The organism is Bradyrhizobium sp. USDA 4472 (assembly GCF_054058595.1).
Map to the genome: position 1 here is coordinate 6,223,006 of NZ_JBSSAM010000001.1, position 55,933 is coordinate 6,278,938.

General features: G+C 64.5%; 51 protein-coding genes (2 of these 51 running past the window's edge). 27 read left to right on the forward strand and 24 right to left on the reverse strand.

From position 1 onward, the window contains the following. The 3 genes from glmS to ACVWZ4_RS29305 all read left to right on the forward strand — a co-directional run. Positions 1-209, forward strand: partial view of a glutamine--fructose-6-phosphate transaminase (isomerizing) gene (glmS, locus tag ACVWZ4_RS29295; RefSeq protein WP_456703635.1) — the end only. The gene continues 1,618 nt to the left of window position 1, outside the view; only the last 209 of its 1,827 coding nucleotides appear in the window; its start codon lies beyond the left edge, outside the window; it ends in the stop codon at positions 207-209. Positions 210-288: 79 nt separating this feature from the next. After that, on the forward strand, positions 289-1,059 hold the full coding sequence (locus ACVWZ4_RS29300) for a DUF502 domain-containing protein (RefSeq protein ID WP_456703634.1): 771 nt from the start codon (positions 289-291) through the stop codon (positions 1,057-1,059). A 107-nt stretch (positions 1,060-1,166) separates the two neighbouring features. Further along, positions 1,167-2,033: a DUF1932 domain-containing protein gene (locus ACVWZ4_RS29305; RefSeq protein WP_456735173.1), complete on the forward strand. Its 867-nt coding sequence runs from the start codon at positions 1,167-1,169 to the stop codon at positions 2,031-2,033. A gap of 33 nt (positions 2,034-2,066) precedes the next feature. Here the strand turns inward: ACVWZ4_RS29305 and ACVWZ4_RS29310 are convergent, their stop codons facing one another. Beyond that, positions 2,067-3,740 carry a sensor histidine kinase gene (locus tag ACVWZ4_RS29310; protein WP_456741689.1) on the reverse strand — a complete coding sequence of 558 codons (1,674 nt, stop codon included), beginning with the start codon at positions 3,738-3,740 and terminating at the stop codon, positions 2,067-2,069. Between the two features lie 154 nt (positions 3,741-3,894). Next, positions 3,895-6,003 (reverse strand): ATP-dependent DNA helicase RecG, encoded by a 2,109-nt coding sequence (gene recG, locus ACVWZ4_RS29315; RefSeq protein WP_456703631.1) that lies wholly within the window; start codon positions 6,001-6,003, stop codon positions 3,895-3,897. 185 nt (positions 6,004-6,188) lie between these two features. Between recG and ACVWZ4_RS29320 the strand changes: the two genes are divergently transcribed. The 3 genes from ACVWZ4_RS29320 (at position 6,189) to ACVWZ4_RS29330 (ending at position 10,807) form a co-directional block, all read left to right on the forward strand. Further along, positions 6,189-6,479 (forward strand): FAD assembly factor SdhE, encoded by a 291-nt coding sequence (locus ACVWZ4_RS29320; protein ID WP_456703630.1) that lies wholly within the window; start codon positions 6,189-6,191, stop codon positions 6,477-6,479. Then, the gene (gene mfd / locus ACVWZ4_RS29325; RefSeq protein ID WP_456741690.1) at positions 6,476-9,994 is read left to right on the forward strand and encodes a transcription-repair coupling factor; all 3,519 of its coding nucleotides are present in this window, start codon (positions 6,476-6,478) and stop codon (positions 9,992-9,994) included. The genes ACVWZ4_RS29320 and mfd overlap by 4 nt, the downstream gene beginning before the upstream one ends. 384 nt (positions 9,995-10,378) lie before the next feature. After that, positions 10,379-10,807, forward strand: coding sequence for a helix-turn-helix domain-containing protein (locus ACVWZ4_RS29330; protein ID WP_456703628.1), 429 nt, complete (start codon positions 10,379-10,381; stop codon positions 10,805-10,807). 35 nt (positions 10,808-10,842) lie between these two features. Here ACVWZ4_RS29330 and ACVWZ4_RS29335 read toward each other — a convergent pair whose 3' ends face one another. The 3 genes from ACVWZ4_RS29335 to ACVWZ4_RS29345 all read right to left on the reverse strand — a co-directional run bounded on the left by ACVWZ4_RS29335 (position 10,843) and on the right by ACVWZ4_RS29345 (position 15,519). Further along, complete coding sequence (locus tag ACVWZ4_RS29335) at positions 10,843-12,066, reverse strand: GGDEF domain-containing protein (protein WP_456735171.1); 1,224 nt, start codon at positions 12,064-12,066, stop codon at positions 10,843-10,845. Positions 12,067-12,152: 86 nt separating this feature from the next. After that, on the reverse strand, positions 12,153-13,655 hold the full coding sequence (locus ACVWZ4_RS29340) for an AMP-binding protein (protein WP_456703626.1): 1,503 nt from the start codon (positions 13,653-13,655) through the stop codon (positions 12,153-12,155). Positions 13,656-13,659: 4 nt separating this feature from the next. After that, entirely contained in the window at positions 13,660-15,519 is a 1,860-nt protein-coding gene (locus ACVWZ4_RS29345) for an extracellular solute-binding protein (RefSeq protein ID WP_456741691.1), read from the reverse strand. 259 nt (positions 15,520-15,778) lie between these two features. Here ACVWZ4_RS29345 and ACVWZ4_RS29350 point away from each other — a divergent pair, with 259 nt between their 5' ends. Next, entirely contained in the window at positions 15,779-16,594 is an 816-nt protein-coding gene (locus ACVWZ4_RS29350) for an invasion associated locus B family protein (RefSeq protein ID WP_456735169.1), read from the forward strand. A gap of 82 nt (positions 16,595-16,676) precedes the next feature. Here the strand turns inward: ACVWZ4_RS29350 and hspQ are convergent, their stop codons facing one another. Beyond that, on the reverse strand, positions 16,677-17,009 hold the full coding sequence (hspQ, locus tag ACVWZ4_RS29355; RefSeq protein WP_018317973.1) for a heat shock protein HspQ: 333 nt from the start codon (positions 17,007-17,009) through the stop codon (positions 16,677-16,679). Between the two features lie 106 nt (positions 17,010-17,115). On the opposite strand from hspQ, the gene ACVWZ4_RS29360 reads away from it, so the two are divergent. After that, complete coding sequence (locus ACVWZ4_RS29360) at positions 17,116-18,069, forward strand: AEC family transporter (RefSeq protein WP_456703623.1); 954 nt, start codon at positions 17,116-17,118, stop codon at positions 18,067-18,069. Between the two features lie 3 nt (positions 18,070-18,072). Here the strand turns inward: ACVWZ4_RS29360 and ACVWZ4_RS29365 are convergent, their stop codons facing one another. Beyond that, a complete protein-coding gene (locus tag ACVWZ4_RS29365) occupies positions 18,073-19,257 on the reverse strand; it encodes a UbiH/UbiF family hydroxylase (RefSeq protein ID WP_456741692.1) in 1,185 nt (394 codons plus the stop codon). A gap of 139 nt (positions 19,258-19,396) precedes the next feature. Between ACVWZ4_RS29365 and pcsA the strand changes: the two genes are divergently transcribed. From pcsA to ACVWZ4_RS29380, 3 genes are all read left to right on the forward strand, one after another. Beyond that, positions 19,397-20,122 carry a phosphatidylcholine synthase gene (pcsA, locus tag ACVWZ4_RS29370; RefSeq protein WP_456741693.1) on the forward strand — a complete coding sequence of 242 codons (726 nt, stop codon included), beginning with the start codon at positions 19,397-19,399 and terminating at the stop codon, positions 20,120-20,122. Next, positions 20,119-20,844: a TerC family protein gene (locus ACVWZ4_RS29375; protein ID WP_456741694.1), complete on the forward strand. Its 726-nt coding sequence runs from the start codon at positions 20,119-20,121 to the stop codon at positions 20,842-20,844. Before pcsA ends, ACVWZ4_RS29375 begins: the two co-directional genes overlap by 4 nt. A gap of 76 nt (positions 20,845-20,920) precedes the next feature. Continuing rightward, positions 20,921-21,895, forward strand: coding sequence for a quinone oxidoreductase family protein (locus tag ACVWZ4_RS29380; RefSeq protein ID WP_456703620.1), 975 nt, complete (start codon positions 20,921-20,923; stop codon positions 21,893-21,895). A 144-nt stretch (positions 21,896-22,039) separates the two neighbouring features. Here ACVWZ4_RS29380 and ACVWZ4_RS29385 read toward each other — a convergent pair whose 3' ends face one another. Continuing rightward, on the reverse strand, positions 22,040-23,236 hold the full coding sequence (locus tag ACVWZ4_RS29385) for an acetylornithine transaminase (RefSeq protein WP_456741695.1): 1,197 nt from the start codon (positions 23,234-23,236) through the stop codon (positions 22,040-22,042). Between the two features lie 383 nt (positions 23,237-23,619). On the opposite strand from ACVWZ4_RS29385, the gene ACVWZ4_RS29390 reads away from it, so the two are divergent. Next, positions 23,620-24,555: a hypothetical protein gene (locus ACVWZ4_RS29390; RefSeq protein ID WP_456741696.1), complete on the forward strand. Its 936-nt coding sequence runs from the start codon at positions 23,620-23,622 to the stop codon at positions 24,553-24,555. 64 nt (positions 24,556-24,619) lie between these two features. Here the strand turns inward: ACVWZ4_RS29390 and rimO are convergent, their stop codons facing one another. After that, positions 24,620-25,945 (reverse strand): 30S ribosomal protein S12 methylthiotransferase RimO, encoded by a 1,326-nt coding sequence (gene rimO, locus ACVWZ4_RS29395; protein WP_456741697.1) that lies wholly within the window; start codon positions 25,943-25,945, stop codon positions 24,620-24,622. A 111-nt stretch (positions 25,946-26,056) separates the two neighbouring features. On the opposite strand from rimO, the gene ACVWZ4_RS29400 reads away from it, so the two are divergent. From ACVWZ4_RS29400 to ACVWZ4_RS29425, 6 genes are all read left to right on the forward strand, one after another. Beyond that, the gene (locus ACVWZ4_RS29400) at positions 26,057-26,647 is read left to right on the forward strand and encodes an ANTAR domain-containing response regulator (RefSeq protein WP_456703616.1); all 591 of its coding nucleotides are present in this window, start codon (positions 26,057-26,059) and stop codon (positions 26,645-26,647) included. Next, on the forward strand, positions 26,644-27,807 hold the full coding sequence (locus tag ACVWZ4_RS29405) for a CmpA/NrtA family ABC transporter substrate-binding protein (RefSeq protein WP_456741698.1): 1,164 nt from the start codon (positions 26,644-26,646) through the stop codon (positions 27,805-27,807). The genes ACVWZ4_RS29400 and ACVWZ4_RS29405 overlap by 4 nt, the downstream gene beginning before the upstream one ends. A gap of 349 nt (positions 27,808-28,156) precedes the next feature. Further along, positions 28,157-28,987: a formate/nitrite transporter family protein gene (locus ACVWZ4_RS29410; RefSeq protein ID WP_456790413.1), complete on the forward strand. Its 831-nt coding sequence runs from the start codon at positions 28,157-28,159 to the stop codon at positions 28,985-28,987. Between the two features lie 13 nt (positions 28,988-29,000). After that, positions 29,001-30,797 (forward strand): NirA family protein, encoded by a 1,797-nt coding sequence (locus ACVWZ4_RS29415; protein WP_456741700.1) that lies wholly within the window; start codon positions 29,001-29,003, stop codon positions 30,795-30,797. Further along, positions 30,794-32,404 (forward strand): sulfite reductase subunit alpha, encoded by a 1,611-nt coding sequence (locus ACVWZ4_RS29420; RefSeq protein ID WP_456703612.1) that lies wholly within the window; start codon positions 30,794-30,796, stop codon positions 32,402-32,404. The genes ACVWZ4_RS29415 and ACVWZ4_RS29420 overlap by 4 nt, the downstream gene beginning before the upstream one ends. Before the next feature lie 22 nt (positions 32,405-32,426). Then, complete coding sequence (locus ACVWZ4_RS29425) at positions 32,427-32,765, forward strand: hypothetical protein (protein ID WP_456741701.1); 339 nt, start codon at positions 32,427-32,429, stop codon at positions 32,763-32,765. Here the strand turns inward: ACVWZ4_RS29425 and ACVWZ4_RS29430 are convergent, their stop codons facing one another. The 3 genes from ACVWZ4_RS29430 to pxpB are packed head-to-tail and all read right to left on the reverse strand — an operon-like array spanning position 32,766 to position 35,330. Then, entirely contained in the window at positions 32,766-33,536 is a 771-nt protein-coding gene (locus ACVWZ4_RS29430; protein WP_456703610.1) for a LamB/YcsF family protein, read from the reverse strand. It lies immediately after the preceding gene. 28 nt (positions 33,537-33,564) lie between these two features. Then, positions 33,565-34,602 (reverse strand): 5-oxoprolinase subunit C family protein, encoded by a 1,038-nt coding sequence (locus ACVWZ4_RS29435; protein ID WP_456741702.1) that lies wholly within the window; start codon positions 34,600-34,602, stop codon positions 33,565-33,567. Beyond that, positions 34,599-35,330: a 5-oxoprolinase subunit PxpB gene (pxpB, locus tag ACVWZ4_RS29440; protein ID WP_456735158.1), complete on the reverse strand. Its 732-nt coding sequence runs from the start codon at positions 35,328-35,330 to the stop codon at positions 34,599-34,601. The genes ACVWZ4_RS29435 and pxpB overlap by 4 nt, the downstream gene beginning before the upstream one ends. A gap of 232 nt (positions 35,331-35,562) precedes the next feature. On the opposite strand from pxpB, the gene ACVWZ4_RS29445 reads away from it, so the two are divergent. Beyond that, positions 35,563-36,261 carry a ribonuclease activity regulator RraA gene (locus tag ACVWZ4_RS29445; protein ID WP_456703607.1) on the forward strand — a complete coding sequence of 233 codons (699 nt, stop codon included), beginning with the start codon at positions 35,563-35,565 and terminating at the stop codon, positions 36,259-36,261. A gap of 18 nt (positions 36,262-36,279) precedes the next feature. Next, positions 36,280-36,684, forward strand: coding sequence for a (R)-mandelonitrile lyase (locus ACVWZ4_RS29450; protein ID WP_092237153.1), 405 nt, complete (start codon positions 36,280-36,282; stop codon positions 36,682-36,684). A 13-nt stretch (positions 36,685-36,697) separates the two neighbouring features. On the opposite strand, the gene ACVWZ4_RS29455 is transcribed toward ACVWZ4_RS29450, so the two are convergent. From ACVWZ4_RS29455 to ACVWZ4_RS29465, 3 genes are all read right to left on the reverse strand, one after another. Continuing rightward, positions 36,698-37,054 carry a hypothetical protein gene (locus ACVWZ4_RS29455; RefSeq protein ID WP_456741703.1) on the reverse strand — a complete coding sequence of 119 codons (357 nt, stop codon included), beginning with the start codon at positions 37,052-37,054 and terminating at the stop codon, positions 36,698-36,700. 177 nt (positions 37,055-37,231) lie between these two features. Next, positions 37,232-38,131, reverse strand: coding sequence for a DUF2147 domain-containing protein (locus ACVWZ4_RS29460; protein ID WP_456741704.1), 900 nt, complete (start codon positions 38,129-38,131; stop codon positions 37,232-37,234). A 156-nt stretch (positions 38,132-38,287) separates the two neighbouring features. After that, a complete protein-coding gene (locus tag ACVWZ4_RS29465; protein ID WP_456741705.1) occupies positions 38,288-39,070 on the reverse strand; it encodes a transporter substrate-binding domain-containing protein in 783 nt (260 codons plus the stop codon). A 114-nt stretch (positions 39,071-39,184) separates the two neighbouring features. On the opposite strand from ACVWZ4_RS29465, the gene ACVWZ4_RS29470 reads away from it, so the two are divergent. Then, positions 39,185-39,682 carry a DUF1993 domain-containing protein gene (locus ACVWZ4_RS29470; protein WP_456705284.1) on the forward strand — a complete coding sequence of 166 codons (498 nt, stop codon included), beginning with the start codon at positions 39,185-39,187 and terminating at the stop codon, positions 39,680-39,682. Here the strand turns inward: ACVWZ4_RS29470 and ACVWZ4_RS29475 are convergent, their stop codons facing one another. From ACVWZ4_RS29475 to ACVWZ4_RS29500, 6 genes are all read right to left on the reverse strand, one after another. Further along, on the reverse strand, positions 39,683-40,180 hold the full coding sequence (locus ACVWZ4_RS29475) for a hypothetical protein (protein ID WP_456790414.1): 498 nt from the start codon (positions 40,178-40,180) through the stop codon (positions 39,683-39,685). A gap of 160 nt (positions 40,181-40,340) precedes the next feature. Next, positions 40,341-41,330, reverse strand: a complete 990-nt coding sequence (locus ACVWZ4_RS29480) for a hydroxyacid dehydrogenase (protein WP_456735154.1) — start codon at positions 41,328-41,330, stop codon at positions 40,341-40,343. A gap of 34 nt (positions 41,331-41,364) precedes the next feature. Next, entirely contained in the window at positions 41,365-42,465 is a 1,101-nt protein-coding gene (locus ACVWZ4_RS29485; protein WP_456703601.1) for an ABC transporter ATP-binding protein, read from the reverse strand. 20 nt (positions 42,466-42,485) lie between these two features. Beyond that, on the reverse strand, positions 42,486-43,391 hold the full coding sequence (locus ACVWZ4_RS29490) for a carbohydrate ABC transporter permease (protein ID WP_456735153.1): 906 nt from the start codon (positions 43,389-43,391) through the stop codon (positions 42,486-42,488). Beyond that, positions 43,391-44,329 (reverse strand): carbohydrate ABC transporter permease, encoded by a 939-nt coding sequence (locus tag ACVWZ4_RS29495; protein ID WP_456741707.1) that lies wholly within the window; start codon positions 44,327-44,329, stop codon positions 43,391-43,393. Before ACVWZ4_RS29495 ends, ACVWZ4_RS29490 begins: the two co-directional genes overlap by 1 nt. A gap of 140 nt (positions 44,330-44,469) precedes the next feature. After that, a complete protein-coding gene (locus tag ACVWZ4_RS29500; RefSeq protein WP_092237175.1) occupies positions 44,470-45,810 on the reverse strand; it encodes an ABC transporter substrate-binding protein in 1,341 nt (446 codons plus the stop codon). A 474-nt stretch (positions 45,811-46,284) separates the two neighbouring features. On the opposite strand from ACVWZ4_RS29500, the gene ACVWZ4_RS29505 reads away from it, so the two are divergent. Further along, positions 46,285-47,106 (forward strand): Spy/CpxP family protein refolding chaperone, encoded by an 822-nt coding sequence (locus tag ACVWZ4_RS29505; RefSeq protein WP_456735152.1) that lies wholly within the window; start codon positions 46,285-46,287, stop codon positions 47,104-47,106. 111 nt (positions 47,107-47,217) lie between these two features. Next, positions 47,218-47,595 (forward strand): response regulator, encoded by a 378-nt coding sequence (locus ACVWZ4_RS29510; RefSeq protein WP_456703598.1) that lies wholly within the window; start codon positions 47,218-47,220, stop codon positions 47,593-47,595. 101 nt (positions 47,596-47,696) lie between these two features. On the opposite strand, the gene ACVWZ4_RS29515 is transcribed toward ACVWZ4_RS29510, so the two are convergent. The 3 genes from ACVWZ4_RS29515 to glk form a co-directional block, all read right to left on the reverse strand. After that, positions 47,697-47,852 (reverse strand): hypothetical protein, encoded by a 156-nt coding sequence (locus tag ACVWZ4_RS29515; protein WP_456738580.1) that lies wholly within the window; start codon positions 47,850-47,852, stop codon positions 47,697-47,699. A 145-nt stretch (positions 47,853-47,997) separates the two neighbouring features. Continuing rightward, on the reverse strand, positions 47,998-48,201 hold the full coding sequence (locus ACVWZ4_RS29520; RefSeq protein ID WP_456703596.1) for a hypothetical protein: 204 nt from the start codon (positions 48,199-48,201) through the stop codon (positions 47,998-48,000). A 146-nt stretch (positions 48,202-48,347) separates the two neighbouring features. After that, a complete protein-coding gene (gene glk, locus ACVWZ4_RS29525) occupies positions 48,348-49,316 on the reverse strand; it encodes a glucokinase (protein WP_456705283.1) in 969 nt (322 codons plus the stop codon). A 258-nt stretch (positions 49,317-49,574) separates the two neighbouring features. On the opposite strand from glk, the gene pncA reads away from it, so the two are divergent. The 4 genes from pncA to ilvD form a co-directional block, all read left to right on the forward strand. After that, positions 49,575-50,213 carry a bifunctional nicotinamidase/pyrazinamidase gene (gene pncA, locus ACVWZ4_RS29530; protein ID WP_456703595.1) on the forward strand — a complete coding sequence of 213 codons (639 nt, stop codon included), beginning with the start codon at positions 49,575-49,577 and terminating at the stop codon, positions 50,211-50,213. A gap of 13 nt (positions 50,214-50,226) precedes the next feature. Next, positions 50,227-51,345, forward strand: a complete 1,119-nt coding sequence (locus tag ACVWZ4_RS29535; RefSeq protein WP_456741709.1) for an alpha/beta fold hydrolase — start codon at positions 50,227-50,229, stop codon at positions 51,343-51,345. Positions 51,346-51,472: 127 nt separating this feature from the next. After that, positions 51,473-53,506: an NAD(+) synthase gene (locus tag ACVWZ4_RS29540; RefSeq protein ID WP_456703593.1), complete on the forward strand. Its 2,034-nt coding sequence runs from the start codon at positions 51,473-51,475 to the stop codon at positions 53,504-53,506. A gap of 597 nt (positions 53,507-54,103) precedes the next feature. Continuing rightward, a protein-coding gene (gene ilvD / locus ACVWZ4_RS29545; protein WP_456703592.1) for a dihydroxy-acid dehydratase crosses the window boundary here: on the forward strand, positions 54,104-55,933 show its 5' portion. Its footprint extends 21 nt past the window's final position; only the first 1,830 of its 1,851 coding nucleotides appear in the window; the start codon lies at positions 54,104-54,106; its stop codon lies off the right edge, out of view.

A 55,933-nucleotide genomic window follows, 5' to 3' on the forward strand; every position in this document is an offset into this window, starting at 1 on the left:
GCAACATCATCCTGATGACTGACGCCAAGGGCGCGGCGGAGGCGACGGTGGATTCGCTCGTCACCATCGTCATGCCTGATATGGCTGCGGCTTTCACGCCGATGGTCTATGCCGTGCCCGTGCAGCTGCTTGCCTACCATACGGCTGTCGTGATGGGCACCGACGTCGATCAGCCACGCAACCTCGCGAAGTCAGTGACGGTGGAATAGGCAGAAGGGATCAGGTCGCGCTCTTCCAAAACCTGCTAGAAGTCCCTAGCTTGAATGTAGCGACCGACCTGGAACCCGAATGACCCCCCGCGACGACGCGCCTGCGCCGCTTGATCCCGCCCCGGAGCCGCATACCGGCCTGATGGGCCGCTTCCGGAATTATTTCCTGACCGGACTGATCGTCACCGGTCCGATCGCGATCACCCTGTACTTGGTCTGGTGGTTCGTCACCTGGGTCGATGGCGTGGTGCGGCCATTCGTGCCGCTGGCCTATCGTCCCGAAACCTATCTTCCTTACGGCGTTCCCGGCTGGGGACTGATTGTCGCATTCTTCACGCTGACCTTGGTCGGCTTCCTCGCCGCGAACCTGATCGGCCGTACCCTGGTGGATGTCGGCGAGACCTTCCTTGGCCGGATCCCGGCCGTGCGCGCGATCTATCGCGGTCTGAAGCAGGTGTTCGAGACGCTGTTCTCGGGCAAGGGCTCGAGCTTTCGCAAAGTCGGCCTCGTCGAGTTTCCCTCGCCCGGCATGTGGTCGATCGTGCTGATCTCGCAATCGCCGAGCGAGGACATTGCGCGCAGCCTGCCCGGGCAGGAGCAACATGTCTCGGTATTTCTGCCGTGCTCGCCGAACCCGACCACCGGATTCTTCTTCTACGTGCCCAGGAGCAAGATCATCGAGGTCGACCTCAGCGCCGAGGACGCGGCAACGCTGATCATGTCGGCCGGTGTCGTGCAGCCTGGCTCGGCGCCCGACCCGAAAAAGGCCGCCGCGCTTGCGGGCATGGCCAACGCCGCGCGCATTGCCAACGCCTCCACACTTCGGCCGGAGCCTGCGAAGGCGGAGTAGGGCTATTCCCATGCGGGATGGCCGGGGGTCACGCAGGCGTTCGTGTCCTCTGCTATTGTTCCGGTCGAACTGAGCGCAGCGCGCGGAATTCGAACCGGAGTGCCTCGATGTCCAAGTCGTCAAAGACCATTGCGATCCTCGCGCCCGGTGCCATGGGCAGCGCGGTCGCCCGCCGCCTGAGCGAGAGCGGCGCGCGCGTGCTGACGTCGTTGGAGGGGCGAAGCGAGGCGACGTTGAAGCGGGCTGCGGATGCCGGCATGGTCGACGCCGGGGACGATGCGATCGCGGACGCCGACATCATCCTCTCAATCGTGCCGCCGGGGGAGGCGGTGGCGCTCGCCGAGCGGCTTGCCGCGCTGATCGTCAAGCGCGCGAAGAAGCCTGTCGTGGTCGACTGCAACGCCGTCAACGTCGAAACGGTGAAGCGCATCGAGCAGATCATCGGCTCGGCGCAGGCGCCGTTCGTCGACGGCGGGATCATCGGCTTCCCGCCGCAGCCGGGCGGCAAGAGCCCGGCGTTCTATTTGTCCGGTGAGCATGCCAGGGACGTTGTCGTGCTGAAGGATCTCGGGCTCGACATCCGCGTCGTCGAAGGCCCGGTCGGTGCGGCCTCCGCGCTCAAGATGTCCTATGCCGGGATCGTCAAGGGTCTTGCCGGGATTGGCTCGGCCATGGTCGTGGCAGCAACCAAAGCAGGCGCCGCGGACGCGCTCCGCGACGAGCTCGCGCTGAGCCAGCCCGCCATCCTGGCGCGGCTCGAGGTCGCGCTGCCCGACATGATCCCGAAGGCCTATCGCTGGGTCGCGGAGATGCGCGAGATCTCCGGCTTTCTCGGACCGGATCATCCCGCGAGCCGGATCTACGAGGGCTTCGCCAAATGGTTCGAGCATCTGGCCGGGGACGCGAAGGGCGAGGCGGTCGATGCCGCGCTGCTGAAGGCGTTTGCGGCATCTGTTGCGCAGAAGAAAACCTAGCCGTCGTGCTCTCCGCCGTGAGCGGAAGGCCAATCAGCTCGCTTCCATCAGCGTCAGATCCTGGTCGGCTCGGTCGGTCGACCAGAACTGCATCACGCAACGAAGTCCGCCGGGATTGAAATCCAGGCTCACCGACCAGCCGGCTTCGCCGGCAAACATCCCGCTGATCATCTTCGTTCCGAAGCCGCGACGCGTGGGCTTGCGGACCAGCGGGCCCTCTCGCTCGGCCCAGCACAAGCGAACGAGGCCCTTCTCGTCGACCGTCCAGGATATTTGCAGCTTCCCCGACGGGACGGAGAACGCGCCATATTTCGCGGCATTCGTGCTGAGCTCCTGGAGCGCGGCTGAGATTGCCAGAGCGAGCTTGGGCGGCAACAGGATATCTGGACCATCGATCTCGAGACGTTCCGGACCCGCGTAGGGGGCCAGCGTCTGCTTGATGACAGACACCAGGCTCACGCCAACCCAGTTGTTTTCAGTGAGGAGATTGTAGGCGTGCGAAAGCGCCAGAAGCCGACCTTCGAATGCGGCTGCGTATTCGTTGAGATCATTTGAGCTTGCACGGGACAGGCGGGCGATCGACTGGACGGTCCCGAGCGTGTTCTTCACCCGGTGATTGATCTCGTCCAGCAGCGCCTTCTGCTGCTTCAAGGCGCCGGCGAGTTCGCTTCCGACTTGATGCAGGACCTTCTTCATCCGGTTGACTTCGCTGATCGTGCCCAGCTTTGGCGCCAGGGCACCCGAGCGCAAACCGGCGACATATCGTTCGAGATCGGCGAATTCCGCCAGGAAGCGGCGAGACAGCAATCGCGCCAGCGCCAATCCCAGCGCGAACGTTAGAAGAGTCAGCGCAACGATCCACTCGGCTGTCCGATGCAGCGGGCCATCGATGACCTCGCGAGGAACGGCAAGATTGATCGACCAACCGCTTTGATTGGATCGCAACATGGATGTGTAGGTCGGAACGCCCGTCCGCGACACGGCTTTGACCCACCAGGCGGAAGGTTGGCCGAGATGTGCCATCACCTCCGGGATGGTTTGCCGGCCTACCAGGTCGTCGCCATCGACCAAGGGACGCCGTGCCAGCAGAATTCCGTTGGCATCGGCGATGCTGCCGACCATCCCGGCGGAGACGTATTCGTCCATCAACGAGGACAGATATTTCGTCGATAGTCCGATGTTGAGCGCGTAACGGATGTCGCCGCCGATGCGGACCGGAACGGCGATGGTGACGATCGGCTGACCATCGACCACGGCGCGCTGAAGTCCGGACACCTGTGGTTGGCCCGTTTCGATCGCCCGGCGCTCGACGTCGAATGCGACGCGCTTCGGCAGGCGTGCATCGAGCTCAAGACGCGTGTTGACGACCTGCTGGCCATCTGGCGCGTAGAGGACAATGGCCACCCCGCCGATCAGCTTCACCGCCTCGATGGCGTGCTCTCTGAATTCCGCGAAATTCTGCCGCGAGAGCGAAGGGGAGAGAGCAAGGACCTGCAGATCCTCGATGATGTTCGCCACCCGAAGCTCCGCCGCATTCCGCATGAGGCGAAGCCTGTCTTCATAATCGGCCTTCGTGAGCTGGGAGGATTCCGCCACGAAATGATAGGCGAGAAACGCCGCGCAGGCCGCGACGGGAATTGCGGTGATGAGCGCGAGCAGCAACAGATAGGTTGAAACTGGCCAGGTCCGAAGGGATCGCCTCATCATTCTTGCCGTTCGACGCCGCAAGACACGCACGCTCATCCCCCAGGCCATGCTTGCCTCGACAAGCTGATTCCTTCAAGGTACCGGCTGGCTGGCAGCTAGCAACTACGGTTTGTTGGAACCAGCGGAAGGAACTTTTGTTCCAAACTTTTGATCCTCAACCCGCCCCGATCAGCGGAATCGCCTCGTCCCGCTCATAAAGATACAGCAGGCAGCGTAGCGCTTCGCCGCGCTCGCCTTTCAGCTTCGGATCATCTTTCAGGATGCGCAGCGCCTCGTCACGAGCCTGGGTGATGAGCTGACCGTGGACCTCCGACCGCGCGATGCGGTAGCCGGGCAGGCCGCTCTGGCGGATGCCGAGCACATCGCCTTCGCCGCGCAGCTTCAGATCTTCCTCCGCGATGCGAAAACCGTCTGTGGTCTCCCGGATCACCTTCAGCCGCGCCTTCGACATTTCGCCGAGCGGCTCGCTGTAGAGCAAAATGCAGGTCGAAGCCTCCGTGCCGCGTCCGATGCGGCCGCGGAGCTGGTGCAGCTGGGCAAGGCCAAAACGCTCGGCGTTCTCGATCACCATGATGGTGGCGGCCGGCACGTCAACGCCGACCTCGACCACTGTCGTCGCGACCAGAAGCCCGATCTCGTGGGCCGCGAACTGGCCCATGACGCGATCTTTCTCGGAGCCCTTCATCTGGCCGTGAACGAGGCCGACGCGGTCGCCGAAGCGCTTTTGCAGGCTCTCGAAACGTTTCGTCGCGTTGGTGAGATGCTCGGTGCCTTCGGCCTCGGATTCCTCGACCAGCGGGCAGATCCAGTACACCAGCTTGCCTGATGCGAGTGCACGGCCGACCCCGTCCATGACCTCACCGAGCCGGCTCATCGCGACGGCACGGGTGTCGATCGGCTGGCGGCCTGCCGGCTTTTCTCGGAGCTCGGAGATGTCCATGTCGCCGAAATAGGTCAGCACCAGCGTGCGCGGGATCGGTGTGGCGCTCAGCACCAGCACGTCGACCGCGTCGCCCTTCGAGGTCAGCGCCAGTCGCTCGCGCACGCCAAAGCGGTGCTGCTCGTCGACGATGGCAAGCGCGAGGTCGTGGAAGATCACATCGTCCTGGATCAGCGCATGGGTGCCGACGAGCAGATCGATCTCGCCGGCTTCGAGCTGCGCCAACAGCTCGCGCCGCTCCTTGCCCTTTTCCCGGCCTGTGAGGATCGCGACCCGCAGGCCGGCGCGCTCGGCGAGCGGAGCAATGGTCTTGATGTGCTGGCGCGCCAGGATTTCGGTGGGGGCCATCAGCGCGGCTTGCTTGCCGACCTCGGCCACCGCCGCAGCCGCGAGCAGCGCCACCACGGTCTTGCCGGAGCCGACGTCGCCCTGAAGCAGGCGGAGCATGCGCACCGGCTGCTTCAGGTCGTCGGCGATGGCCGCCGTGGCGTTGCGCTGGGAGGGCGTCAACGCATAAGGCAGCGCATCGATGATCTCGTTGCGCAGATGACCGTCACCGGCATTGCGCACGCCGGCGGGACGGCGCAGCTGGGCGCGGATCAAAGCGAGCGCGAGCTGTCCGGCGAGCAGCTCGTCGAAGGCGAGGCGGGACCAGTAGCGTTGGTCGGGCAGGATATCCGTGAGCTCGACCGGCTGATGCACGCGCTGGAACGCTTCCGTGACAGGCGGGAAATCGCAGCGGCGCAGCACCTCCGGACTGATCCATTCCGGCAAGGCCGGCAGCTTCTGCAACGCCTGCGCGACCGCGCGGCGGAGCGAGCCGAGTGCGAGACCCTCGGTGAGGGGATAGACGGGATCAATCCCTGAGAGCTTTGAGATCGCCTCCTCGTCGAGGACGCGGTCGGGATGCACGATCTGCGGGATGCCGTCATACATTTGCAGTGTGCCGGAGACGAAGCGCTTCTCGCCTGTTGGCAGCAGCTTCTCGACATAGCCGGGCTTGGCGCGGAAGAACGTCAGCACGACGTCGCCGGTCTCGTCGCTGGCATAGACCAGATACGGTGCGCGTGAATTGCGCGGTGGAGGCGGGCGGTGGCGGTCGACGACGACCTCCAGCGTCACCATGGTTCCCTGGACCGCGTCGCGGATTTTCGGGCGCGCCCGGCGGTCGATGACCTGGCTCGGCAGATGCAGCAGGAGGTCCACCAGCCGCGGCGTCTCGCTCCGGCTGAGCAGATATTGCAGCAGCTTGTCCTGCTTCGGACCGACGCCGGGCAGGCTGGTCACGGGAGCAAACAGCGGATTGAGCAGGCTAGGGCGCATGGGAGCGAATCTAGGATCGTTTCGGCCCGTCATGCCCGGCTTTATGCCGGGCATCCACGTCTTTTTTCGAAACGCCCCGCACGGGTGCGGCCATGCCAAATCGAGGGCTGACACGCAGGGTCCGAGTGGCTATATCACCCCGGCCCGGCACGTCCGGGCTTTCGGCGTTTGACTGGATTTGAGACATGACGGGAACGACACGATCGAGCAACGGGCTGGACGACCGCCGCAAGCGGCTTCTGTTCCGCTGCTGGCACCGCGGCACGCGCGAGATGGATTTGATCCTCGGCCGCTTTGCCGACGCCGAGATCGGTAACCTGTCGGATGCGGAGCTGACCGAGCTCGAGACCCTGCTCGATGTCAATGATCCCGATCTCTACGCGGCCATCACGGGTGACAAGCTGCTGCCAGCCGACGTCACCGGTGCGCTGTTTACCCGGATCAAGGCCTATCCGATCGCGGACGACAGCGTATGAAGCAGGGCATGAAATCTCCGGCCGAGCTGCTGACGCCCGGCCGCGCGCTGACGCTTGCCAATGTCGCGGAGGGCGCCGAAGGCCTCGTCGTCTCCGATCTCGCGCGCGCCATTGCGGCCCGGCCGAAGAAGCCGGCCGTCAGTCTTGCGGTGGTCTGCCGCGACGGCGCGCGGATGCAGCAGCTCGAACGCGCCCTGCAATTCTTTGCACCTGATCTGCCGGTGCTGACCTTTCCGGCTTGGGACTGCCAGCCCTACGACCGCGTCTCGCCGCATGGCGGCATTTTGGCGCAACGCCTGACCACGCTGGCGCGACTGGCCGCGCTCACCGGCAGCGACAAGCCGCTGATCGTACTGACCACCGTGAACGCCGCCGTGCAGCGCGTGCCCGCGCGCGAGCTGGTCGCAGCGCAGGCGCTGTCGGTCGCGCCCGGCAATGTCGTGCCGATGGACACCGTCGTCGCCTGGCTGGAGCACAACGGCTACAACCGTTCCTCCACCGTACGCGAGCCCGGCGAATACGCGGTGCGCGGCGGCATCCTCGACCTGTTTCCGGCCGGCCTCGAGCAGCCCGTCCGTTTCGACTTCTTCGGCGACAGCCTGGAATCGATCCGCTCCTTCGATGCCGAGACCCAGCGCACGCTGCTCGACATGCGCTCGCTGGATCTGGTGCCGATTTCCGAATTCCAGCTCGTCACCGACACGATCAGGCGCTTCCGTATGGGCTATGTCGCCGAGTTCGGCGCACCCGAGCGCGATGATGCGCTCTACGAGGCGGTCAGCGAGGGCCGTCGCCACCCCGGCATGGAGCACTGGCTGCCGCTGTTCCAGGACCGGATGGACACGCTGTTCGACTATCTGCAGGGTGCGGCCGTTGCGATCGAGCCGCAGGCCGAGGACGCCGTCCGCGAGCGCTTCAAGCAGATCCAGGACTATTACGAAGCCCGCCGCGACGCGATGGAGCATCCGGGCGGCGGTGCCATCTACAAGCCGCTGCCGCCCGATCGGCTCTATCTGACCGACGAAGAGTGGACCAGACGCGAACGCGACATGCCCCTGATCCGGCTGACGGCGTTCTCGGTGCCGAGCGACGGCACCAGCGTGGTCGATGCCGGCGCTCGCAAGGGCCGCGATTTTGCGCCTGAACGTAACGACAGCACGGTCAACGTGTTTGAGTCCGTCGTCAGCCACGTCATGGCGTTGCAGGCCCAACGCAAGAAGGTGGTGATCGCGCTCTGGAGCGAAGGCTCGCGCGACCGCATGACCTCGATGCTGCGCGACCACAAGCTGGCTCACACCACCAGCGTCAACAGCTGGCGCACGGTGCAGGCGACCCCGCGCAACGAAACCATGCTCGCGGTGCTTGGGCTCGAGAGCGGCTTCGAGACCGACGAGATCGCTGTCATCAGCGAGCAGGACATTCTCGGCGACCGCCTGGTGCGGCCGCGCAAGGCCAGCCGCAAGCTCGACAATTTCATCTCGGAGGTGACGAGCCTCACCGCCGGCGACATCGTCGTTCACGTCGATCACGGCATCGGCCGCTTCATTGGCTTGCAAACGCTCGACGTCGCCGGCGCGCCGCATGATTGTCTCGAGCTGCATTATGCCGCCGAAACAAAACTGTTTCTGCCGGTCGAGAACATCGAGCTGCTGTCGCGCTACGGCTCCGACCAGACCACGGTCGAGCTCGATCGTCTGGGCGGTTCCGGCTGGCAGACGCGAAAAGCAAAACTCAAGAACCGCATCCGCGAGATCGCGGGCGAGCTGATCAAGATCGCCGCCGCGCGCCATTTGCACGAAGCGCCCAAGCTGCCGGTGCAGCAGGGCCTGTACGACGAGTTCTGCGCGCGGTTCCCCTATGACGAGACCGAGGACCAGCTGGGCGCCATCGAGTCCACCCTGAAGGACCTCGAGCTCGGCCGTCCCATGGATCGGCTGATCTGCGGCGACGTCGGATTCGGCAAGACCGAGGTTGCGCTCCGGGCAGCGTTCGCCGTTGCGCTCGAAGGCAAGCAGGTTGCGGTCGTGGTGCCGACCACGCTTCTGGCGCGCCAGCACGCCAAAACGTTCACCGAGCGATTCAAGGGCTTTCCTGTCAACGTGGCGCAGGCCTCGCGCCTGATCGCGACCAAGGAGCTGAACCAGGTCAAGAAGGGCATTGCCGACGGTTCCGTCGACATCGTCGTCGGCACCCACGCGCTGCTCGGCAAGGCGATCAAATTCCGCGACCTCGGCCTCGTCATCGTCGACGAAGAGCAGCATTTCGGCGTCACGCACAAGGAGCGGCTGAAGGCGTTGCGTTCCGAGGTGCACGTGCTGACGCTGTCGGCAACGCCGATCCCGCGCACGCTGCAATTGGCGCTCACGGGCGTACGCGAACTCTCGATCATCGCCTCGCCCCCGGTCGACCGTCTCGCCGTCCGCACCTTCGTCGCCCCGCATGATCCGCTGATGATCCGTGAGGCGCTGCTGCGCGAGCGCTATCGCGGTGGTCAGGCGTTCTACGTGGTGCCGCGAATCGACGATCTCGCCGAGGTCAAGGACTTCCTCGACAAGAACGTGCCGGAGATGAAAGTCGCGGTCGCGCACGGGCAGATGCCGCCCGCCGTGATCGAGGATATCATGACCGCGTTCTACGACGGCAAGTTCGACATCCTGCTGTCGACCACGATCGTGGAATCCGGACTGGATATCCCCAACGCCAACACGCTGATCGTGCACCGTGCCGACATGTTCGGCCTTGCACAGCTTTACCAGCTCCGCGGCCGTGTCGGCCGTTCCAAGCTGCGGGCATATGCGCTGTTCACGCTCCCGGCGCAGCAGAAGATCACGGCGCAGGCCGAGCGCCGGCTCACCGTGCTGCAATCGCTGGAGACGCTGGGCGCCGGCTTCCAGCTCGCCTCGCACGACCTCGATATCCGCGGCGCCGGCAATCTGCTTGGCGAGGAGCAATCCGGTCACATCAAGGAGGTTGGATTCGAACTCTATCAATCGATGCTCGAGGAGGCGATCGTCAACCTCAAGGCCGGTGTTTCGGAGCCCGCCGCCGACCGCTGGTCGCCGACGATCACCATCGGCATGCCAGTGCTCATTCCGGAGGATTATGTCGGCGATCTCTCGGTGCGGCTGTCGCTGTATCGGCGTCTCGCCGATCTCGACAGCGAGGACGAAATCGAGAATTTTGGCGCCGAGATGCGCGATCGTTTCGGCGTGCTGCCGGACGAAGTCCGCTATCTCTTCAAGGTCGCCGCGATCAAGGCGTTTTGCCGCCAGGCCAATGTCGAGAAGATCGATGCCGGCCCGAAGGGCGCCGTTATCACCTTCCGCGACAATTCCTTCGCCTATCCCGATCGCCTGGTGTCGTTCATCAAGAGCCACGGCCAGGCCGCCAAGGTGCGGCCCGACATGAAGGTGGTGTTCCTGCAGGACTGGGAGACGCCGGAAGAGCGCCTCGCCGGCACCACCGAGATCATGCGGCAATTGGCGCAGCTCGCGAAGAGCAAGAAGGCGGCGTAGCCCCGTGGTCTTCCCAGAAGGCGGCGCAGCACGATATCGCTGCGCCGCGCTTCACTCTGTCGGGTTTCTCCTGGCAGCTCCGGCGCGCGCTCCCGCTTCGGCGAAGGGGCGGATATTGTCTTTGGTGGCTTGGCGAGCGGATGGCTCGGACGCTGCGCGCGATGCGATCCGTTGATCACCTCTCGAGAAGAACGATGACCAATATTGCGACCGGCACCAAGCCGAGGCTGACCACGCCAATTGTAAAAAGTCGCTCGTTCTCGAAGGCTTGTCTCAGATTTCGATGCATCGTCATGTGTCTCGCACGCCAACATGGCTATGCTTTGCAACCACAGCATGCTCCGCGTAAACACGCCTTCGCAAGCAAAAATTGAGGTGGCGAAAATGGCCAGTGAAACGATAGCAGATTCAGATGCGGCATTGGCCAAGCGGCACAAGCAATCAGCGATCATCGGCCGCCTGACCGTTGCGGGATTCGTCGCGATGCGCAGCGGCTATCCTCGCAAGCACATCGGTGCGGTGTTTGAAGAGCTTCTGGTCTGCCTGGCCATTCGTGTCGCCGACGATCTCGGCGCGCCACCGCTGAACGCGTCGGAGCTGTCCAAGCGACTAGGCCTGCCGCGGTCGAACGTCCGTCGCTGCCTCGACGCCCTGGTCGGCGAAGGCGTCATCCGGAAAGAGGGAGAGCATGGCTACAGGGGCGAGATGGATTGGCTGACATCTCGTATCGACGCCGACTATTTTCTGAAGATCCGTGACGCGATCATTTGCGCAGCCGACGAACTGAAGGCGCTTGAGGCGAATATCACCTGAGACCGGGGGCTCGTGAGCGGGCCGCCTTCGTCGAATTACGACGCTGCCCGTGACGCATCCGCCGACAGCCGGGCCAACAACGACCGTGCCGTATCGGACGGCGACAGCGAATCCACCGAGACCACGGGATCACTGCGCATCTCGTGCTTGCCGTTCGAGGTGTGCTTCATGACCGCCGAGAGGCGGCGGGCGATCATGTGTGCCGTGCGGAAATCGGTCTCGGCGAACACCACGATCACCGAGCCGTCCTTCTGCGCCGCGCCAAAGTCCATCTGCCGCATCAGGCGGCTGAGGATGCGCGCGGCATCGAGTTGCGCGCGGGGATTGCCGGGATCGAAGGCGAAACGCGCCACCGACAGGCCGCCGCCGCGGGCGAGAGTCTCCTCCACGGCCTTTGAAAAGTCGCGGGCGAAGGCTTCCACCGTCAAGAGACCGCTGCGCGGATCGAGCCAGCCGCCGGCGTCGATCGAGCGCAGCGTGCGGCCGAGTTGTACCTCCATCGCGTGCTGGCGAATGAGCGGCAACGCATTGGCGGCGACCTTGGCGGGCTCGCCCGCGATCAGCTCGAGATTGGGCAGATCGTAGCTCCGGGTCAGCTGGTGCGCCGTAACCACCACGGGCAGATTGCGGAAGCGCGTGTCCTCCGCGAGCACCGTGAGGAAGGCATCAATGACGCGCGGGGTGAAACCGTCGGACAGCACGACGCCGTCGATGTCACGGGTGTTGAGGTGCTTTGCCGCGGCTTCGATCGAGAGCGCGCCGACGACGCCGGTGCGTTCGCCAAGCGCGACCGAGAGCGCAGGGTAGGCGGCGCCACGGCCGATCAGGAGCACGATGCCATCGCGCACCGGGTCGGTTTCCGGCAGCGCGACTTTCGTCTCCGGCAGGCGGCGCAGCACCGTGGCGTGCAGCGTGCGCACGCGGATCGCCGCGCGCAGGCGTGCGATCAGGCGTTCGGCGGTGTTGCCGCGCGTGGAGAATGGCAGCGCGTTGTGAGGCAGCGACCCCTGTGCATCGAGCGCGACCAGCGGAAGATAAAGCGGCTGACCGGCGATTGTCTTCGCCAGCAGCGGCATATGGGGTTCGTGCCCGCCGTACATCGCGGCGAGGACGGCGGCCGGCTGCACCTGCTCGACGGCACGCGCGGCGCTGGCCCAATCGCTATCGACGACCGGAAAAAGACGTGCATCGTCCAGCGCCGCAATGAAGGCGGGGCGCTCGGCATCGGACACAAACAGAATGGGGCCTGTCTGGGACATCAAAAAGACTCTGATCACGCAATCGATGCCGCGCAATCTAGTCCGGCCGCCTTAATGCAGCGTCAATGTATGAGGCGAAACTGCGCCTAGACCGACCCGGAACGGTCGCGAAAAGCCTCGACCATCAGGGGGTTAAGCCCGAGTTCGCTGAGCGCCTCGCGGGCGCGGGCATTGTCCTGGGCCCGGCCCGCCAGGCGATGACCGGAGAGGCGGTCGGGCAGGGCGGTGAGCAGCGCGCCCTGGCCGAGGCGGCGGGCCCATTCCTGGAGGTCGTTGGAGAGGAAGCGGTAGCCGCCGACGGCCATAATGCCTGATGGCGGCGCGGTAATGCAGATCGCGCCGCTGGCGCGGTCGATCCGCGCGGCATAGCCGGTGTCGACATAATCGCGCGGCGGTTGTGCGGTCAGCGTCTCGCCGACCGGCTGCGGCGGCGCATAGGCCGCGATCGGTATCATGGGGCCGCGAAGGCCGAGCGTGCCCTTCGGCGTCAGCAGGATCTCGCCTGCGATCGAGGACCCCGACTGCTCGCGCGGAGCGCCGTGCGGGCCGGGCATGACGGTGACAGGCATGCCGTCCTCGCCACGCCTTGCGCCGAACAGGCCGGCCTCGCCGAACAGATAGACATCCGTGAGCGGCGCATGCGGTGCGATCCAGGCTTCGCTCGCCGCCACCTGCTCCGGCGCGCGCCAGAGCCCGAGGACGTTGCGCAAGGTCGGCATCCGCGCGGCGAGCCCGGAATCGCCAAGCCGCAGCGCGAGCTGCGCCGGCGCGATCAGCACGTCGCATTCGTGCTCGTTGATCTGCTGCTCCAGCACCTCGCTGTCGAACGGATGATGCAGCGCCAGCGCGCCGCCGCAGAGCAGCCAAACCGCGAGCGAGGACGCGAGGCCCGCGAACGACATCGGCGTGAAGGCCGACATCACGGTTGCGCCCTGCTGGATGTCGGCTTCCAGCGACATCGCGAGCCCTCCCGCGATCAGGCTGAAATGCGGCCGCGGCACCGGGCGAAAGCCCTCCGCCGTGACGTCGAAGGAGATCATCGCCGCCTTGCGGCCGTCCTGAATCACGGCGCGCGTGGTGCCGGGTGGCCGCGCCAGCACGTCGTCGAGCGAGGCCATGCCTTCGGGCAGTTCAGCCCCGAAGCCGAAGACGTGGCGGATCGAAAAGGCTTCGGCGGCTGCATGCATCGCAAGGTCGGCATAGCTGACGCCGTCGAGCTTGCTCATGGTGACGATGGCGCGCGCCGCGGTGCGGTTGAGCGCGGCCGCAAGTTCCGCCTGCCGCCAGAGCAGCGGCAACACGGCAACCACGAGACCGGCGCGATGGGCGGCGAGCACCGTCAGCACGAATTCGACCGTCGCGGGCAGCTGGATCGCGATCACCGAATTGGCGGGCAGGCCCGATTCGACGAAATGCGCCGACAGCGCCTCGATGGCGGTGTCGGCTTCGGCATAGGTCAGCCGTCGTGGCTGATGTCCGGTGATGCGGAATTTGTTGAGGGGATCGAGTAGGGCGGGCGCGTGCGGTTGCCGCATCAGGGTCCGCTGGAACAGCGTGTCGAGCGTCGGCGATACGGCTGGCTGGTTCACGGCGTCACTTCGCTGGACTGGCTTGAGGCTCACGCTTCGCCCACCAGGTCTCCGGCAGATAGCCCGAAAGCGCGGTGGTCGATGGTCGTTCTATCCGATTCCAGTGCGCGATCCATTGCTCGGATACGTTAAACAGGGGGATTGTGTAGAAGCCGGCGATCAGGGCACGGTCGAGCGCCCGTACCGCCGAGACAAAGTCCGTATGATCGCGGGCCTCCAGCAGCGCCTTGATCATGGCATCGACCGCGGGGTCCTTGGCGCCCATGTAGTTGCGGGTGCCCGGACTGTCCGCGGCTGCGCTGCCCCAGTAGAAATATTGCTCGTTACCGGGCGACAGCGACTGGTCCCAGCGGTTCTCGATCATATCGAACTCGTAGGCCAGCCGGCGCTGATCGAACTGCACGGGATCGACGGCGCGCACGCTTGCCTCGATGCCGGCGCGCTTGAGGTCACGCTGGAACGCGAGCGCGATGCGCTCCTGGTCACGGGTCATCACCAGCATCTCGAAGATGAACGGCGCCTTGGTCGCGCGGTTGCGCAGCACCGTGCCGTCGAGATCGTAACCGGCGTCGGACAGCAGTTTCAGCGCTGCGCGCAACGTGGTGCGGTCGCGCCCCGAGCCGTCGGTGACAGGAAGGCGGTAGCTGCCATCCATGATGTCCGCAGGGATCTGCGCGGTAAAGGGTTTGAGCAGCTCACGCTCGCGCGCATCCGCAGGGCGTGCATAGGCCGAGAGGTCGGAGCCCGCGAAATAGCCGGCGACGCGTGAGTAGAGCGAGAAGAAATAGCTGCGGTTGACCAGCTCGAAATCGAACAACAACGTCAGCGCCTGGCGCACGCGGATGTCGGCGAATACGGGACGTCTCGTGTTGAACACCAGGAATTCGGAGGGCTGCGGTACGCCTGGCTTGATGATGTCGCGGATTACGTCGCCGTTCTTGGCGGCCGGGAAATCGTAACCGTCGTGCCAGCGCAGCGGCTCGTTCTCGACGCGGAAATCATAGAGGCCGCGCTTGAACGCTTCGAACTGGCCGTTGGCTTCGCGATAATAGTCGAGCCGGACCTCGTCGAAATTGAAGAGGCCGCGATTGACCGGTAGATCGCGGCCCCAATAATCGGGATTGCGCGTCAGTGTCACGCTGGCGCCGGGCTTCACCGCCGTGACGCGGTACGGGCCCGAGGCGATCGGGCCTGACAGCGTCGTCTCCTCGAAGGTCGCGACGTCAACCGTGTGCTTCGGCAGGATCGGCATCAGGCCGAGGATCAGAGGCAATTCGCGGTCATCGGCGCCGGTGAGGTCGAAACGGACAGTGAGGGGATCGCTCGCCTCGGCCCTGGCGACCTTGGCGTAATATTGCCTGAGATTGGGGCGGCCGTGGTCGCGCAGGAGCCGCCAGGAGAACAGCACGTCCTCTGCCATTACCTGCTTGCCGTCCGAGAAGCGGGCGCGGGGATCGATGTGGAAGGTGACGTAGCTCCGCTCGTCATTGGTCTCGACGGATTTGGCGAGCAGGCCGTAGAGCGTGAACGGCTCGTCCTGGCCGCGCGTCAGAAGACTCTCGACCACGTAGCTGCGGATCGGCTGGACCGCCAATCCCTTCACGATGAACGGATTGAGGCTGTCGAAGGTGCCGAGAATGCCCCAGGTCAGACGGCCGCCCTTGGGGGCATCGGGATTGGCGTAGGGCATGTGGGTGAAATCGGCCGGCAATGCCGGCTTGCCGTGCATGGCGATCGCATGCGCTTCCTCGGCCCTCGCCGCGTTCGCTGACAGGGTCGCGGCGAGGGCCTGTATCGCAAGGACCAAAACAAGGCTGCAGAGACGGGCGCCGGAGCCCTTGCGCAGGCGCTGGAACATGAACATTCGTACACGTTGATTCGAGAACCGCCGGACCTGAATCCTATCACAGGGATTTCACTGGGCGCCCGCCCGGATGTGGCCAAAGACGCTTGTCGGCATTGATCTTTTCGTCGACCACGTTATGAAGGCACGCAATCGCGCAAGAGCGCCGAGCCCGTCACTTATCTGCCTCAATTGACGGGGAGAGAGCCGCGCCCAAGGCGGCTTGGGTCGGTGCATCGGAGCGGTTCGGGCACTTCCCGTTCAGAAAGGGTTTTCTGCAATGAATTTCCGTTATTTGGCCGCGTCCGTCCGGCCGCGCGGGCGAGTTCTCGCTCTGTTGACGGCGACGGCATTGGTCATTCCGTTTGCCGCCGAAGCCCAGACCCCACCGGCCGCCGCGCCGAAAGCCAAGGCCGCGCCAAAGGCGGCCCCCAAGGCCCCGGCCCCGGCGCCCGCGCCGGCTGCCCAGGCCCAACAGGCTCCGGCCCAGCAGGGCGCGCCAGCGGCGCAGGGCGCTCCGCCCGCGGATCAGCAGATCCAGCTGATCTACGCTCCCTGGACCAAGTTCTGCCTCAAGGGCCAGGACGCCAACGCCAAGCAGGTTTGCTTCACCGGCAAGGACGGCCGCATCGAATCGGGTCAGCCGGTCATCGCCGCCGTGATCATCGAGCCCGAAGGCGAGCCGAAGAAGATCCTGCGCGTGACGCTGCCGCTCGGCATGCAACTCGTGCACGGCACCCGCATCATCGTCGACAACAACCCGCCGCTGCAGAGCCCGTATGTGATCTGCTTCCAGAACGGCTGCATGTCCGACTACGAGGCGACGCCCGAGCTCCTCAACAACATGAAGAAGGGCCAGAACCTCGTGGTGCAGGCGATCAACGCCAACGGTGCGCCGCTGACCCTGCCGCTGCCGCTCGCCGGCGAATTCCAGAAGGCCTATGACGGTCCGCCGACCGATCCGAAGGTGTTCGAGGAAACCCAGAAGAAGCTCCAGGAAGAGCTTCAGAAGAAGGCTGAAGAGCAGCGCAAGAAGCTCGAGCAGCAGGGCGGAGCGCCGGGTACACCCGGTGCAGCGCCGGCGGCCCAGAAGTAGTCGGGCTCAAACCCCTGATATGAAAAAGGCGCTCGGTTCGAGCGCCTTTTTTGTTGCCCAGATGTTTTATTGGCCAGCTGTTCTAGTTCAGCGAGGGATTGCGCGGGCGGTAGCCGCCATCCTTGTTCTTGATGAAGATCTCGGCGACCTGGGAATGCCGGATCGGTTCGCCCGATTCGTCGGGCAGCAGGTTCTGCTCGGAGACGTAGGCGACGTACTCGGATTCCGCGTTCTCCGCGAGCAGATGATAGAACGGCTGGTCCTTGTGGGGCCGTACTTCCTCGGGGATCGACAGCCACCACTCTTCGGTGTTGTTGAATTCCGGATCGATGTCGAAAATCACCCCCCGGAACGAGAAGATCCGGTGGCGAACGACCTGGCCGATCTGGAATTTGGCGGTCCGCGCTTTAATCATTCCCCGTCGATAGACCAGGATTGTGGCCGATGCTAGTGGCCTGATCCGGAATTAACCCGCCGGTGCGGGACAGACAGCTTCAAAATCTTCAGAAAAACCTTTATCTATGGTTGCTATCCTCAATCTGGCGCTACCTTATTTCGGCTTGATCTTTGTCGGTTTCGCCTGCGGCAAGGCCAAGTCGCTGCCGGAATCGGGGCTGGCCTGGATGAACTTCTTCCTGCTCTACGTATCGCTGCCGGCGCTGCTGTTCGCGATCATGTCGAAGACTCCTTTTTCGGAATTGAATAACCCGCCGTTCCTGGTCGCAACCACGCTGTCCACGGTCACCGCGTTCACCCTGGCGCTGGCGGTCGGCAAGCTGCTCGGCCGCCTGACGCTGCGGGAGGCGACGCTCGCAGGACTCTCCGGCGGCTACGGGAATATCGGCTATATGGGGCCGGGTCTGGCCCTCGCCGTGCTCGGGCCGAAGGCCTCGGCGCCGACAGCGCTGATCTTCTGCTGCGACAGCATCTTCCTGTTCACGATCGTGCCGCTGTTGGTCGAGCTGTCAGACCGCGAACATCCCTCGATCCTGCATGCCTTCGGGGTCGTGCTGAAGCAGATCGTGCTCAACCCGCTGATCATGTCGGCCTGTTTTGGCGCGGCCGTGGCGGCGCTCCATATCGAACTGCCGGTCGCGCTCGATCGCACCATCACCTTCCTCCAGAACGCCGCTGCCCCGACGGCGCTATTCGTGCTCGGCGTGACCGTGGCGCTGCGCCCGTTCGACCGCGTGCCGTGGGAAGTGCCCGGCGTGATCGCGGTCAAACTCCTGATCCACCCGCTGGCGGCGTTCGGCTGGATGCTGGCGTTCGGCCCCTTCGCGCAGCCCTGGGCTGCCACGGCCATCCTGATGGCCTCGCTGCCGCCGGCGCTGAATGTGTTCGTGATCGCGCGCCAGAACGATGCCTGGATCGAATCGGCCTCCGTCGCGGTGCTGCTCGGGACGTTCGCCTCGGTGGTCACGCTGACCGGAGTGATGTGGCTGCTCCAGACCGGCCGGCTGGTGTTTCCGTAAACGCTACTTTCGCCAGGTCGGCGTCAGCCCCTCGCGCATGGCAAAGCGCCGGAGCGGGCCGATGGCACCCAACAGATGCAGGCCGACAGCGCGGACCGGCTGAAGCGGCAGGAAATCGTTGAGCAGCGAGCGGTTGGCGATGTCGATCACAAAAGTCCGGCTCAGAATATCCGGGCGCCGCGCTCGGTCGTAACGCTTGAGCACGTCGTCCGCGCCGGGATCATGGCCTGATGCGATGGCCTCGCCGGCGAGTCCGGCGATGTCAGCGGCATCCCGCAGACCGAGATTGAGGCCCTGGGCGCCGATCGGGGGGACCACGTGGGCGGCTTCGCCGACCAGGGCGATGCGGTCGCGAGCAAAGGATTGCGGACGTTCGATCGCCAGCGGGAACAGGCTGCGACCGGGCTCGACCGTCATCCGGCCGAGAATGGAATGCGACTGCTTCTCGATCGCGGCGGAGAGCTCCTCGTCGCTCAAGCCGCGCAGTCGCTCGGCTTCCGCGGGGGCCGAGACCCAGACGACGCTGGAGCGGTTGCCGGGCAGGGGGACGAACACGCAGGGGCCATGCGGGGTGTGGAACTCGGTCGAGACGTTGCGATGCGGCCTGGCATGGCTGACGTTGAAGGTCAGCGCCGTCTGCGTCAGGTCGCGTCGCGTCACGGCAATTCCGGCAGCCTCCCGGCACAGCGAGTGCCGGCCGTCGGCGCCGACCACGAGCCGGGCCGAGAGGAATTGTCCCGATGCCGTGCGGATGGCGACATCATCAGCTTCGATCACGACGCTCTCGGCCTCGTCGTCAAAACGAACGAGATTCGGCAACTCGGCCGCGCGCGCTTCGAGCGCCAGCATCAGCGAGCGGTTGTCGATGTTGTAGCCGAAGGCGTCTCGCCCGATTTCGTGGCAGGAGAACCGGACCTCCGGCGCACGGATTAGCCTGTTGGTGTCGTCGACGAGACGCATCACCTCGAGTGCGGCGGCCTTGTCCCTGCAGCGCGGCCAGACGTCCAGGCTCTCCAGCAGATCGACGGAGGCACCCAGCAGCGCAGTGGTCCTGTTATCGGCATAGGGCAGGCGCCGCGCCACCAGCGCGGTCCGCGCGCCGGCCTGCGCCAGTGCGATCGCGGCCGCGAGGCCTGCCGGTCCACCGCCGATGATGGTCGCGTCAAAGAACGTCGATGCGTCTGTCATGGAACGACATGTGACACGCCCTGTGGCAAATTCAAGCCCACCTATTTCGCCTGATTTTATAACGAATTGCGCGGCCGATGCCCCATCGGCGGATGTGCAAACCGGTCGCGTTCTGGTAGCAGAAGCCATGGATACCAAGATGGACAGCCAAGAGGATTCCCTCAAGCCGACGCCCGCGATCCGTGCCGCGGCGTTCTCGGTGCACATCTTCACCGCCTTCGGCGCAGCCATCGCACTGCTGGCGATGCTCGAGGCCGTGCGCGAGCACTGGGCGGCGATGTTCGGATGGCTGGGGGTCGCCCTGATCATCGATGCCGTCGACGGACCGATCGCGCGCAGGCTCAACGTCAAGGTCGTGCAGCCGAACTGGTCGGGCGACGTGCTCGACCTGGTGGTCGATTTCGTCACCTATGTGTTCGTGCCGGCCTATGCGATTGTTGCGAGCGGCATGCTGCTGCCGGTCGCGGCACCGTTGCTCGGCATCGCCATCATCGTGACCGGCGCGCTCTATTTCGCCGATCTGCGCATGAAGGCTGAGGACAATCACTTTCGCGGCTTTCCGGCGCTGTGGAATGTGGCGGCGTTCTATTTGTTCCTGCTGCACTGGCCGCCGCTGTCCTCGACGCTGCTGGTCGCAGCGCTGGTGGTGCTGACCTTCGTGCCGTTCCACGTGCTGCATCCGGTCCGCGTCGTGCGGCTGCGCTGGCTCACGATGTCGCTGATCGCGCTGTGGGCGGTGCTCGGGGTCTATGCGCTGGAGATGGATTTTCGCGCGGGCACCGGCGTAACCGTCGCACTCTGCGCGATCGCTCTCTGGATCGTCTTCAGCGACGCTTTGATCCGGCTGGTGAGGGCGTTCGCGTGATGCATTTGCTGACCAGCCCGGAGGCCTGGGCCGCGCTGCTCACCTTGACCGCGCTCGAGATCGTGCTCGGCATCGACAACGTCATCTTCCTGTCGGTGATCGTCTCGCGCATTCCGGAGCCGCAGGCCCATCGCGCGCGCCAGATCGGGCTGGCGCTGGCGCTGATCTTCCGCATCATCCTGCTCAGCCTGCTGGTCCGGCTGATAGGCCTGACCGCCCCGGTGTTCTCGTTTTCGGGGTACGATTTTTCGTGGCGTGACCTGATCCTGATCGGCGGCGGCCTGTTCCTGATCGCGAAGGCGACGCACGAGATCCATGCCGAGGTCGAGGCCGATGATTCCGGCGAGGATCAGAGGTCCGGCGGCAGTGCGTTCTTCTGGGTGATCGTCCAGATCATCATCATCGACATCGTGTTCTCGCTGGACTCGATCATCACCGCGATCGGGATGGCGCAGGACCTCGAGATCATGATCGCGGCCGTCGTGATCGCCTGCCTGATCATGTACATTTCATCGGGACCGGTGGCGCGATTCGTCGCGGAGCATCCGACCACCAAGATGCTGGCGCTGGCATTTCTGGTGTTGATCGGCGTTGCGCTGGTTGCGGACGGATTCAAATTCCACATCCCGCGCGGTTACATCTATTTCGCAATTGCGTTCTCGGCGGCCGTGGAATTCTTCAACGTGCTGGCCAAGCGCAATCGCAAGAAGAAGCCCGTCTAGCCGCTCCAGATCGGGTCGAGTTGACAAGGCGAGCGCTATGTCTTTCGCTTGAGCGGCGAGAAGAGGAGGTCAGGTGATGACCAAAGCGGTCCGTGTGCACAAGGTCGGAGGTCCCGAGGCCCTGGTCTATGAGAGCGTCGAGGTCCCGGCGCCCGGCTCCGGCGAGGTGCGCATCCGCCAGCATGCGGTCGGCCTGAACTTCATCGACGTCTATTACCGCACGGGCCTGTACAAGGCTCCGGGATTGCCGTTCATCGCCGGCAACGAGGCTTCGGGCGAGGTCGTCGCCGTCGGGCCTGGCGTAACGCATTTCCATCCCGGCGACCGCGTCGCCTACTACCACAATCTCGGCGGGTATGCGAGCGAGCGCAACATCCCCTGGGACAGGCTGGTCAAGCTGCCCGATCACATCACCTACGAGCAGGGCGCCGTGCTGATGCTCAAGGGCCTCACCGTCTGGTATCTCCTGCACAAGACCTTCAAGGTCGAGCCGCATCATCGGGTGCTGATCCATGCCGCGGCGGGCGGCATTGGTCTGCTGGCTTGCCAATGGGCGAGGGCGCTCGGGGCACACGTCATCGGCACGGTCGGCTCGCGCGAGAAAGCCGAGCTCGCGGAAGCCAATGGCTGCGACCACGTCATCCTCTACAACGAGGAAGACTTCGTCGCGCGCGTCAAGCAAATCAGCCGCAACGAGGGCTGCGACGTCGTGTATGACGGCGTCGGCAAGTCGACCTTCCCGGGTTCGCTGTCGTGTTTGAAGCCGCGCGGCATGTTCGTCTCGTTCGGCAATGCCTCGGGCCCCGTGCCGCCATTCGCGATCGCGGAGCTGAACAATCACGGCTCGCTGTTTGCGACGCGGCCGAAGCTCAACGACTATATCGGTACCCGCAAGGAGCTGCTGGAAGGCGCCGACACGCTGTTCTCCGCCGTCATCAACGGCAAGCTGCACGTGCCGATCAACCACGCCTACGCGCTGAAGGACGCGGCCAAGGCCCACATCGATCTCGAAAGCCGCAAGACGACGGGAGCTTCGATTCTGAAGCCGTAAGTCGTCCGTCGCTATCCGACTCCACGCGCCAGCGTTGCGGCGCAGAGCCGGGACCGAGCGGCGACGAATGGTTCTGTGGGATGGGCCCAGGCTCTGCAGCGCAGCGAATGAGGGCTGCGCTGCATCCGGGGCACAGGACTGCTATCACGCCACACGTCTCGCCGCGCCGGCCTTGGTCAAGATCTCGTCGAGACAGCCAATCATCTCGGCGATCTCTGCCCTCGTGACGTTCAACGCCGGCATGAAGCGCAGCGTGTCGAGTTGCGGCGCGTTGAGGAGGACGCCGGCCTCGAACGCCTGCGCGACGATGCCGGGCGCGATCGGAAGCTTGAGGTCGAGCGCCAGCAACAGGCCTCGGCCGCGCACGCCGCCGAGGCCATGCCGCGCCGAGACTTTTTGCAACTCGCTCTCGAGCAGCAGGCCGGTCTCGGTGACGGACTTCAGGAAATCCGGCTTGCCGACCTGATCAAGCACCGCAAGTCCCGCCGCGCACATGAGGGGGTTGCCGTTGAACGTTCCGCCCTGGTCGCCGTGCTCGAAGCAGGACGCGCGCTCGGTCGCAAGCAGAGCTGCGAGCGGCACGCCGCCGCCGATGCCCTTGCCGAGCGTCATGATATCAGGCGCAATTCCTGCGTGCTCGTAGTGGAAGAGCTTTCCGGTCCGGCCCATGCCGGTCTGGATCTCGTCGAAGATGAGCAGCAGGCCGTGCGCCTCGGTGAGTGCGCGCAGCTCTTGCAGGAACTGATCGGTTGCGGGCCATACGCCTGACTCGCCCTGGATCGGCTCGAGCATGACAGCGACCGTGTTGTCGCTGATCAGCTTCTCGACCGAGGCAATGTCGTTGAGCTCAGCCTTCTTGAAGCCGGATACTTTCGGTTCGAACAGCGGCTCGAACGCCTTCTTGCCGGAGGCCGACATCGTCGCGAGCGTCCGCCCATGGAAGCCGCCTGCGAAGGTAATGATCTCGAACGCGCCGCCTCTGTGCAGGCTGCCATATTTGCGCGCGAGCTTGATCGCGCCCTCATTGGCTTCCGCGCCCGAATTGGCAAAGAACACCTGGTTGAAGGCGCTGACGTCGACCAGCGCCTGTGCCAGCTTGAGGCTCGGCTCGTTGTAGAAGGCGGGGCTCGGCGTCAGCAGCCGCTTGGCCTGCGCAGCCAGCGCGTCGGCAACCGCCGGCGGCGAGTGGCCGAGGCAGTTCACGGCCCAACCCTGCACGAAATCGAGATAGCGCTTGCGGCTGTCGTCCCAGAGATACGAGCCGGTGCCACGGACGAACACGGTCTTCGGCCGTGCAGTGATGTCCATCAGCGCGTCATACGGATGGGTGGCGGTGGTCATGTCGAGCTCCTCTTCGGAAGATCCGGGGCGGGTGAACACGGACGTGAAATGCAAGAAGGCCGCACTTTGCGGGTGCGGCCTTCTCGAAAACTGCGCTGAACTCAGGACTTCAGCGGCGTCGTCGGACATGGCGCAACCCATCATCGTCGCGGGAGCGACGACGCATGGCCTGGCGCAGATGGGTCCGGGAGATAGTCATGGGGCGCGTCCGTACAGTCGAAAGGCAGGGTCTGTCAAGCGGATTGCGATGACGTATCATTCGACCGCAGCCCAGAAACTAAAAAGCCCGTAGCGCGTTTGTGATCGCAGGAAGCGAATTGGTTCGAACCGGACTCAAGCCGGTCGAGACTAAAAGGGCGGGACCAACCAGACAGTTTTCAGCCTTGTCCGACATCTCATACCCGATCGACCTCGACAGCATACGCGGCGCGTTTCCGCCGGGCATCGAGGCGCCGCCCTTGCTGCTCGATTTTGCCGATTGGCTGAACGGGCGGCCCTGGGGCAGCGTCGGCTGCTTCTCGCTGCAGGGCCAGTTCTCCGACCAGGCGCCGATCTTCGACGGCAGCCCCTTGCGCGACCGCTTCGCGCTGTTCATGCGTTTGCCTGATGGTTCGGCCGTCGGCGGCTGGTACGGCGCCGGACTCGACCGCGACGATCCCCCGATCGTCGGGCTGGGCTCGGAAGGCGACCACGAGTTGCTCGCACCGTCCCTCGACGCGCTGCTGACGAAACTGACGTCGCTGCAATTCGACAAGGCCTGGCACGATTTGCGGCCGCACGACGAGGTCGAGCCTCAGACCGCCGAGCTCGCACAGTGGCTCGCCCGAAGGCCGGCCGGCGAACCCGTTGCATGCGAGGACGGCGAGCTTCCCGACTTTCGCGGCTTCGTGGAGAAGTGGAGCAGGGATCGCGAGGAATACTGGGCCAACCACCGACTGATGGCCGAGCTCGGCTGGCGGCTGGCCGCGCACCTGCCCAAAGGCAAGAAGCCCTGGGACAAAACGCATTTCGAGGTCGCGATATCAGGCAAGCAATACGAGGCGCGCGTGCTGGCGCACCGACCGCAACCGTTCGAGGAAGCCGCCTCGATCGAATCCCTGCTGCGTGATTTGCGCGAGGAGATGCGGAGGGCGCAGCCCGAGCTCGGGTTGTGGTACGCGATGAAATTCGGCCTCTATGCCGATGGTCGCGTCATGCCGAACTTCGAATACGACGTCCGCCCAACGATCAACGGCGAGCCGGCGCTATTAGCCGAGGCCCAGGCCGATCTCGCCCGCGCACCGCGCCCGGAGCGCTGGGTGCCGAAATGGCTGGCCTGACTCCAGCCAAGGGTGTCCACCTGTCCCTGCTGGAGAGGTAAACCGACCGTTCCAGCTAATACCGTCAGAACCCGGCGACGCTGCCGTGCAGATCGTACTGGTCCGCACGCTCGATCTTCGCGGTGACGATCTCACCGACGCGCAAGGGGCGGCGGCTGGAGAGATACACCGCGCCGTCAATCTCAGGCGCATCGCCCTTGGAACGGCCCTTGGCCACCGTTGGACCGACCTCGTCGATGATGATCTGCTGCCGCGTGCCGACCTTGCGCTTCAGCCTGCGCGCAGAAATCTTCTGCTGGCGCGCCATCAGCGCGTTGTAGCGCTCCTGCTTGACCTCGGCGGGCACGGCACCTTCGAGCGCGTTCGACGTGGCACCCGCGACGGGCTCGTATTTGAAGCAGCCGAGGCGATCGATCTCGGCCTCATCCAGCCAGTCCAGCAGATAGGCGAAATCGGAATCAGTCTCGCCGGGAAAGCCGACGATGAAGGTCGAGCGCAACGCGAGGTCGGGACATTCCTCTCGCCAGCGCTTGATGCGCGCCAGCGTCTTGTCCTGCGCCGCCGGGCGCTTCATCGCCTTCAGCACCTCGGGGCTCGCATGCTGGAACGGGATGTCGAGATAGGGCAGCACCTTGCCCTCGTTCATCAGCGCGATGACCTCGTCGACATGCGGGTAGGGGTAAACGTACTGCAGCCGCACCCAGGCGCCGAGTTCGCCGAGCTCGCGTGCGAGGTCCAAAAATCTGGCGCGAACCTGGCGGTCCTTCCACGGGCTCTCGGCATATTTGAGATCGATGCCGTAGGCCGAGGTGTCCTGCGAAATAACAAGCAGTTCCTTGACGCCGGCGCCGACCAGGCGCTCCGCTTCACGCAGAACGTCATTGGCCGGGCGCGAGACCAGGTCGCCGCGCAGCTTCGGGATGATGCAGAAGGTGCAGCGGTTGTTGCAGCCCTCGGAGATCTTGAGATACGCGTAGTGGCGCGGTGTCAGCTTGATGCCGTGCGGCGGTACCAGGTCGAGATGCGGATTGTGCGCCGGCGGCAGCGCGCGATGCACGGCATCGAGCACGCTCTCGTACTGCTGCGGACCTGAGATGGAGAGCACGCCGGGATAGGCCTGCTCGATCGCTTCCGGCTCCGCGCCCATGCAGCCTGTCACGATCACCCTGCCGTTCTCGGCCATGGCCTCGCCGATCGCCGAGAGCGATTCCTGCTTGGCGCTGTCGAGGAAGCCGCAGGTGTTGACGATGACGATATCGGCCCCGTCATGCTTGCGCGCGAGCTCATAGCCCTCGGCGCGCAGGCGCGTGATGATGCGCTCGGAATCCACCAATGCCTTGGGGCACCCGAGTGACACGAAGCTGACCTTGGGCGCAGCCGTCTGATCCATATCCAAATCTGCCTGATTGACAGGCTTGAGCTAGTCCCAATTGCTCATAATTACAACCCTTTGCAGGGCGTTCTGGCGTGCTATGGATGAATCGCCTGCCGCGAGTGAGACATGAGCGCCGAACAGTCGCCCAAAATCGTGATCGTCGACGAAAGCCCGGTCCGGGCCGCGATCCTCGAAGACGGGTTGCGGGAGGCCGGTTTCACTGAGATCCTCCATATCCGCGAGATGCAGAGCCTGCTGGCCCGTATTTATGCGGTGGACCCCGACATCATCCTGATCGATCTCGAGAACCCCAGCCGCGACGTGCTGGAGGCCATGTTCCAGGTCAGCCGCGCCGTGAAGCGGCCGATTGCGATGTTTGTCGACCAGAGCGATACGTCCTCGATTCAGGCTTCCGTGGAGGCAGGGGTGTCCGCCTACATCGTCGACGGGCTGAAGAAGGAGCGCATCAAGCCGATCCTCGACCTCTGCGTGTCGCGCTTCAACGCCTTCGCAAAACTTCAGGAGGAACTGGAGCGCACCAAGTCGCAGCTCGAGGACCGCAAGATCATCGAGAAGGCCAAGGGCATTTTGATGAAGGTCAAGGGTCTCACCGAGGACGAGGCCTATGTGCTGCTGCGTTCAACGGCCATGCGCGAGAAGAAGAAAATCGGCGAGATCGCGCAGTCGATCATCACCGCATCGGAGATGCTGAAATGACTGCGCCCCTTCGCATCGGGTTCATTCCGCTGGTCGATGCCGCCGCCCTGATCGTCGCCGTCGACAGGGGATTTGCCGCGGCTGAGGGTCTCGAGGTCGAGCTGGTGCGCGAGGTGTCCTGGTCCAATGTCCGCGACAAGCTGAACATCGGCCTGTTCGATGCTGCGCATCTGCTGGCGCCGGTCGCGATCGCATCTTCGCTCGGGCTCGGTCACGTCAAGGTGCCGATCGCAGCGCCCTTCAACCTCGGTATCAACGGCAACGCGATCACGGTGTCGCCTTCCTTGCATGCCGCCCTGATCGAGGAGATCGATGGCGACCGCTTCGATCCACTCGCGACCGCGAAGGCGCTGGCGAGAGTTGTGGCCATCAGGCGCAAGGCGGGCGCCGATCCGCTGACATTCGGCATGACCTTTCCGTTCTCGACCCACAATTACCAGCTGCGCTTCTGGATGGCGGCGGCCGGCGTCGATCCCGACGAGGATGTGCGCCTTGTCGTGTTGCCGCCACCCTATATGGTCGATAGTCTCGCCAACGGTCACGTCGACGGCTTTTGCGTCGGCGCGCCCTGGAATTCGGTCGCGGTCGATCTCGGCATCGGCCAAATCCTGCATTTCGTGTCCGACATCCTGGAGCGCGCAGCCGAGAAGGTGCTGGCGGTTCGCCAGGTCTGGTCCGACAAGCATCCTGATGTGGTTGCAAGCCTGGTACGTGCGGCGGTCAAGGGGGCCGAGTTCATCGAGCAGCCCGCGAACCTCGCCGAGGTAGCGCAGATCCTGGCGCAACCTGAGCGGATCGGTGTCGATGCCGACGTCATCCAGCGCTCCCTCACTGGGCGGCTCAAGACCTCGCCCGATGGCGCGGTGCGCGAGAGCGGCCGTTATCTTCTGGTCGGACGTGAAGGGGCAGGGCGTCCTGATCCGGTTCAGGCCGCCTGGCTCTACGCGCAGATGGTCCGCTGGAGGCAGACAGCCCTCAGCCCGGAAGCGCTCAAGACCGCGATGGCCGTGTTCCGGCCGGACCTCTACGACGCCGCGATCGGGCGCGTGGGAGAGGGGCACGCCAGCGCCCCCTTCAGCGCTTTTGCCGGACCGGCGTTCGATCCCAGCGATCTCGCCGGATATCTCGCCTCGTTTGAGGTCGGCCGGTCGGCTTTCTAACGCCTGCTCAAGAATTAATCACATTGATTCGAAGCTTAATATTTGGGCCATTGCTGCCCGAAGCAGCATGAACCTTGATCCACTTCATGCGCTGCACACAAATGTAACGTTCTGATTTCATTCGACTTCGCCGTTTGTGCTGCATTGGCACACTCCTTGAATAGAGGAAGCCCAGCCTCCCGGCATGGACGCCGGCGGCTCAGGTCCATAGTGGATTTCCGCAGCAACGAGGCTGATCGGATCGCTCCGGGCTCTGGCGAGGCGCGTGTGCGCTTCCAACCGGCTCCCTGCGATCAACGTCCGTTTCACCCGTTGACGCCGCCTGCGCGCGGCAAGCTGGAGCTTCGATATGGATTACGCGAAACCCTCTGACGTCGTGGTCTCGATGGTTGATGCCAGCCTGAAGAAGCTGGCACTTGCCCCGCGTGACATCATGATCCGCGGCGCGATCTCCGGCGCATTGTTGGGCGCTGCCACGACGCTGGCCCTGACGGGCGCGGTCACGACGGGGCAGCCTATCGTCGGCGCGCTGATCTTTCCCGTCAGCCTCGTGATGATCGTGCTGCTCGGGCTCGAGCTCGTCACCGGGAGCTTCGCCATCGTGCCGCTGGCTCGCCTCGAAGGCAAGGCGAGCTGGAATGCGGTCATCGCGAACTGGTGCTGGGTGTTCGTCGCCAACCTGCTCGGCAGCATCGCCGTCGGCGTACTGATCGCGATCTCGCTCACCAACATGGGCAAGCTCGAGGTCGCCGGCGTCGCCGCGAAGATCGTTGCTGTCGCCGAAGCCAAGACCATCGGCAACGCGGCGATCGGCACCGCCGGCATGGTCTCCGTCTTCGTCAAGGCGATGCTCTGCAACTGGCTGGTCTGTCTCGGCGTCGGCATGGCGATGACCTCGACCTCCACGGTCGGAAAGATCGCAGCGACATGGCTTCCGATCTTCCTGTTCTTCGCGCTCGGCTACGAGCATGCCGTCGTGAATATGTTCCTGATCCCGACCGGCATGATGCTCGGCGCCAAGATCAGCGTTGCCGACTGGTGGCTGTGGAATCAGATCCCCGTGACCCTGGGCAATCTCGTCGGCGGTTTCGTCTTCACCGGTCTCGCGCTCTACACGACGTACAAGCCTGCAAAGCCGGCAACGGATGTCGCGCAGGTCGCGGTCCAGGCAGCAGAGTAGGTCCATTCAGCTCATGAAACTCGATACCGCACCCACGGCCGATTTCTCCGACGAGCAGAAGCGCTATCTCGAAGGCTTCATGTCCGGCATGCAGGTCGGACGTGTCGGGCGCGCCTTTGCCGCCGGCGGCGCGCCCGCGGCAGCCGCACCGTCCGAACCGTCAGGTCCGGACGCTGCGGCGATCAAGGCGCAGGACAAGCTCACGGCCGCGGGCAAGAAGCTCGCCGACCAGGAGAAGTTCAAGCGCGAGATGCATCCCTTCGATGCCTATGAGCGTCTGAAGGACCAGGCCCGCAACAATGCCAATCCGACGCCGGCGGACAATTTCCGCTGGCGCTATTACGGCATCTTTTGGGTCGCGCCGGCACAGACCTCGTACATGGCGCGTCTGCGCATTCCCAACGGCATTCTGAAGCACTGGCAGATGTCGGGCCTTGCCGACATCGCCGAAAGCTGTGGCGGCGGCTACACCCACGTCACCACCCGGGCCAACTTCCAGATCCGCGAGATCGAGCCGAAGAACGCGGTCAAGCTGATCGAGGGCGTGCAGGACATCGGCCTCTGCTCGCGTGGTGCCGGCGCGGACAACATTCGCAACGTCACGGGCACGCCGACGGCGGGCATCGATCCGCAGGAACTGCTCGACACGCGCCCCTATGCGCGCGAATGGCACTACCACATCCTCAACGACCGCTCGCTGTTCGGCCTGCCGCGCAAGTTCAACGTTGCCTTCGACGGTGCCGGCAAGATCGCCGCGCTGGAGGAAACCAACGACATCGCTTTCACGGCGGTCGAGGTGAAGGACGGCCACGGCGTCGAGCCGGGTGTCTGGTTCAAGCTCGGCCTCGGCGGCATCACCGGCCACAAGGATTTTGCGAAGTATTCGGGCATCGTCGTTCGCCCCGAGGACGCGACCGCTATGGCCGATGCCATCGTGCGCGTCTTCATCGAGCATGGCGATCGCACCAACCGCAACAAGGCGCGGCTGAAATACGTGCTCGACACCATGGGCCACGACGGCTTCCTCAAGCTGGTCGAGGAGCGCCTCAAGAAGCCGTTCGCACGCGTGCCGGCCGAAGCGATTCTGCCGCGTCCCCTGTCTGACCGCACGGCCCATATCGGCGTGCACAAGCAGAAGCAGGCCGGCCTCAACTGGGTCGGCGTGGCGCTGCCGGTCGGCAAGCTCACCAGCGAGCAGATGCGCGGGCTCGCCAAGATTTCGCAGGATCTCGGTGACGGCGATATCCGCCTGACGGTCTGGCAAAACCTGCTGATCTCAGGGGTGCGTGACGAGAGCGTTGCGCTCGTCACCGCCGCGGTCGAGAAGCTTGGCCTCGCGACGCAGGTCTCCAACGTCCACGCCGGCCTGATCGCCTGCACCGGCAATGCCGGCTGCAAGTTCGCGGCTTCCGACACCAAGCGCCATGCCGCCGCGATCGGCGACTGGTGCGACGAACGCGTCAATCTCGACACGCCGCTCAACATCCATCTGACCGGCTGCCATCACTCGTGTGCCCAGCACTACATCTCTGACATCGGCCTGATCGCGGCCAAGGTCCCGGGTGCGAGCGAGGATGACCAGGTCGAGGGCTATCACCTGTTCACGGGCGGAGGCTTCGGTCCCGATGCCGACATCGGGCAGGAGGTGTTTCATGACGTGAAGGCCGAGGATGTGCCGAAGAGGATCGAGGGGCTTTTAAAGGCCTATCTCGCCAAGCGGATCTCACCCGAAGAGACGTTCCTGACCTTTTCCCGTCGCCATGACGGCGAAGCCTTGCGCAAACTCGCCGAAGCGGAAGCAGCAGCATGACCCAGATGACCGTGCCTCCCAAGATCGAGATCATTCCGGCCAATGCACCGTTCACCGAAGGCCAGCGTCTCTGGCTGAACGGTTTTCTGGTCGGCATGTTCGGTCTCGACGGCTCGACGGCGCTGTCGCCGGCCGAGAACGGCGCCGTGCTGGCGCCGCAGGGCGATGGCGACGACGGCGAGGCGCCCTGGCATGATCCGGCGATGGCGATCGCCGATCGCATGAAGCTCGCGGAAGGACGTCCGCTCCGCCGCCGCATGATGGCGGCGATGGCGCAGCAGGATTGCGGCCAGTGCGGCTACAATTGCGCCGACTATTCGGACTCGATCGCCAATAAGAGCGAAGCCCGCCTCAACCTCTGCGCCCCCGGCGGCAAGGAGACGGCGCGGATGTTGAAGCAGCTGTTCGAGGAGATCGACAAGGCGCCGGCTGCGAAGCCCGCGCCAGGGGCTCCGGCCACGAGCGCACCGGTTGCGCCGGAGGTAAAGGCGGAGCTCGGCCGTACCCGCGAGAATCCTGTCGAGGCGACATTCCTGTCGCGTCGCCTGCTCAACAAGGGCGGCTCGGAGAAGGAGACCTATCACGTCGAGTTCGATCTCTCCGAGAGCAGGCTCGACTATGTCGTCGGCGACAGCTTTGGCGTGTTCGCCCGCAACGACCTCGGCCTCGTCGACCAGATCATCGCGCTGCTCGGTGCGTCCCACACCACCAAGGTCAACAACAAGACGCTGCGCGAGGCGCTGGTCGAAGACGTCTCGCTGTCGCCTGCGCCCGACAAGCTGTTCGAATTGCTCTCCTTCATCACCGGCGGCGCGCAGCGCGAGAAGGCGAGGGCGCTGGCGCAGGGCGAGGATCCCGATGGCGATGCCGCAACGCTCGACGTGATGGCCGCGCTGCAGAAGTTTTCCGGCACGCGGCCGCATCCCGAGGCCTTCGTGGAGGCGCTGGAGCCGCTGCAGCCGCGGCTCTACTCGATCTCGTCCTCGCACAATGCCACGCCCGGCAAGCTGTCGCTGACGGTCGATTCCGTGCGTTACGTGATCGGCAAGCGCAAACGGCTCGGGGTCGCCTCGACCTTCCTCGGCGAGCGCATCAAGGAGGGCGACAAGCTGAAGGTCTATGTGCAGAAGGCGCATGGTTTCGGTCTGCCGCAGGATCCGAAGATTCCTGTGATCATGATCGGCCCGGGCACCGGCATCGCGCCGTTCCGCGCCTTCCTGCTCGACCGCAAGGCCACCGGCGCGCAAGGCAAGAACTGGCTGTTCTTCGGCCATCAGCGCAGCGATTGCGACTTCTTCTACCGCGACGAGCTGAACGCGATGAAGACCTCAGGGCTTCTGACGCGCCTGTCGCTGGCCTGGTCGCGCGATGGCGAGAAGAAGTTTTACGTGCAGGACCGCATGCGTGAGCTCGGCCGTGAAGTCTGGACGTGGCTCGCCGAAGGCGCGCATCTCTATATCTGCGGCGATGCCAAGCGCATGGCCAAGGACGTCGAGCGAGCGCTGGTCGACATCGTGGCCCAGTTCGGCGCACGTTCGACCGACGAGGCGGTCAGTTTCGTCGCCGATCTCAAGAAGAAGGGGCGCTTCCAGGCTGACGTGTATTGAGCTGCGGCGCCGTCCCGGGACGATGGAACTGGAACCGGTTCCATCTCCCGTGGAGTTTAACGAATCATATTCTTGGAACTCGCGGATACAGAGAATTTTCGACCGCGAAACAGCGCAAAAAGGCGCTTCCATCGCTATTTGCGCAATGATCTTACAGTCGTCGTGCTCGATCGTTCATACTCGCCGCATGGTGCGTTGGAAATCGACCATCCGGGAATTGTCGGCGGAAGCCAGGCTTCACCTTTATGCGCGTTCGCTCTCGCGCAGACCCGCGGCAAGCGTGCATCACATCGGGATCTATGGCGCTTGCGCGATCATCGCGGTGTTGGTCTTCGGCACGCTGTCGGTGCACCCGTTCTGATCACGCCCCGCGCTTGAACGGCGCGACCTCGATCCCCGCATCCTTCAACGCCTGCCGCAAGCCGCGTGCGATGTCGACGGCCCCGTGCGTATCGCCGTGGATGCATACCGTGTCCATGCGCATCTTGATGACCTTGCCGGTGACGGAGACCACCGCGCCATCCTGCACCATGCGCACCACGCGCTCGGCGATTGCCTTCGCATCGTGCAGCACCGCGCCTGGCTTCTTGCGCGAGACGAGATTGCCGTCATCCTCATAGGCACGGTCGGCAAACACCTCATGCACCATCGGCAGGTTGGCGTCTTCGCCTGCCTTCACCAGCTTTGAATTGGCGAGCACGACGAAAATGAGGCTGGGATCGACCGCCCTGATGCCGGCGGCAATCGCCTTCGCCGTCATGTCGTCCTCGCAGGCGACATTCGACAGTGCGCCATGCGCCTTCACATGCGTCACCTTGTGACCGGCCGCGGTCGCGATCGCCTGCAGCGCGCCGATCTGGTAGGCGACGAGGTTCTCGATCTCGGATGATCTGAGGCCCGCGATCGGATGCCGGCCAAAACCGTGCAGGTCGCGATAGCCAGGATGTGCGCCGACCGAGACGCCGCGCGCTTTCGCCAGCTCAACCGTCCGCCGCATGATGTCGGGGTCGCCGGCATGGAAGCCGCAGGCGACGTTGACCGAGCTTGCGACCTCGATCATGGCGGCGTCGTTGCCCATCTCCCACGCGCCAAATCCTTCGCCGAGGTCGCAATTGAGATCGATCGTCTTCATGGTTGTTCTCCGCCTTTGGTCTTGTTGTCTAAGGCTCCGCCGCGACCTGCCAGGTCCCGGCATCCATGGCACTCACCGCATAGCCCGCGACGTTGGCATCGCTCAGCGCCTCGATGTTGAGCTCGATCACGTCGGAAGGGCGCAAGCGATCGGGCAGGTTGCGGATCAGCTGTTGAAACTTGCGCGCCTCGTCCTGCGCCTCAGCGATGGTGACCGCCTTGAAATGGAACGCCGTGCCCGCCGAAGTCTGAGCGAGGCGGCCGACATCGGCCGTGATCACGGTTGCGATCTTGGGATAACCACCTGATGTGCCGCGATCCCTCATCAGCGCGATCGGCGCGCCGTTGCCGGGCACCTGGATGCTGCCGTTGACGGTGCCGTCGGAGACGATGTTGTGGCCGTGCAGATGCTTGATGGCGGGGCCTTCGAGCCGGTAGCCCATGCGATCCGACGTCGCCGAGACCTTCCACTCGCTGTCGAGGAACAACGCCTTGTTGGCATCATCGAATTCGTCGTCCTGCGGACCCAGCACGACGCGGATCGGGCCGCTGACCGGCTTTGGCAATTCGATCCGTAACTCCGGCGCGCCGCTCGCGGCATCGACCGAGAACTCGTCGCCGGCCTGGAGCGGGCGCGGATAGGGGCTGCCGAGGCCAGCGCGGGCATTCACCGCGAGGCTGCCGAATACCGGCTCGCCTTTGATGGCGCCTTCGATCGCGAGATACGTGAAGGCACCGCCGCGGGCAAAGCCCAGCGCGAGCATCTCGCCGTCCTTCAGCGTGACTGAGCTGTCCATGGCCACGGGCCGCCCGGCAACGTCCGCCGGGCGTGGCGCACCTGATATCCCGACGCGCACGGCGCCATCCCTGGCCGTGAACGTCGCGCCGAACGGGCCGATCTCGACCGCGGCCGCAAACGGCTCGTTGCCGACAAGCGTGTTCGCGGCGGCCAGCGCTAACAGGTCCATCGCACCGCTGACCGTCAGGCCATAGCGCTGCGCGCCGCGTCGTCCGCCGTCCTGGACGGAGCTTGCAGGCCCGATGCTGGCGACGACGAGCCGGCTCACGCGTCCACCCGCTCGGCGATGATCGCGCCGGCTTCCGCGGCACGATCCTGCTCCTCGAACGTCTTGTGGTCGATGGCAAAAAAAGTCACGCGATCGCCGGGTTCGGTGAGGAAGGTCGGGTTGCGGTGGAGTTGATAGGTTCGCACCGGCGTGCGGCCGAGCAGGTGCCAGCCGCTGGGCGCCGCCAGACACTGGATGCCGGCCTGGATGCCTCCGATCGAGATCGTGCCTGCCGGCGTGAACAGCCGGGGACTTTGGCGTCGCGACATGTGCAGGGATTTGTCGAGGCCGCTGAGATAGGACCAACCTGGCGTGAAGCCGATCATGGCGACGCGATAGTCGCCGCCGACGTGACGGGCGACGATGTCGTCCGGCGTGGTGTTCAGTGCTTTCGCGACATCCTCGAGGTCGATGCCGTGCTCGCCACCATAGGCGACGGGAATGCGCCAGCGCCGCGTCTTGCTTGCCGGCGGCAGCGGTCGGCAGGCGATCGCCAGGATCTTTTCGCCGAGCGCGTCAAAGCCGATCTTGCCGGGATCGTAATGCACCAGCAGCGAGCGATAGGTCGGGATCGTCTCGGAGATGCCCTCGATGGGGCTTGATGCGAGCGCCTTGTCGAGCGCGAGCACGCGTTCGTTGGCGGCGTCGTCGATGGTGCGGCTGAACTCGACCGTGACGGCACTGTCGCCACTGGGAAGGAGGCGGGGCGGGGGGAGCGTCGCGGCCATGACCTCTCGAAATCGGTCTTGAGAAAAGCGGGCTCAGCCTTGAGTTCCGCAATGCCATTGCTTCGCGTAAATGCGTCGGCAAGTCCAATAAATTAATTCCGGGGGTGGCGATAAAGCCTTGTTATCGCGGCGCATAAAGGCCAGCAGGGCCGCGTTCTTGGCCCTTGACGGCCAGCTCCCGGCTCGCAAGATGCGCGCGTTCTTTCCCGCACCTCGGAGCTCGTTCTCGTCCATGTCGCTGTCCCCCGAAGCCCGCAAGACCCTCGCCGGCATCACCACCGCCACCATCACTACGGTCCTGCTGAAGAAGGGCCTGCGGAATGTCTGGATGCGCGGTGCGCGTCCGCTGCGCCCGGGCCTGCCGCGGCTGGTCGGACCGGCTTTCACGCTGCGCTTCGTGCCGGCGCGCGAGGATCTGGCGACGCCGGAATCCTGGTCGTCGCCGATCTCGACCCGCACCGCGATCGAGGCGATGCCGGAAGGCTGCATCGCCGTGGTCGACGCCATGGGCATCACCGACGCCGGCATCTTCGGCGACATCCTCTGCGCACGCATGGTCAAGCGCGGCGTTACCGCGCTCGTCACCGACGGCGTGGTGCGGGACGTCGAAGGCGTGCTCGGCACCAATTTGCCGGTCTGGTGCGACGGCTATGCCGCGCCGCCGTCGGTTGCGGGTCTCACTTTCGTCGGCTGGGGTGAGCCGATCGGCTGCGGCGGGGTCGCCGTGTTCCCGAACGACATCGTCGTCGCCGACCAGGACGGCTGCGTCCTGATCCCGGCGGCGATGCTCGATCACGTGCTCAACGAGGGCGTCGAGCAGGAACGGATGGAAGCCTGGATCGTCAACGAGGTGAACAACGGCGCGGTGCTGCCGGGCCTCTATCCCATGAATGCCGAGACCAAGGCGCGCTACGCCGCCAGCAAGAAGTAACAGGAAACGAGGAGCCCCATGGACATCACCCTCGCAGGTGCGCGGCCGACCCGCCGCGCGCCCAAGGAAAACTTCACCGGCACCGTGTTGCAGGACCCCATCAACATGGCGCCCGCGCCGGCGCGGCTGAACGTCTCGCGCGTCTCGTTCGAGCCTGGCGCCCGCACCAACTGGCATCACCATCCGCTCGGGCAAACGCTCTACGTGATTTCCGGCGTTGGCCGCGTCCAGACCAAGGGCGGCCCGGTCAAGGAGATCCGCCCGGGCGATACCGTCTGGATTCCGCCGAATGAAGTGCACTGGCACGGCGCCTCGCCGGGCAACAGCATGTGCCACATCGCCATGCAGGAAGCGCTCGACGGCGTCTATTCGACCTGGCTCGAGCCGGTCACCGACGCCGAGTACGGCGCAGCGCTCGGTTAACGCGGCAGCCGGCCTATATCCGCTCCGCGGTCCACGTGCCCGAGCACATGGCACCATGCCATGTGCCGGAGCCTGTGGTGCCGCTGAGCCGGCCTGAGCCCACGGCGTGCTTGATGCCGGTGCTTAAGGTGACGTTGATGCTCCCGGCGTCCGCGAGGCGGCCTGACGCCGTCACCGCGGCGCTGCTCGAGGCGATCTGGCCGTTGCTGATTCCGATCGCGACCGTCGCGCCGTTACCGCAGGTGCCGCTCGATGACGAGATGCGCACATTCCATGCGCCGTCGAAGGTCGAGCCCGCAGCAGCCGCCTGCGTGAGCGGGACAAGAATGGCGATAGCACTAGCGAAGAACCGCCTGCGAAGTCCGTTCATGGCACGCCCCTGTGTTGACCATGCCGGGAGCGTGTCACGGGCGCGGAACCGGCGATGTGAGGGTCGTCACGCGAGATGCTCCGTGAGGTCTCGCACATCGCGACACCATGACACGCAAAAGCAAAAAGGGACCCGGATCACGGGCCCCTTGTCTGCCTTGCAACGTCGCGCTTGAACCTAGTTCACGCGCGTCCAGGTCTGGCCGCCGCAGAACATGCCACCGAAGGCGCAACCCTGCACGTGCAGGCGGTCGCCGCCCTTCAGCGAGATCGTGGACTCGTAGGTCGAACCGTTGTTGGGATCGAGGATGCGGCCCGACCATTTCTGGTCCTTGCCGGGCTTCATGTTGATCAGCACCTGTTCGCCATTCTGGTTCGACTTGCTGTCGACCGAATAGCCGCAGAGATTGGTGCCGCACTGCTCGATGCGGACCTTGCCTTCCTTCTCCTCGGTGAGCCAGACGCCGACCGGTGAATTGAGCTCGCGCGCGGGCGCGGCGGCTGGCGCCGGCGGCGCGACAGCCGCGGCCTGAACGGGAGCCGGCGCAGGCGGCGGAGGCGGCGCGGACGGCACAGCGGCCACCGCCGGCGCCGCACTCGGCGCCGGTTGAGGCGGCGGCACCATCGCATCTTCGGCCGGAGCGGTGCTGGCGCTTGCTGCCGGAGGCGGAGGCGCTTGGGGCGGCGGAGCCGGAGGCGCCGCTGCGGCTGCGGGAGCAGGTGGCGCGGACGTTTGCTCCGGTGTGGGCGGGGCGGCGGCAGGAGCGGGGGCCGGCGCCGGTGCAGCTGACGTCTGTGGATCGACCTTGGCCTGCTGAGGAGCCTGCGGTTCGGCTTTCGGGCTTCCCTTCGTGTCGTTCTTCGTATCGTTCTTTGTATCGTTCTTGGCGTCGTTCCTGGCGTCGTTCTTGGCCTTCCTGGCCTTGCCTTGGCCGGTGTTGTCGTACACGCCGGGAATTTGCACCGTGCCGCGCTCGGGATCGAGGCGGATGGTGCGCCCGCCATATTCGAAGGTGTACTGCGCCTGCGCAGCGGTGCTCGCCAAAAGGAATGCAGCCGTCGCCAACAGCTTCCTCATTTCCATCTCCCGAACAGGTGGTCCGCGCACCCGGCAATACGCGCCGGTCCGACCGCGAAAAGTGATCTAGATCACTGTTACCGTATGAGTCGTCCGCATCAGGTTCGGGGTTCAATATCCCGAGAGTGGCCGGGGCAAGCCACGCCATGACGCGGCTTAGTCGAACCAGGCGGCATAGATCTTCTTGTAGCTGCCGTCCTCCATGGAGATGTGCAGCCACTCGTCGACGAAGGCCTTCAGTGCCACGTCGCGCTGGAGCCAGTAGGCTTTCTCGGAGAAGTCGAACGGCTTGTCGGGATGCACGGCGCAGAGCACGCCTTGATGCTGCTTCTGCTGATAGCGGGTCTCGGAGGCATCCGTCATCATCAGGTCGGCATTGCCCTTGGCGATCTCATCAAAGATCGCTGTATTGTCGGGGAACACGGTAATGTCGGCGTCTTTGACGTTGGCGCGCGCGAAACGCTCATTGGTGCCGCCGGGATTGACGATGATTCGGGTGCCCTTCCTGTCGATGTCGGCGAGCGTCTGGTACTTGGCGGTGTCTGCGCAGCGCGCGATCGGCGTCTTTCCCTCGCGCATGATCGGCACTGTGAAGTAGCCCTTCTTCTGGCGGTCGAGCGTCACCGAGATGCCGCCCATCGCGATGTCGAACTGGTCGGCCTCGAAATCCTTCATCAGCTTCGGCCAGGCCGTGGGCACGAATTCGACCTTGACGCCGAGCGCCTTGCCCAGCGCCTCTGCCATGTCGACGTCGAAGCCGGAGAACTGCTGGGTGGCCTTGTCCAGATAGGTGAAGGGCTTGTAGTCGCCGGTCATGCCGACGCGCAACGTGCCGCGCTTGATGATCTCGTCGAGGCGCGAGGAGGCCGGCTGCTGCGCGTAAGCCGAGACGTTTGCCAGGAGCGCAACGGCCAACGTTGCGAAGATTCGAACGATCATCTCTTTTCCACCCATGCCCGAGCTGTCATTGTACAGCTTCTTCAGACGTGGATTTAGACCAGATGCAAGTTTCTGGCGAGGCGGAACTGAAAGGATGTTGGCGTGGCGATCTCGATGTATGAGGCCTCGGTCGGCCTCTTCGTGCCTTACCTGCGCAACCTGTCTGTCCTGCTGGACAAGGGCGTTGCCTATGCCGAAACCCGCAAGTTCAATCCGGCGGTCCTGCTCGGGATGCGGCTGGCGCCGAACATGTACGATCTGGCGCAGCAGGTCGGCGAAGCCTGCCGTCATGCCACGGTGGCTCCGGCCTTGCTGGCGCAGTGCGAACCGGTCGCGCTGCCGCCGCTCGAGCACGACATGGCCGGGCTTCAGGCGCGGATTGCAACCTCAATCGAATTCATTGAAAGCCTGCCGCGCGCCGAGATCGATGCGGCCGCGGAGTTGAAGGTTTTCTTCAAGCTGAAGAACGGAACCGAGCTGCCCTTCACCGGGCGGACGCTGCTGCTGACCAACAGCGTCCCGCAGTTCTTCTTTCACGTCACGACCGCGTACGACCTGCTGCGGCACGCGGGCGTCGAACTCGTGAAGAAGGATTTCCTGGGCCGGAAGTAATTACGCCTCGCCCTTGCGCTCGTAATCGGCGAGCGAGCTGCGGCCGGCGATCTCGCTGCGCAGAGCTTCGAACCGCCGATGCGCTTCGTCCTCGTGCTCGTCGACGAAACGCACAGCGGCTTCGCTCGACATCGGGCCGCTGATCACGGGAGTGGACTGTTCGCCGATGGTCTCGTGAACGTAATACTGGCCATCGTCGCCGCGATGAACCGTCCATTTCAGCCGGATCGCCACCATGGGGCCGGGGCCGACCTTGCTGTAGCCGTCCGCGTCGGTGTGGTCGGGGACCAGCGGCTGCTCCTCGACCATCGGATGCTCGTCGACCATGGGATGCTCGTCGACCATAGGATGGTCTTCAACGGCCGGGTGCTCACCGACGACGACGATCTCCGTCTCGCGGATGGTCTCGGTTTCGCGGACGACCAGGGTCGACTCGGGGTGCTCCAAAATGCTGGCGATGGTCGCCAGCGCGTGGTCAGTCGGGTCGATCTCTGCCATCCTCCAGCTCGACGCGGCCGGCAAAGTCCGTCCCACTGCCGCCGCGGCCGGATACATTACGCGGGTTCGATTAAGGCTGAGTTGGGGCCTCATCTGCACCAAAATGGGACGCATTCTGGCCATCCGAAGGCGGGCAAATCGGCCGCCTTTCGGATTCAATTCAACTGAGCACGTCCTGATTGATGACGTTCTGCCTGATGGGGTCGCCGTCCAGCACACTCAGGATGTTGCGCGCGGTCTGCTCGCTCATGCGGCTCACGGCCTCGACCGTGACCCCGGCAACATGCGGGGCGATGATGACGTTGGGCAGGGCGAACAGCGGATTGCTGACGGGCGGCGGTTCAACCTCGAACACGTCGATGCCGGCGCCGGCGAGCTTGCCGGAGACGAGTGCGTCGTACAGCGCGGCTTCCTTCACGATGCCGCCCCGCGCGGTGTTGATGAGATAGGATCTCGGCTTCATCCGGCCGATCCTGTCAGCGTCGAACAGCCCGACGGTCTCAGGCGTCTTCGGGCAGTGGATTGTGACGAAGTCGGCGTTGGAGAGCGCCGCGTCGAGATCGGTGACCGGCTCGCAACCGGCAGCCTTGATGTCGGCGGCTCCCTTGTAGGGATCGTAGACCTGCACGTTCATTTCCATCGCCTGGCAGCGTTTGGCGGTGCGGGTGCCGATGCGGCCGAAGCCGATGATGAGGACCGTCTTGCCGTAGAGATCGAACGGCAGCATGGCGAGGCGGCCAGCCCATTTGCCGTCCTTGACGCATGCGTGCAACTCGTTGGCGCGCTTGGCCAAGGTCAGCATCATGAACAGCGCCGCTTCCGCGACCGACGGCGAGTTCGCGCTGCCGGCCACCATCAGCGGCACCTTGCGACGCGACAGGGCTGATACGTCGACGGCGTCGTAGCCGACGCCGATGCGGGTCACCACCTTCATGTCCTTGGCCGCTTCAAGCTCGGTCTCCCCGAAGGCGGTGGCGCCGAGCGCGACGCCATGAACCGGCGCATGGCTCTTCAGCAGAGCCTCGAAATCCGCGGCGGAGATCAGGTTCGGAAATTCGACGAGCTCGATATCGTCCCGCTGGGTGAGGAGGGCGCGTGCCCCTTGCGACAAAGTCTGTGTAACGAAAATCTTCTTCTTGTTGGTCGCCATCGCTCCCCGCCTGCTCGCGTTTCTCGAGCCGGCGTCACAGCACGACGCCGGTCTCCTCGTTTAGCAGGTGCATGTTGTTGAGGTCCATCGCCAAACGCATGGGTGCCCCGTCCTTGGCGCCGGCACCGGGATTGACGCGGCCGCAGACCGGCGTGCCGTCGAGCCCGAAATACACCAGCGTCTCCATTCCCATCGGCTCGGTGACGTCGAGCACGGTGTCGAAGGTCTCGACGCCGGGATCCAGATGCGCGCGCGCCTCGGTGAGATGCTCGGGGCGGATGCCGAGCAGCAGCTTGTCGGTGCGTGGCAGCGTGTTGTAACGCGCGGCGCGGGCCGGCGGCAGCGCAAAGGCAATGCGGTCGGTCAGGCGGATCCGGAGCGTGCCGGCGGCATCTTCCAGCCGGCACGGGATGAAGTTCATGGCGGGCGAGCCGATGAAGCCTGCGACGAAGCGCGTGGCCGGCTTGTGGTAGAGTTCGTTGGGCGTGCCGATCTGCTCGATCCGCCCCTTGTTCATCACCACCACGCGGTCGGCCAGGGTCATCGCCTCGACCTGATCGTGCGTGACGTAGACGGTCGTGGTGCGGACCTTCTGGTGCACTTTCTTGATCTCGATCCGCATCTGCACGCGCAGCTTGGCGTCGAGATTGGACAGCGGCTCGTCGAACAGGAAGACCTTTGGATTACGCACGATGGCGCGCCCCATTGCGACGCGCTGTCGCTGGCCGCCGGAGAGCTGCTTCGGCTTGCGGTCGATCAGGTCGGTGATGTCGAGCAGGCGGGCAGCTTCCGTCACCCGCGCCTTGATCTCGGCCTTGGGATAGTGCTTCAGCCGCAGCCCGAACGACATGTTCTCGGCGACCGTCATGTGGGGGTAGAGCGCGTAATTCTGGAACACCATGGCGATGTCGCGATCCTTCGGCGGCACGTCGTTGACGACGTCGCCGCCGATCATGATGTCGCCGTCGCTGATGTCCTCGAGGCCCGCGATCATGCGCAGCGTGGTGGACTTGCCGCAGCCGGAGGGGCCGACCAGCACGATGAACTCATGGTCCGCGATATCGAGATCGATGCCGCGCACCGCTTCGACATCGTCATAACGCTTGATCACCTTACGCAGGGAAACGTCGGCCATTGCACTTCAACCCCTCGATTTCAGCCCTTCGTCGCGCCGGCGGTCAGGCCGGCTATGTAGTAGTCCATCAGGAAGGCGTAGATGATCAGTGGCGGCGCCGCGCCCAGCAGCGCGCCGGTCATGATCTGCCCCCAGTTGAAGACGTCGCCCTTGATCAGCGTCGTGGTGATGCCGACCGGCAGCACCAGCTGGTCGACCGATGTCGTGAACACGAGCGGATAGAGGAACTGGGCCCAGGACACGGTGAAGGCGAAGATCGTCGCCGCGATGAGGCCGGGCAGCGCCACCGGAATGAAGATCCGCAACAGGGTCTGCAGCCAGGAAGCACCGTCGATGATCGCGGCCTCGTCGAGCTCTTTCGGGATCGAGGCGAAATAGCCGATCATGATCCAGGTGCAGAACGGCACGGTCAGGGTCGGATAGATGAAAACCAGCACGTACCACCGGTTCAGCAGCGTAATGCCCGTGAAGTCCTGGATCACCGCCAGCATCTTGAACAGCGGAATGAACAGCAGGCTGTCCGGGATCAAATAGGTGAGGAAGACGCCTGTCGCGAGCGTCGCCGAGCCCCAGAACTTCATCCGGGCCAATGCAAACGCCGCGGGGATGCTGATCAGCATCGTCACGAAGACGACCACGATCGAGATGATCGACGAGTTCCAGAAGAAGCGCAGAAACTGGTTTGAGGTCAATAGCTCGACATAGTTCGACAGGGTGGGATGAAACACCCACCACGGATTGGTCGCCGCCGAAATCTCCGCGCTGCTCTTCAGCGAGGTGATCACCATGTAGACCGGCGGCGTCAGGAAGAAGATCGCAAACAGCACCAGGAAGAAATAGGACCAGCGCAGCGCCCAGGCGCGGTCCCGGCTCATGCTGCCGAGCTTGCGGGTTGGTCCGGCCTTGTCGATCGCCAGCGTGCTCATCAGGCTTCGTTCCCACGTTTGCTGACGTCGCGCAGGATGAAGATCGCCGCGACGGCGAGGATCGGCACCATGAACAGCGAGACGCAGGCGCCGAGCGGAATGTCGCTGCTCTGGATGCCGACCTGGAACGCCCAGGTGGCGAACAGATGCGTCGTATCCAGCGGGCCGCCCGAGGTCAGGATGCGCACGATGTCGAAATTGGCGAAGGTCACGATCAGGGAGAACAGCGTCGTGATGGCGATGATGTTGCGCATCATCGGCAGCGTGACGTACCAGATCTTCTGCCACCAGTTGGCGCCGTCGATCGCGGCGGCCTCGTAAAGCTGGTCGGGGACCGATTTGAGCGCGGCCAGGTACATGATCAGGAAGAACGGCGCGCCGTACCAGACGTTGACGAGGATGACGGAGAAGCGCGCCCAGAAGGTCTCCCCGAGCCAGGGGATCGGGCCGACACCGAAGAACGAGAGCGTGTAGTTGAAGGCGCTGTAGGAGGGGTCGAACAGCCACAGCCAGGCCAGCGTGCTCATCGCCGGCGGAATGACCCAGGGCACCAGCAGCATGCCGCGCCATTTGCGCTGCTTCTTGCCGGGAATGTTGTGGACGAAATGCGCGACGATGAAGCCGATCAGCGCCTTGAAGATCACGGCGGTGATCGCGAAGATGCAGGATTGTTTCACCACCATCCAGAACGTTTCGCGCTTGAACAGGAAGGTGAAATTGCCGAGGCCGACGAATTTGGTCATCGCCTTGTTCAGCGTCGCCAGATAGAGCGAATAGAACGCGGGATAGAGCACGAGCAGCGCGATCAGGAGGATCAGCGGCAGCGTCAGCAGGAACGCCATGGTCGATTTCCGGCCAAGCAGATTGCGCAGGCTCGTACCTTTTCGGGAGCGAGCGGAACCGGCGAGGCGACCTTGCTCAACGATGACATCGGCCATGGATCAGACTCTCCAGCGCAAACGGACGATTCAACTGCGAAGCCGGCAAACCGGTCGGCTTCGTTGGCATGCGGGAGTGAGCGCGCCCGTCCCCGGCGGCTCACGCCCGAAAGCGTGAACCGCCATGGCACAGGACAGGCTCAGGTTCGCATAAAGCCCTCGCACTCGTCCTCGGCCCAGGCGAGCGCCGTTTCCAGCTTCTCGCCCTGCGCAAAGCGCAGCGCCATCTTGGTCAGCGTGGCCTGGAAGTAGATCTGCTGGGCGATCTTCGGCGGCGCCGGCGAGGCGGCAATCGACAGGGTCTGACGATGATAGGGATCCGGATAGCTGAACAGTGTGCCTTTCGGCGGCCCTTCCTCGGCCCAGGTCTTGAACTTCGTCATGTTGGCGTAAGCAGGGAGATCATACCCGCCGCTGGCCACCACGAATTTTTCGATCGCCGCAGGCGACGACAGATGGACGAGCAGGCTCTTGGCCGCCTCCTTGTTCTTGCCGAAGCTCCAGACTCCCCAGAAATAGGGCAGGAACGGCGCGAAACGGCCCTTCGGGCCAGCGGGCATGCCATGCGTCCAGCACTGTTCGGCGACCTGGGGGGCATCGCGCTTGGCCACCGCCCAGGCGCTCGGCGGGTTCAGGATCATCGCGCCGCGGCCCGAGATCAGCCATTTATTGTTGGAGGCGTCGTCCCATGACGGGGCGTCCGCCGGCAGCACGGCGATCAGTTTCTTGTAGTATTCGAGGGCCTGACGCACCTCGTCGGTCTTGACGGTGACGTCGCCCTTGGCGTTGACGAGCTCGGCGCCGAACGATTGGAAGATCGCACCCGCCGTGTCGACGCTGTCGGTGGTCTCACCCAGTCCGATGCCGAACGGGAAGCCGGCCTTCTGACAGGCTTCCGCCGCTTTCAGGAACGTCTCCATGTTCCAGTTGTCGTCTTTTGGCGGGCTGCCGACCGGATACATCTCCTGCACGTCGATCCCCGCATGCTTCTTCATGAGATCGATGCGGGAGCAGGGGCCCTTGATCTGGCTTCCCGGCGTCGCAGGCACGGCGAGCCATTTGCCGCCCGACTGCGCCAGATATTTGACGGTGCCGTTGACCTCGCCATTCTGCTTGATGAGCGGCTCCATCACGTCGTTGAGCGGCTCGAGATTCTCGGAATAGGCGTGCGGCCACCAGCTCGGCATCTGCAGGATGTCATGACCGGATTTCGCCTGCGCTTCGGCGGCGGCGGTCAGCTCGATCTTCTTGTTGTTGCTGGTGATGTAGTCGATCGAGACCTCGACCTTCTCCTTGTCGGCCCATTCCTTGACCAGCGCGGTGGAGGCGTCATTGGCGCCGGGCACCCAGTGGTCCCAGAAGCCGATCGAGAGCTTGCCGGCGGCGTAAGCGCCTCGGACATAGGGCGCCGCGATCAGCGCCGTGGAGGACATTGCAGTGGCCGCTACAAATTGGCGTCGCGTCAGTGTCTTTCGTGACATCTCGTTTCCTCGTCCTGGTTTGTTTTATTATTCTGTCGCTTCCTCTGAATTTCCCGAGTTTGTTTTTGATTGTTGTCGGACGTTTCTTGTTGGCCGTCGTCCCAGCGGCAAATAACGCAGGAGACGCAGCAAATTGGTAGCGCGATCAGATCATGATTGCTTGTCTCTGTCGAGAAAGCCTGATGCCGCGCTATCTAGAACTAACGTTGTGTATGCAGAGGCGGCAGCGCGCGCAGCGATGAGATTTGGTTGCTCTTATTGCGACGCACACATCGCGCCCTCGACGCGAGCAATCCATGCGGAATTACGCCGCAGTTCCGAATGAGCCTGCATCACCGCTTCGCCCGAGAACAGCTTTCAAACGGGGACAGCGTTGTCCGCGCCTAGACCTCGACGTGGCGAAAACGGTAGAGTTGCAACCGGCAGGAGGCCTGCCTTTCGCAAGTAGGCACACAGATCGACATGGAGACCGATATGATCACCCCGGCGCCGCCCAGGCGGCTTGGCCTGCGACACTGGCTCGCGCTCGGGTCCGTCCTGACTGCGCTGATTGGCGCGGTCGCGGTTGCGGATGCACAAGGTTTGGTCAAGGGCGTCCAGGACGGGGCTGCGGCGGGCAACAAGGCTGCCGGCCCTGTCGGTGGCGTGCTCGGCGGCGCGATTGGCGGCGTCGTCGGTGTCTTCACCGGTGTGCTCGGCGTCGGCAATAATAACGGCCAGCAGCCGGCTGCCAAGGACTCGAACAAGGACGCCAACAAGGACGCGTCCAAGGATGCGAAAGACGCCAAGCAGGCCGGCCCGGCCAAGGACAAGGACAAGGATGCCAAGACGGCAAAGGCCGCCAAGGGAGCCAAAGCCAGCAAGGAGGCCAAGAATGCGCCTGCTGATACTGCCAAGGACAAGGATGTCACGGTCCTGACCCAGACCGCTGCGCCGCAACTGACCGCAGAGCAGATTGTCGCCAACAGCGACTCCTACATCGAGCGGATCAAGTCTGAACTGAACCTCACACCGGATCAGGAGAAGCACTGGTTCGGCTTCTCCAGCGCCATGCATTATCTCGGGCACAACGGCGCAGAGCGGCTCAACCTGCGCGTTGAGCGGGCCAAGCGGGATCCGCCCGATGACATCATCGAGCAGATGCGCAATGAGGCGCAATTCCTGATCGACCGTGCCGCCGACCAGCGCAACGTCGCCGACGCCGCCGAACCACTGTATTCGAGCCTCGATGACAAGCAAAAGGAGGTATTCATCCAGGAGATGGTTCGCCTCAGCCATGAGCGCGGGCTGGATTGATCAAGTTGGATCGGATTGCGCGCGCCGAAATTAACGGCGCGCGCCACGAATTCGTGAACCCTTCCTGCATTTGGGATATGGTTACCTTCGCAAGGTGGCTGCGAGGTTGATATGGCGGACGGACTCTCCGTTTTCCTGGTCGAAGACGAGGCGTTGATCCGGATGATGATCGCCGACATGGTGGTGGAACTCGGCCACCATGTCGTCGCGGAAGCGGACAATGTACGAGATGCGAGCGCCTTCGCGATGACCGCGCAGTACGACTTCGCCATTCTCGATATCAATCTGATGGGGGTTTACGTTGATCCCGTTGCCGATCTGATCGAGCGGCGCGGCAAGCCGTTCCTGTTCGCCACCGGCTATGGGCCGGAATTGCTGCCGTCGCTGCTGCGGCGCAGGCCGATCCTGCGCAAGCCGATCGCGATGGACCAGCTCAAGATCATGATCGACTCGCTGTTTCCCGATGCGGCGGCCAAAATTCCGCACTGATCGACGGCGTCGCTCCGACCTATTCGATGATGGAGGCGGCGTGAACGAACATGGCCGCCCGGAAGGGACGGCCATCTTGCGACGGAGGATCCGTCAGTGTTTCACATCAGGCCGGCGGTGAGATCGACGCCGTGTGCGATCAGGCTGAACGAGGCAATGAGGCCCAGGCAGCAGAAGGTGGCAATGGATTTAAAAGAATGATCGGTCGACCGGGTCTGGACGGCAGCCGGCATTTCGGCGAGCGAAATCATGCTCATGTTCATTCCCCCCTTTGTTGATCCTGAAACTGCATCAGGTGAGGGATTCTTAGAGCAAAAAGTTTGACGCAGGATTGCCAGGGATCCTTAACGGAATCGCCATCGATTGCCGACGTCTCGCCACCGAGGCCGGGCCGTGCAAGCGTTAGTTGCGGCCAGCCTTGAGCACCCTTGCAATGGTATGGGCCGTCATGGCGGCGCGGTCCGATGCGCGCTGCGCGGCCAACCGGTCCCGGGCCTTCTCCTCGATCAACAGCTCGATCAGCGCCATCCGCTTGTCGTCATCGTCAGCCTCGGTCAGCAGCCGGTGATATCGGTGATAGTCGAAGCCCGCATCCTGCTTACGCATGTCACGCCCCCGCATACCTGCGCCACATCAGCGAGAATTGTTTCCCATCGGAAACTGAGGGGCAAGCGCAATCTCGCGCCGAACCGCAGTTTGAGTGCAACCAGCTGTGAATTGCGAGACCGGCAGGAAGTTGAGGCGGGCTCAGCTCAATCCAGATTGTGATCGGCGAACATCTTCAGGCCGATAAAGCTGGCATCGGTCTTCATGACGAGGCGCGTCGGGATGTTGCGGAGATAGTCCTGGAACCGCCCCTTGGCCTCGAACCGCGCGCGGAAGGCGGAGGCCGCGAGGAACTCCGGAAAGCGCGGCGCTATCCCGCCGGCGATGTAGACGCCGCCCCTGGAGCCAAAGGTCACCGCGAGGTTGCCGGCCACGGAGCCGAGGATGGCGCAAAACATCTCGAGCGTCGCGCGGCTGAGCGCGCAACTCCCGTCCAGCGCCGCCCTGGTGATGCCAGCCGCATCGCGTTGCGGAACCTGGGCTTCATCGATCTCGGCCATGGCCTCATAGAGGGATTGCAGCCCGGAGCCGGAGAGGGCGCCGCGCTCGATCGAGACATGGCCGAAGCGCCGGCGCATGGCGGCGATGACCCGCTCCTCGCGCTCATTCTCGGCCGGCAGGGTCGCGTGACCGGCTTCCGTGACCACGGCGAGCCGGGAGCCGTGGCGCTCGACCAGGCAGGAGACGCCGAAACCGGTCCCGGGCCCGACCACCAGCAGCGGCTCCCCGGACATGCCATCCTGTCCGCCGAGCGGGATCAGGTCGGCCGGCTGAAGAGCGGGCAGCGACCAGGCCACCACCTCGAAATCGTTGAGCACATGGACGCTGTCGAAGCCGAGCGCCGGCTGGAGCTCGTTGCCGTCGATGACCCAGGGGCTGTTGGTCATGACGCAGCGGTTATTGGTCACGGGACCGGCCACGGCAAGCACCGCCCGGACCGGCCTGTCGCTGTCGGCCCGCCGGAGCACGTCGCTGATGGCCTCGCGAACCGTCGGATGGTCGGCGACTTTCACATAGTCGATCGATCCGATCTGCTCGCCATTGCTCAGCGCGAAGCGCGCATTGGTGCCGCCGATATCGGCGAGAAGAATGTTTCCTGCCTTGCCGAAACTCATGACCATCAGGCTGCCGTGGCCGTGCAAGCCGCGGAACCTTTCTCCTCCCGTCCTTCGATCCAATCCTGATGTCGCGGATACCAGAGAATCCGCGCTGGGGTACAATTAGTAACACGGACCGCGCCAAAGCGTTGCACCCGGGGGCCGAGTGCCCGGCCGCGCCCGGACATCGTTGCAGGGATGGCAGCGGTTGCGAAGCAGCGCGGGAAGATCGACATTGACGAGAACGGCCGGCGCCCATTGCGCCGGGCGGACCAAATGAGGCCAGCGATGAAGATATCCGATCGCGACGTGCTGCTGGTGATCGACGTGCAGAACGATTTCTGCACGGGCGGGGCGCTGGCGGTCCCCGGCGGTGAGAAGGTGGTGCCCGCCATCAACCGCATTGCCCAAAAATTCGCCAATGTCGTGCTGACGCAGGACTGGCATCCCGCCGACCATGTCTCGTTCGCGCCGAACCATCAGGGCAAGCAGCCGTTTCAGACCATCGAGCTCGACTACGGCACCCAGGTGCTGTGGCCGGCGCATTGCGTGCAGGGTACGGCGGGCGCCCAATTCCATCGGGATCTCGATGTCACCAGCGCCAACCTGGTGGTGCGCAAGGGCTTTCGCCGCGGGATCGATTCCTATTCCGCGCTGCTTGAGAACGACAAGAGGACGCCGACCGGCCTGCTCGGCTATCTGCGCGAGCGCGAGCTGGGGGCCGTCTTCGTCGCCGGTCTTGCGCTGGATTTCTGCGTGCGCTTTTCCGCCGAGGATGCGCGCAAGGCGGGGTTCGAGGTTGCCGTCATCGAGGATGCCTGCCGCGGCATCGATCTCGATGGCTCGGTTGCGGCGACCCATCGCAGTTTCAAGCAACTCGGCATTTCCGTCGTCAGCTTGGAGGCATTCCTGTGAGGATCACGGCGTGATGGCGGTGGAGAAAACCGGCCGGCAGCCCGGCGGATCGGACCAAGTCCAGGGCGAGCCCGTGCTGTGGCCGTTTGCGGCGGCACGGCTGGCCATGGACGCCTGCTTCTGGTGGCTGGAGCGCGGCTCAGTGGAGCAAGGCGAGAGCGAGCTGCCCTGGACCACGCCGGGCACGGTGGCGCTGGAGCTTGCCACCATGCGGCTGCGCGATTGCGCGCGGGCGCGATCCGGCCAGCCAGTCCTGGTTTGCGCGCCTTACGCGCTGCATCGGGCCCTGATCGCCGATTTTGCGCCCGGCCACAGCGTGGTGCAATCGCTGCAACAGGGCGGCATCGATCGCGTCTATCTCACCGACTGGCGCTCGGCCACCCCTGACATGCGCTATCTCTCGATCGACAGCTATCTGTCGGATCTCAACATCGCCATCGACGAGATCGGCGCGCCCGTTGATCTGATCGGACTGTGCCAGGGCGGCTGGCTGTCGCTGCTCTATGCGGCGCGCTTCCCCGCCAAGGTGCGGCGGCTGGTGCTGGCAGGCGCGCCGGTCGATCTCTCCGTCGAGTCCAGGCTGTCGCAACTCGCCCGCAACGCGCCGGAGATGGTCTATGATCAGCTCGTCGCGCGCGGCGGCGGCAATGTCAGCGGCGACGAGATGCTGCACGTCTGGTCGAAGACGCCTGAGCGCGACGACATCGCGGCGGCCTTGCAGCAAGACCTCTCGGACGAGGAGGGCGCGGCCCTGCTGGCGCGCTTCGATCGCTGGAACGCCGAGACGCTCAATCTGCCGGGGACCTATTACCTCCAGATCGTCAACTGGATCTTCCGCGAGAACCGCATCGCATCGGGGCGTTTCACGGCGCTAGGCCATGCGATCGACCTGAGCGACATCAAGGCGCCCATTTTCCTACTGGCCGGACTGGACGACGATGTCGTGCCGCCCGCGCAGGCGCTCGCCACGGTCAAACTCGTGGGCACGCCACCGGCTTTCATTGCCGCGGCTTCGGAGCCCAGCAACCATCTCGGCCTGTTCATGGGCGCGCGGACGCACGCCTATGCCTGGCCCCGGATCGCCGAATGGCTGCACAACGACCTCTCCAGCGCGCTGGCGCGCAGCGCCTGACATCAGGCGTGGCTTGCAAGTCCGTTATGCATGATGGCCGATGGCCTGCACGGGACCCCGTCGATGGGCTACATAGAGGCTGGAGCCGGCGGCGGCCGGTCCGACAAGGTCAAGGGTCCTTTGCGCGATGAGCTTCCACTCGATCTACGCCCACGGATTTGCGCGGGTGGCAGCCTGTGTTACCACCTCCCATGTGGCCGATCCCTCGGCCAATGCGAAGGCAGTGATCGCGGCAGCAAAAACCTGCGACGCGCGATCGGTCGCTGTATCGGTGTTTCCCGAGCTGTGCCTCTCAGGCTATGCCATCGAGGACCTCGTCAAGCAGGATCCGCTGCTCGATGCGGTCGAGCGTGGATTGGCATCGATCGTCGAGGCCTCCGCGCCACTGATGACCGTGCTGATCGTCGGTGCGCCGCTGCGCTTCGGCCATCGCATCTACAACTGCGCCGTGGTCATCCATCGCGGCAGCATTCTGGGCGTCGTGCCCAAGAGCTATCTGCCGACCTATCGCGAATTCTACGAGGGACGTCATTTCGCCTCCGGCGCCGGGATTGCGGGAGAGATGATCGCGTTCGGCCGACTGAACGCACCCTTCGGAACCGACTTGCTGTTCGCGGCGGAGGACTTTCCCGGCCTCACCGTCGGCGTCGAGATCTGCGAGGACATGTGGATCCCGGTGACGCCGGCCTCCGAGCTTGCGCTGGCGGGCGCGAGCGTGCTGATCAACCTCTCGGGCAGCCCGATCACGATCGGCCGGGCGCGCTCGCGTGCGCTGTTGTGTCAGTCCACCTCCGCGCGCTGCCTCGCGGCTTATGTCTATTCCGCCGCGGGGGCAGGGGAATCCACCACCGACCTCGCTTGGGACGGCCAGACCTCGATCTATGAGAACGGCGTGCTGCTGGCCGAGGGCGAGCGCTTCAGGCAGGACGGCCAGATCACGTTGGCCGACGTCGATCTCGACCTGCTCAGGCAGGAGCGCGCCCTGATGGGCACGTTCGACGACAACCGCCGCCAGCGCGAGGGCTTCTACCGCAAGATCACGTTCTCCCTGAATCCGCCGGCGGCCGACATCGGCTTCCTGCGCAAGGTCGAGCGCTTCCCGTTCGTGCCGAGCGACGAGAGCCTGCTCGAGCAGGATTGTTACGAGGCCTATAATATCCAGGTCGCGGGCCTCGTGCAGCGCATGCGCGCCACCGGCACCAAGCGCGTGGTGATCGGGGTCTCAGGCGGTCTCGACTCCACGCACGCGCTGATCGTCGCCGCCAAGGCCGTCGACCTGCTCGGCCTGCCGCGCGAGAACATTCTGGCCTACACCATGCCTGGCTTTGCCACCGGCAGCGAGAGCAAGACCAATGCGCTGGCGCTGATGCAGGCGCTCAAGACGACCTGGCAGGAACTCGACATCCGCACCACGGCCACGCAGATGCTCAAGGACATCGGCCATCCCTTCGGCTCGGGCGACAAGGTCTACGATGTCACCTTCGAGAACGTTCAGGCGGGCCTGCGCACGGACTATCTCTTCCGGCTCGCCAACCATCACGGCGGCATCGTCATCGGGACCGGCGATCTCTCCGAGCTCGCGCTCGGTTGGTGCACCTACGGCGTCGGCGACCAGATGGCGCATTATAACGTCAACGCCGGCGTGCCGAAGACGCTGATCCAGCATCTGATCCGCTGGGTGATCGGCTCGAAACAGTTCAGCGGCGATGTGAACGGAACGCTGGCCTCGATCCTGTCGGCCGAAATCTCGCCGGAGCTGGTTCCGGTCAAGCCGGGCGAGAAGCCGCAGAGCACGGAAGCCTCCGTCGGGCCTTACGAACTGCAGGATTTCAACCTGTTCTACACGCTGCGCTTCGGCTTGCGGCCGTCCAAGATCGCCTTCATGGCGTTGCAGGCCTGGAAGGACGTCGCAAAGGGCGAATGGCCGCCGGCATTCCCGGCCGACAAGCGTAAGGCGTACGATCTCCCGGAAATCCGGCGCTGGCTTGAGGTGTTCTTGCGCCGCTTCTTCGCCTTCAGCCAGTTCAAGCGCTCGGCGATGCCGAACGGGCCAAAGGTTTCGGCCGGCGGCTCGTTGTCGCCGCGTGGGGACTGGCGGGCGCCCTCGGATTCGAGCGCGGCGGCGTGGCTCGAGGATCTCGAGCGGAACGTGCCGAAGTAATCCCGATATCGGATGGGGCGGCCCCAAAACGACTTCGCGCCGCACGGCTGATCAAGCCGGCGGCGCGAAGTTGCGATGTAGAAAGTACCGAGGTCCGGAGTGCCTAGGAGTCCGGACCTCGTCACCTTGCCCCAGCCTTCAACCCCCGCCCCATGCGGTCCCCCAACCCCATGTAGCGCGATCAGAGGTGATGCCCTTGGAAGTGGCCGCCGATCGATGAGCGTGATGTACGCGAGGTCTCGATAGGATTCCATTCCGGAGCACTACGGACCAAAATGCGCTTGATCGGCGCGCGAATGCGTGAGCCTGCGCGCGCTCGGCCCGGCGAGAAGATCGCGCCTTGCAGCTTCACGCGCTCCGCTTTCGCTATCGCGATCCTGCGATAGCGAAAGCGGAGCGCCCCGGATCGCGCTGCGCTTCATTCGGGCTAGCAACGGGACCGCGTCGGGAGCAGGGGAGGCCTGCGATCGGCCGATCCCGGCCGGTTGACGACAAGTTCCCGTTGCGCGCGCCGGGCCTGTGCGCTATCCGGCCGAACGGCCTGAGGCGGCTCCATATTTCCCGCTCAGGCAGCCAAACCCGAGGACGGAAACCGCCATGCCAGCCTATCGCTCCCGCACCACCACCCACGGCCGTAACATGGCGGGCGCGCGCGGCCTCTGGCGCGCGACGGGCATGAAGGACGGCGATTTCGGCAAGCCGATCATTGCGGTCGTGAACTCCTTCACCCAGTTCGTGCCCGGCCACGTCCATCTCAAGGACCTCGGCCAGCTCGTCGCCCGCGAGATCGAGCAGGCCGGCGGCGTGGCAAAAGAGTTCAACACCATCGCTGTCGATGACGGCATCGCCATGGGCCATGACGGCATGCTCTACAGCCTGCCGTCGCGCGAGCTGATTGCCGACAGCGTCGAGTACATGGCCAACGCGCATTGCGCCGACGGCCTCGTCTGCATCTCCAATTGCGACAAGATCACGCCCGGCATGCTGATGGCGGCGCTGCGGCTCAACATCCCCGCCGTGTTCGTCTCGGGCGGCCCGATGGAAGCCGGCAAGGTCAAGCTCGCTGGCAAGACCAAGGCCGTCGATCTGATCGACGCCATGGTCGCTGCGGCGGACTCCAGGGTCAGCGACGACGACGTCAAGGTGATCGAGCGCTCGGCGTGCCCGACCTGCGGCTCGTGCTCGGGCATGTTCACCGCCAACTCGATGAACTGCCTGACCGAGGCACTCGGCCTGGCGCTCCCAGGCAATGGCACGGTCGTCGCCACCCACGCCGACCGCAAGCGCCTGTTCGTCGAGGCCGGCCACACCATCGTCGATCTCGTCCGCCGCTACTACGAACAGGACGATGCATCCGTGCTGCCGCGCAACATCGCGAATTTCAAGGCGTTCGAAAATGCGATGACGCTCGACATCGCGATGGGGGGCTCGACCAACACGGTGCTGCATCTTCTGGCGGCGGCGCATGAAGGCGAGGTCAAGTTCACCATGCAGGACATCGACCGGCTATCGCGTCGGGTGCCCGTGCTCTGCAAGGTTGCGCCGTCGGTCGCCGATGTCCATGTCGAGGACGTGCACCGTGCCGGTGGCATCATGGGCATTCTCGGCGAGCTCGATCGCGCCGGGCTGATCGACACTTCGGTCTCGACCGTGCACGCGCCGACCATGAACGAGGCGTTGGAGCGCTGGGACATCAAGCGCTCCAGGAGCGAGGCTATCAGAACCTTCTATCGCGCCTCACCGGGCGGCATCCCGACGCAGGTCGCGTTCAGCCAGGAGCGCCGTTACGACGAGCTCGACAGCGATCGCGAGAAGGGTGTGGTGCGCAATCTCGAGCACGCCTTCAGCAAGGACGGCGGCCTCGCCGTGCTCTACGGCAACCTCGCGCAGGACGGCTGTATCGTGAAGACCGCGGGCGTCGACTCGTCGATCCTGAAATTCTCCGGGCCCGCGCGCGTGTTCGAGAGCCAGGACGCCGCGGTGGACGGCATCCTCGGCGGCAAGGTCGTCGCCGGCGAGGTCGTGGTCATCATCTACGAGGGCCCGCGCGGCGGTCCCGGCATGCAGGAAATGCTGTATCCGACCAGCTATCTGAAATCGATGGGGCTCGGCAAAGCCTGTGCGCTCGTTACCGACGGACGCTTCTCGGGCGGCTCCTCCGGTCTGTCGATCGGCCATCTCTCGCCGGAAGCCGCCGAAGGCGGCAACATCGGCCTCGTCCGCACCGGTGATCGCATCGCGATCGACATCCCGAACCGCAGCATCACGCTCGAGGTTTCCGATGAGGAGCTTGCCAATCGCCGCGCGGAGGAGGAGGCGAAGGGCGATGCCGCCTGGCAGCCGGCTGCGCGCAAGCGCAATGTCTCCACCGCGCTGCAGGCCTACGCCGCGCTCACCACGAGTGCTGCGCGCGGTGCCGTGCGCGAA

What these genes read in the sequence shown, in the direction of transcription:
- ACVWZ4_RS29300 (WP_456703634.1), top strand. Translation starts at nt 289, where the DNA reads ATGACCCCCCGCGACGACGCGCCTGCGCCGCTTGATCCCGCCCCGGAG.
- ACVWZ4_RS29305 (WP_456735173.1), top strand. Translation starts at nt 1,167, where the DNA reads ATGTCCAAGTCGTCAAAGACCATTGCGATCCTCGCGCCCGGTGCCATG.
- ACVWZ4_RS29310 (WP_456741689.1), bottom strand. Translation starts at nt 3,740, where the DNA reads ATGATGAGGCGATCCCTTCGGACCTGGCCAGTTTCAACCTATCTGTTG.
- recG (WP_456703631.1), bottom strand. Translation starts at nt 6,003, where the DNA reads ATGCGCCCTAGCCTGCTCAATCCGCTGTTTGCTCCCGTGACCAGCCTG.
- ACVWZ4_RS29320 (WP_456703630.1), top strand. Translation starts at nt 6,189, where the DNA reads ATGACGGGAACGACACGATCGAGCAACGGGCTGGACGACCGCCGCAAG.
- mfd (WP_456741690.1), top strand. Translation starts at nt 6,476, where the DNA reads ATGAAGCAGGGCATGAAATCTCCGGCCGAGCTGCTGACGCCCGGCCGC.
- ACVWZ4_RS29330 (WP_456703628.1), top strand. Translation starts at nt 10,379, where the DNA reads ATGGCCAGTGAAACGATAGCAGATTCAGATGCGGCATTGGCCAAGCGG.
- ACVWZ4_RS29335 (WP_456735171.1), bottom strand. Translation starts at nt 12,066, where the DNA reads ATGTCCCAGACAGGCCCCATTCTGTTTGTGTCCGATGCCGAGCGCCCC.
- ACVWZ4_RS29345 (WP_456741691.1), bottom strand. Translation starts at nt 15,519, where the DNA reads ATGTTCATGTTCCAGCGCCTGCGCAAGGGCTCCGGCGCCCGTCTCTGC.
- ACVWZ4_RS29350 (WP_456735169.1), top strand. Translation starts at nt 15,779, where the DNA reads ATGAATTTCCGTTATTTGGCCGCGTCCGTCCGGCCGCGCGGGCGAGTT.
- hspQ (WP_018317973.1), bottom strand. Translation starts at nt 17,009, where the DNA reads ATGATTAAAGCGCGGACCGCCAAATTCCAGATCGGCCAGGTCGTTCGC.
- ACVWZ4_RS29360 (WP_456703623.1), top strand. Translation starts at nt 17,116, where the DNA reads ATGGTTGCTATCCTCAATCTGGCGCTACCTTATTTCGGCTTGATCTTT.
- ACVWZ4_RS29365 (WP_456741692.1), bottom strand. Translation starts at nt 19,257, where the DNA reads ATGACAGACGCATCGACGTTCTTTGACGCGACCATCATCGGCGGTGGA.
- pcsA (WP_456741693.1), top strand. Translation starts at nt 19,397, where the DNA reads ATGGACAGCCAAGAGGATTCCCTCAAGCCGACGCCCGCGATCCGTGCC.
- ACVWZ4_RS29380 (WP_456703620.1), top strand. Translation starts at nt 20,921, where the DNA reads ATGACCAAAGCGGTCCGTGTGCACAAGGTCGGAGGTCCCGAGGCCCTG.
- ACVWZ4_RS29385 (WP_456741695.1), bottom strand. Translation starts at nt 23,236, where the DNA reads ATGACCACCGCCACCCATCCGTATGACGCGCTGATGGACATCACTGCA.
- rimO (WP_456741697.1), bottom strand. Translation starts at nt 25,945, where the DNA reads ATGGATCAGACGGCTGCGCCCAAGGTCAGCTTCGTGTCACTCGGGTGC.
- ACVWZ4_RS29400 (WP_456703616.1), top strand. Translation starts at nt 26,057, where the DNA reads ATGAGCGCCGAACAGTCGCCCAAAATCGTGATCGTCGACGAAAGCCCG.
- ACVWZ4_RS29405 (WP_456741698.1), top strand. Translation starts at nt 26,644, where the DNA reads ATGACTGCGCCCCTTCGCATCGGGTTCATTCCGCTGGTCGATGCCGCC.
- ACVWZ4_RS29410 (WP_456790413.1), top strand. Translation starts at nt 28,157, where the DNA reads ATGGATTACGCGAAACCCTCTGACGTCGTGGTCTCGATGGTTGATGCC.
- ACVWZ4_RS29415 (WP_456741700.1), top strand. Translation starts at nt 29,001, where the DNA reads ATGAAACTCGATACCGCACCCACGGCCGATTTCTCCGACGAGCAGAAG.
- ACVWZ4_RS29420 (WP_456703612.1), top strand. Translation starts at nt 30,794, where the DNA reads ATGACCCAGATGACCGTGCCTCCCAAGATCGAGATCATTCCGGCCAAT.
- ACVWZ4_RS29425 (WP_456741701.1), top strand. Translation starts at nt 32,427, where the DNA reads ATGGAACTGGAACCGGTTCCATCTCCCGTGGAGTTTAACGAATCATAT.
- ACVWZ4_RS29430 (WP_456703610.1), bottom strand. Translation starts at nt 33,536, where the DNA reads ATGAAGACGATCGATCTCAATTGCGACCTCGGCGAAGGATTTGGCGCG.
- pxpB (WP_456735158.1), bottom strand. Translation starts at nt 35,330, where the DNA reads ATGGCCGCGACGCTCCCCCCGCCCCGCCTCCTTCCCAGTGGCGACAGT.
- ACVWZ4_RS29445 (WP_456703607.1), top strand. Translation starts at nt 35,563, where the DNA reads ATGTCGCTGTCCCCCGAAGCCCGCAAGACCCTCGCCGGCATCACCACC.
- ACVWZ4_RS29450 (WP_092237153.1), top strand. Translation starts at nt 36,280, where the DNA reads ATGGACATCACCCTCGCAGGTGCGCGGCCGACCCGCCGCGCGCCCAAG.
- ACVWZ4_RS29455 (WP_456741703.1), bottom strand. Translation starts at nt 37,054, where the DNA reads ATGAACGGACTTCGCAGGCGGTTCTTCGCTAGTGCTATCGCCATTCTT.
- ACVWZ4_RS29460 (WP_456741704.1), bottom strand. Translation starts at nt 38,131, where the DNA reads ATGAGGAAGCTGTTGGCGACGGCTGCATTCCTTTTGGCGAGCACCGCT.
- ACVWZ4_RS29465 (WP_456741705.1), bottom strand. Translation starts at nt 39,070, where the DNA reads ATGATCGTTCGAATCTTCGCAACGTTGGCCGTTGCGCTCCTGGCAAAC.
- ACVWZ4_RS29470 (WP_456705284.1), top strand. Translation starts at nt 39,185, where the DNA reads ATGTATGAGGCCTCGGTCGGCCTCTTCGTGCCTTACCTGCGCAACCTG.
- ACVWZ4_RS29475 (WP_456790414.1), bottom strand. Translation starts at nt 40,180, where the DNA reads ATGGCAGAGATCGACCCGACTGACCACGCGCTGGCGACCATCGCCAGC.
- ACVWZ4_RS29480 (WP_456735154.1), bottom strand. Translation starts at nt 41,330, where the DNA reads ATGGCGACCAACAAGAAGAAGATTTTCGTTACACAGACTTTGTCGCAA.
- ACVWZ4_RS29485 (WP_456703601.1), bottom strand. Translation starts at nt 42,465, where the DNA reads ATGGCCGACGTTTCCCTGCGTAAGGTGATCAAGCGTTATGACGATGTC.
- ACVWZ4_RS29490 (WP_456735153.1), bottom strand. Translation starts at nt 43,391, where the DNA reads ATGAGCACGCTGGCGATCGACAAGGCCGGACCAACCCGCAAGCTCGGC.
- ACVWZ4_RS29495 (WP_456741707.1), bottom strand. Translation starts at nt 44,329, where the DNA reads ATGGCCGATGTCATCGTTGAGCAAGGTCGCCTCGCCGGTTCCGCTCGC.
- ACVWZ4_RS29500 (WP_092237175.1), bottom strand. Translation starts at nt 45,810, where the DNA reads ATGTCACGAAAGACACTGACGCGACGCCAATTTGTAGCGGCCACTGCA.
- ACVWZ4_RS29505 (WP_456735152.1), top strand. Translation starts at nt 46,285, where the DNA reads ATGATCACCCCGGCGCCGCCCAGGCGGCTTGGCCTGCGACACTGGCTC.
- ACVWZ4_RS29510 (WP_456703598.1), top strand. Translation starts at nt 47,218, where the DNA reads ATGGCGGACGGACTCTCCGTTTTCCTGGTCGAAGACGAGGCGTTGATC.
- ACVWZ4_RS29515 (WP_456738580.1), bottom strand. Translation starts at nt 47,852, where the DNA reads ATGAGCATGATTTCGCTCGCCGAAATGCCGGCTGCCGTCCAGACCCGG.
- ACVWZ4_RS29520 (WP_456703596.1), bottom strand. Translation starts at nt 48,201, where the DNA reads ATGCGTAAGCAGGATGCGGGCTTCGACTATCACCGATATCACCGGCTG.
- glk (WP_456705283.1), bottom strand. Translation starts at nt 49,316, where the DNA reads ATGAGTTTCGGCAAGGCAGGAAACATTCTTCTCGCCGATATCGGCGGC.
- pncA (WP_456703595.1), top strand. Translation starts at nt 49,575, where the DNA reads ATGAGGCCAGCGATGAAGATATCCGATCGCGACGTGCTGCTGGTGATC.
- ACVWZ4_RS29535 (WP_456741709.1), top strand. Translation starts at nt 50,227, where the DNA reads ATGGCGGTGGAGAAAACCGGCCGGCAGCCCGGCGGATCGGACCAAGTC.
- ACVWZ4_RS29540 (WP_456703593.1), top strand. Translation starts at nt 51,473, where the DNA reads ATGAGCTTCCACTCGATCTACGCCCACGGATTTGCGCGGGTGGCAGCC.